Here is a 52,595-nt window from a genome sequence, read left to right as displayed (position 1 = left end):
ATCAATGAACAACTCGAACTCCAACCGGCCTGACGTCCAGATCGAACGGCACCTCTGGGACGCCCCTGTCCATGCCTACTTTTTGCAACAGAGCCGTTTTTGCCGTTTGGTATGGGCATCCCATTTGTGCGTTTACGGATCGTGATGCAACGTTTTAAAAAAAGATTGACATTGGTCCGACCAAAGCTTACCGTTCATCGTGCTTTCAAAGTAAAGGTTTACTGAAACGTATAAACAAGACGAAGTCGTCATCTCTGGTGGGAGGCGACTTCTTAGCAAAAATGTGATTAGACGGTAGCGATTTTCACTTTTAGGGGAGACTAATATGTGGCATAGGAAAAGTCTGGTCGGGGTTGTAATCGTAATCGGAATACTCAGCGGGTCGCTCCGCGCCCAATCAAACGCAGGTTCCATCACCGGCACCATCACGGATCCGACCGGCGCGAACGTAACTAGCGCATCCATCACGGCGGTGGACGTAGCCACCGGCCAGGTCGCAACAACAATCAGCAGTTCAGCCGGTGATTTCCGCTTCCCCTCGTTACAGGTTGGCGACTACAAGGTCACCGTGACCAGCAAGGGCTTCAAGTCCGCCGAGAGAACCAGCGTCGTGGTGCAGATTGGCACCACGACAACGCTTGAGATCTCTCTCGCCGCCGGATCGCAGACTGAGACCGTGACGATCACCGCCGATGCGCCCCAACTGCAGACCGAGAGCTCTGACGTCGGCACCGTTGTCACGCCGCGGCAGGTGCTGGATCTGCCGCTTTCCACAAACGGCAACGCCATTCGCAACTCTCAGAGCTTTGTTTTCCTTACGCCAGCGACCTACGGCACAGGAACCGGCGGAGGAACGTTCGAAGGCGGCGTCTCTGGGGGGCAGGCTTTCGGCAGTGAGATCCTCTTCGATGGCGCCAGCCTGCAGGTAGAGAGCTTTGGAGACGGTTTCGCGGACGAAATCCTTCCCTCGGTCGAGGCCACGGGTGAGTTCAAGGTCTTGATCGGCGGCATCCCCGCGCAGTACGGCAGAACCAGCGGCGGTATCCAGAGCTACGCCTCGAAGTCAGGCACGAATCTCTACCACGGCACCGGCTTCCTAATCTATCGTGACACAGCATTCGATGCAAACACCTGGTTCAACAATCGCGATCGTGCGGTTAACGGTGCGAACGCCGGCAACGTGACTCCTCCGGATAACAAGAAGAACTACGGTCTGGCGTTTGGCGGTCCTGTTCGCATTCCGCATCTGTATGACGGTCGAGACAAGACGTTCTTCTTCTTCGCTTGGGAGCAGTTCAAGAACACGCAAGGCTACGCTGGACTGATTACATTGCCAACGCCCGCCAACCTCACTGGCGACTACTCCGCAAACCTCACCACAACCGTCATCGGAACAAATCCGTGCGACGGATCGAATATCTATCAAGGACAGATCTTTGACCCCAGCACAGCCAAAACTGTAGGTGGGGTTCAGTGCCGGACAGCTTACCCCGGCAACATCATTCCGGCTGCCCAGATTAGCCCTGTTGCGTCCGCCATTTCGGCCTACATTCCGAAGGCGTCTACCGCGCTCACCAACAACTACAACTTCGCTGGATCCTATCCCATCATCAGCACGGCCGAGTCGATGCGCTTTGACCATTCGCTGAACCAGAACAACAAATTCTTTGTCTCTTACAACGTGCGTGACAACGTGCGCAACAATAATCTCGGCGGAACGCTACAACTGCCCATCACTCCGTTCATTACCTCCCAAGACCTGCCAACGCACCTCATACGCGGCGGTTATGACCGCATCTTTTCGCCGACCCTGCTCAATCACCTAACGGTTGGCTTCACCCGCGTCCTTAACAAAGAGGGTTTCATTACACCCTCGTTAGGGAAAGATTTCTCACAACTGGTTGGTTTGCCCGGCGGCGATGGCCTTTATTTTCCCGGTATCGCCATCCAGGACAGCACAAGTGCATTCGGTAATCCCGTCGATCCCCACAACGACGGTTATAACTCCAAAATCTCCGACAACTCCTTCTATCTGGGAGATAACGTATCTTTCACCAAGGGCCGGCATAATCTATCGATCGGCGGAGAATACCGCTATGCAATCTCGATCTCCAGTTTCCTGAGCTTGCATAACGGCACGTTCGACTTCTCTCGCGAGCAGACTGCGGCATCCGTCAACTCTGCCAACGGCAGCGGAAACGGCTTTGCCAGTTTCCTTCTCGGACAGGTTGGTTCTGCAACCGTAAAGCAGAACTTCATCACCTCGCGCAACATCGGCCAGTACGAGGCGCTCTACTTACAAGACGAGTTCAAGGTTCTCAAAGACCTTAATCTCTCGCTCGGTATCCGCTACGATGTGGACCTGCCCTTCAAGGAATCTCACGACTTCGGATCACAGTTCAGCCCCGCGGTCATCAATAGCGGGGCCGCGGGTACAGGCACCTTGGGAGCGTTGGTCTTTGCAGGCAGCGGTTCAGGCAAGGATGGCTTGAGCTCTCGCTGGTCGAACGTTTACTACAAAAACATCGAACCCCGGCTAGGCTTCTCCTACGCTCCCGGTTTCTTGAATCATAAGACCGTACTTTCCGCCAGCTATAGCGCTTTGAACTCCCCTATTCTGCAATGGCAGCAGATTTACGGCGGCTTACCTGCCGGATATTCGAATATCAGTCAGATTAACAACACTGGAAATGGCTTCTCGCCTGCGGAGTTGCTCGATCCAGGCTCACGCGCTACACCCCTCAACCTTCACCCCGGCAGCTTCGGCGTTCCCTCCATTCCAACGACGGCCAGCTTTGACCGCTCGCAGCGAAATGGCCAGGATATCAACTACACCAAACGTGACTTCGGTAAACCAGGCTTCGACCAGACTTATACTGCTTCCGTCCAGCAGGAGTTCGCACCTGACCTGATCTTTACGCTCGGCTATCTGGGAGAGCGCGGAGTTCATCTCGGATCGAACCTTCTGTACCTCAATGACATCAACCCTTCGAACTTCACCTTAGGCACGAAGCTCAGCGACCCATTCGATGGTTCGGGCGCGGCGGTCGATGGCGTTGCTTCTCCATTCGCTGGATTTACCGGAAACGTAGCCCAAGCGCTTCGCCCGTACCCGCAATACAACAGAGTTAATACTGGCGCCTACGGTGAAAATCACGGCCAGCTCTCCTACAATGCTCTCACCGCGAAGCTTGAACGGCGCTATCGCAACGGGCTCAATCTGCTGGCATCTTACACCTGGTCGAAGATCCTCACCGATACGGGTAACATCATTGGAGGCAGCCTTGGGGGTGCCTATACCTCGAGCATTCAAAACCCCTTCAACCCTAAGGGCGAAAAGTCGGTCTCGCCACAGGACGTTCCGCAAATCTTTGTGGTGAGCTACCTCTACGATCTGCCTGTCGGTAAAGGTCGTGCGTTCCTGAACAACAACAAGTTCGTTGACTATGCGATAGGGGGATGGTCCGTCAGCGGTATCCAGCGTTATCAGTCGGGTCAGCCTAACGGATTTGGTTGTGCAACCGGGGTTCCGGGCTTCGATAACTGCATCCGTTACACTCTCGTTCCGGGAGTGCAGCTCCAGTCGGATGCCCGCCGGAGCGGTAAGTTCAATCCCACAACCGATGTCTGGTACAACCCGAAGGCAGTCGTCGATCAGAATCAGGGCCCGGCATTTCAGGCAAACGGCGGAGCGTATACATTCGGCACAAAGCCCCAGTATCAATCCAATGATCGCGGTTTCGCCTTCCTTGAAGAGGACTTTGCTCTCATCAAGCGCACCCATATTACAGAACAGCTAGCGCTACAATTCCGCGTCGAAACCTTCAATGCGTTCAACCGCCACGTCTTCGGCGGACCTGACGGCAACCCGAACGATCCCGGTTTCGGGACCGTGGGCGGCCTGAATAATAGCCCCCGCGCACTACAATTGACACTCCGAGCGGAGTTCTAGGCCTTGGGAGTTGAGGAAGGCTTCGCATTTGCGCGAGCGATCTGCGCGGCCTTCCTCATTCAGTTGGCGCGACATCGCATACGCGCACCCAGTGCTGCACGGTCTCTTGAAGTCGCGATCATGGAAATAGCTCTTCGTTTGGTACTCCCTCGTTAGATTTCGCGCCGGATAGATTTGCTGCCTCTGCAAACTCGCCTTTGGCTTCCTCGACGCGTCCGGCCCGGCGATAAACGCGGCCCAAAAAGAAATGGAGTGCTTCGGTATCGGGCGAAAGCAGCAGCGCCTGATTCAATTCAGTAATTGCCTCATCGAACCGGCCGAGTTGTTCGTACGACAGAGCTATTTCTGCAAACGTCATTGGATTTCGGGGGCCCGCTTCTTTAGCAGCTAACAGATAAGGTAGTGCCTGCCCGACATGTCCCTGCTGTCGCAGCAGCATACCTAAATCGAGAAAAGGCTGCGGATCTTTGATCCCGATAGTTTCTTGCCACTTGATCGCTTTTTCATAGGCCTCTTGTGCCTGGTCAAGGCGCTGGGTCTTCTCGAAGATGAGCCCGAGGTTGTACTCCGCTTTGACGTTGTGGGCATCGATACGCAGACACGTCAGAAAAGATATCTCGGCACCTTCAACCCGGTTCTCGTTAAATTGGGTCCGACCAAGCAAATACCAGGCTTTCGCCATCTGTGGGGCAAGCTCGGTAGCCTGGGTCAGCCAGCGCTCCGCGTCGTCATAGTCCTTCATCAGAATGTAATCGGAGGCAACTCCAACTAACTCGTCTGCACCCGGAGTGCGAAACCGGGCACCAAGCGTATACTCGGCCAACGAATCGCTTGGTCTACGCTCATAAAACAAGACCAGACCGAGCAGAAAATGCACGTCCGGAGAGGTGGGCAAGCGCTCCAGCTCTGAGCGTAAGAGTGTCTCAGCCGTCGAGAACTCCCTTTGATTGATCGACTGACGAACGGCAATGAGGGAAGCTTCCGGCGCCTGCGCCTGAATATAGGGGGAAGTTGCGCACCATGCGACGACAACTAGGATGTTTAACGCAAAATTAACCCTGAAATTCATATGTCCCAGCGTTTCCAATGTCGGAATCGAAAGCGTCTTTCGATTCGCTAGTGAGCCTTATTCGGGAATAATTTATTTAGCTGCGTTCTACCCATATGAAAATCCCGGTAAGGCTCGGGGTGACAAACTTGCGTGTGTGTAAGAGGCCAGACCTCGGCTTTCCATCCAGTCCCAGACAAGCTTTGTGATTTGATAGGAAAGATTGAGGGCTAGCCGTTTACTGTGAAGAACACGACTGAGGAGTCTTGACTCCAAAGTAGATACTTTGTTCATGGGGTGGAACCTTCGCTCCAGAATATCCCGCTCAGGACCAAAAATCTATAAGCTGCGGGCACCTCAACCTCAGTCTCATTTCCGAAGCACGCTTCCTCGCTATCAGTCAGGCAGCAATACCGGCCATTCCGGTAGATCTTCCTTCTTTTCGGACCAAACCTGAGCTGCAGGTGAGGATGACACGCTACGCAAACGGCGCAAGTGCCGTCACGGTATTCAATTTAGCAGATGGTCCAGCTACGCTACCCCGTTCTCTCGAGCAACTCGACACTCTTCGCGATACAGACCGCAATCTCCAGATACCACTGGAATCACATGGCTTGCGGTTGCTTCGTTTCGCCATCTCAACATCATCAATCCCTTCGGCACTGCCGCATTGAAGTTCCCATTGTGCCCTTACCCGCAAAGGAAGAGACAATATCCGGTAACCGCCTTGAGGCGCTGCGCCTTTAGCAAGGAGTGCACAGCTACTGAAACGACCCATGCGGCGCCGAAAGCTGGAGTTCTCCGCCACTCTTCGGCGTAATCTCAATCTGCTGTCCGGGCCTAAGTTGTACCGGCATCGTTGTTGTGCCATATCGAACGCGCGCAGTGTTTCCGGCTATGCTGTGAAGCGTTGCGCCGATCAGTTTGCCACCACTCCAGGCAAGGTCTACTTCAAAGCCTCCACGTGCGCGCAGACCCTGTATCGAACCCTGCGGCCAACGGGAAGGCAATGCTGGCAGCAGGTCGATCACATAGTTGTCTTCCACGCCTCCAGGGGTATCGGTGTAACGCAGATTGCTTTGCAGCAGCATCTCGTCAATGCCAGAGGTGCCACCGAAGTTGCCGTCAATCTGAAACGGCGGATGCGCGTCAAACATGTTGCTGTAAGTACCTCCGCCTTCGCCGTGGTAGTCCATCGTTGTGCCCCCGGCGAGGCGTAGTTGTTGGTTGAGGATCTTAAGCGCGTGGTCCCCGTCACGCAGACGCGCATACAGGTTGATCTTCCAGGCGTTGCTCCATCCCGTTGCCTCATCGCCGCGCAGCTCAAGAGACTCCCGAACCGCACTTGCGAGAGCCGGCGTCGTCTGTGGGGTGATCTGCCATCCGGGATAGGCGGCAAAGAGATGAGAGATATGGCGATGGTTCATCTCGGGAGCATTCTGGTCCCAATCATGACCCCACTCTTCCAACTGTCCCGCCTTACCAATTTCAAGCGGGCGGATCTTCGCTCTCGCATCTTGCAGCTTCACGCGAAAATTGTCATCGGTCTGAAGAATCTCGCTCGCCGCAATCGCATTGGTAAACAGATCCCAAATGATCTCGCGTTCGACTGCTGAACCATCCACCACCGACCCAACCACACCACCATCCGTACGGAAGCGGTTCTCTGGAGAGAGTGAAGGCGACGTGATCAGTTTCCCATTGGCATCGGCAACGAGGATGCTGAGATAGAACTCCGCCGAGCCCTTTAGCACGGAGTAATAGGTGCGCAGGAAGTCGCGGTCCCGGGTAAAGGCATAATGCTCCCATATGTCCTGCGCGATCCAGCCGCCCCCGCCAAAGAACGGCCCCCAGGGCATCCCGTCGCCGGGTGAGGTCCATCCCCAGGCGTTAGCGGTGTAGGCAACGACCCAACCTGGCGCGTTGTAATAAGCCTGTGCGGTCTTCGTGCCGGGCTTCACCAGACTTGCATCGAAGCGGATTGCCGGCAGGTGCAGTTCGCTCAGGTTGGCGGTCTCCGAGGGCCAGTAGTTCATCTGGTAATTGATGTTGGATTTGTAGTCGCTCTTCCACGGGAGATCGAGTCCATCTCCCCAAATACCCTGAGAGTTCGAGGGCAGCGGGTTGTCGGGCCGGCTCGAGGAAATGAGCAGATAGCGGCCCATCTGGTAATACAGTGCCGCAAGCGAAGGATCTCGGCTACCGTCCGCATAATTCTTAATGCGTGTGCCGGTCTCTTCGTTCGAGGCTTCCGTCGCGGGAAGATCGAAGCGGACGCGGTGAAAGAAGCTCTGATACTCGGCGATGTGGCTTGCCTTGAGCGAGTCGTATGCTTTGCCTGCAGCCGCCCGCATCTGGGCCACTGCCGTCGCATGCGGATCTTCGCCTTTGTAACCCTTGGTGTAGTCGAGAACAAAGGACGTACCGGTTGTCAGCAGGATGGTAGCCTCGTTCGCGCCTTCAACGATTAGCTTGTCCCCAACCGTCCGGACGGAGCCGCCGACGATACGCACGGTCAGACGCGCTTCATAGTCCAGATTGCCCGGCCTTGCTGGCTGCGCTGGCCGGGCGGGACGGCCAGGAAATCCCTTACCTGGTCCCGAAGTCGCCGGAGGAATGGCGGGATGCGCGGACTGCGCCGGGAAGGTCGTGTCCCCTCGCATCACCAGCGTGTCATTGCCCTCGGATGTAGTGGTAGCACTGGCCAGGCGGCTCAGCCTGACGTTAAAGCTGATCTTCCCTGGGCGATCGGCCATGAAATGGCCGACGATCGCGTGATCGACTGCGCTGGAAAACGCTTCGCGGTGGTATCGCACGCTATCGGCAGTGAAGTCCACGCCCGTGATGCCGCGATCGAGGTCGAGCCAGCGCAGGTAGTTGGTAATCCGACCGGGGCCAAGCTGATGGTCGAAGGTGAGATCGCCAAGTGTCTCGTAGGAGGGCCAGTATTCGCTATCGCCGGTGCCAGCCGTGGTGAGATTGCTTTGCACGAGCGCCTGGGCCTTGGCGTAGTCGCCTTCGCCGAGCGCACTCCGGATGGCGGGCAGCGCCTTATATCCACCCTCCCGGTCAGCGTGGGGCATCGGTCCACCGGACCACACAGTGATGTCGTTCAACTGGAAGCGGTCTTTTTCCGGGTCGCCGAAGATCATTGCGCCCAGACGTCCATTGCCGATGGCGAGCGCATCGGTCCAAAGCTTGGCGGGACTGCGATACCAGAGCGTAAGTGGCGACGCGTGAATGGCCTGTTCCCGCTGAATGATACGTGCGGGCGTAGCGGACTGCGCGAACGCAACCGCGCTGGCGACCACTACGAAGCTAAGTATCGATAGGCGGCGGCAAAGAGGCATCGTGTACTCCTGGAAGAAATCGTTCCGACACATCGAAGCGGACGAAGAGGCTTATCGAGTGGGGGTGTTACCTTGACAAGCCTCAAGTCGTTCCATTAATGCTTATGCATAATAAACGTTACAGTAAACGTACAAAATTACAATTCGCCGACGCATTTCCAAGGAGAATTCTGTGAACTCTGCCGCCCGCTTCCTCGTCGCGATCACCGCTGCGATCTCAATCGCTGCTCCGCTCTTCAGCAAGTTCCCTTCCCTTTCGAACGAGGTCCTAGCTGCTGAGACTCTTGCGCCAACTCCCCCCATGGGCTGGAATTCTTGGGATTCATACGGACCCGCGATACGCGAAGATGAGGTCAAGGCCAACGCCGATGCCATGGCAGCAAGGTTGAAACAGTTCGGCTGGGAGTACCTGATCGTGGACATTGAGTGGTATCAGCCCGATGCGCATGCGCACGGCTACATCGCACGCGGCAAGGTCACCATGGACGAGTTTGGCCGCTTCGTACCCTCGCCCAATCGCTTTCCGTCAGCCGGGACGGGTGCGGGCTTTAAGTCGCTGGCCGGCTACGTCCACAGCAAGGGGCTGAAGTTTGGCATCCACATCATGCGCGGAATTCCACGTGAAGCTGTCGACAAGAACCTGCCCATCAAGGGAACTCCATTTCACGCAAGAGACGTAGCAGACAAGGTAAACGTCTGCAAATGGCCGGAGATGCAGGACACTTACGGTGTGGACATGTCCAAGCCAGGTGCCCAGGCTTACTACGACTCCATCGCGGAACTTTATGCCAGCTGGGGTGTGGACTACGTGAAAGCCGACGACATGAGCCGCCCCTTCCGTGCATCGGAGATCCGGGCGTTACGCGCAGCATTGAGCAAGACCGGGCGGCCCATTGTGCTCAGTCTTTCGCCCGGGCCAGCGCCAGTGGACCGGTATGCCGATCTCCAGGCCAATGCTCAGCTCTGGCGCATCTCCAACGATTTCTGGGACCGGTGGGTCGATGTAAGAACCCAGTTTGACCTCATGAAGACATGGGAGGGAAAGGTCCATGCCGGCGGCTGGCCGGACGCAGACATGCTGCCGCTCGGTCACATCGGGATCCGCGCGGAGCGAGGGAAAGACCGTTCCAGCCTGCTGACCCACGATGAGCAGTACACGCTGATGTCCCTTTGGTCGATCTTTCGCTCGCCCCTGATGATGGGCGGCGACCTTCCCACAAGCGACGCCTTCACCTATGAACTGCTCACCAACTCCGAGGTGCTGGCCGTCAACCAGCATAGCGACAACGGCAGGGAGAGCTATCGCGAAGGAGCAGCGATTGCCTGGACGGCGGACGTCCCCGGCTCGGAATCGAAGTATGTCGCCCTCTTCAACCGCGGCGACACAGAGAAGTCAATCGATCTACCCTGGAGCAAGGTGGGTGTCGACGGGAAGCGGCTTGCAGTCCGTGATCTCTGGCAGCACAAAGACCTGAAGAATCTTGAGACTCTCCGCGTCACCCTTCGTCCACACGCCAGCGTCCTCTACAGAGTCTCGCGGTAATTTACTTCGCTTTGGCCGTCTTGGCGGTGGCTTTTGCAGAGCCCCGCCTCGACGAAGCTCGCACCACGAGGGACGGACTGAGAACAACAGTTTCTCCGTTGTTCTTTTCCTTGTTGGCGATCATCTTCAGGACGATATCTCCGGCAACGCGGCCAATCTCCGAAGACTTCTGATCGATGCTCGACAGCGGAACCAGCAATGAATTGTCGTAGTGGAGATTGCCGCATCCGACCAGCGCGATGTCCTCTGGAATGCGCACGCCCGCTTCCAGAAGCACATGCATTGCACCAATGGCGAGCGGATCGTTGTAGCAGAAGATCCCATCAGGCTGGACTTTACGGCTCAACAAGAGGCGAGCCGCCGCGGCGCCCTCGCCGAAACTGTTCGTGTCCACGCGCGTACGGTGGATCACGTTTTTCGGAGAAAACGGAAGATTCGCTGCGAGCAGCGCCTGACGATACCCCTCCAGCCGGTCCAGCCCTGTGCTGTTCTCACGTCCGCCGATGTGGGCGATATTCCTGCAGCCGACCTGAATGAGATGTTCGGTGGCCAGGCGGCCCGCGGCGACATCATCCACGCCAACGAAGGCACCACCTTCAATAGGGAACTTGCGATCGATGAGCAGTACGCGCTCATTGTTGCGATGCATCCGCTGGAACGCTTCGCCAGAGGTCGCCGTTGAGGCGACCACGATCGCATCGATGCGACGCGAAAGCAACTGGCGCATCTCCTGCAACTCAAGCCCCGGATCCTCTTCTGACGACGAGATGATCAGGGAATAGCCACTCCCCCGAACAGCAAGTGAGAGTGCTTTGGCTACCTCGGCAAAGAAGGGGTGAAGCAGGTCAGGGACAACGAGGCCGATGAGGAAGCTGTTCCCCGTAACCAGGCTGCGACCCAGCATGCTGGGTTGATAATCACGAGCCTCCACATGCTTGAGAACGCGTTCGCGGGTCTTGGCGCTGATGTCCGGGTGGTTATGCAGCACCTTGGAAATGGTCACGACCGAGAGACCCAGCTCCTCCGCGATGTCCTTCATTCGCATCGCCATACAGGCACTATACCCCACGTTGACGACTTACCGTTTGAGCGGGCCGCCCGTTGATCTGAATCACGGAAGGGCGCCAAAACCTCAGCTCACAGCGATTATGATTTTTGTGAACCTTTCCGGAGCCTCGGACCACTCAGCGAGCATCCCTCCCGCATCCTCCATGGCTATTACAGCGCTCACGGCTTCCTCGACGGGGAACATTCCGGATTCGAGCATCCTGATCACTTCGCGGAAGTCTTCCGGAAGCGCGTTGCGGCTACCCAAAATATCTAGCTCCTTCTGCACGAACAAGCGTGTCTCGTAAGAAACAGGTTCCTTGGCATAGCCGACATACACGACACGTCCTGTAAAGGCCACCTGCTCGACTGCGGCACGAAACATCGAGGGTAACCCGATGGCTTCGATTATCACATCCGGCCCCTTGCCGGAAGTGATCTCCTGAAGGCGCGCATGCAAATCCTCGCGCCCAGTGTGGATCAGGTGTTTCGCTCCTGCTTTCGCTCCAATCGCAAGCTTTGCGTCGTCCATATCGATCGCAATGGTGGTTGCGCCACGGAAGGCCGATCCTGCGATGGCGCCCAGGCCAACCCCGCCGCAACCGAACACGGCCACGGTATCTTGAGCAGTTACACGTCCACGCGAGACCGCGTGGAAGCCCACGGTTAGAGGCTCAACCAGACATAGCTCCGTAAGGCCGAGATTGCCGGTATAGATATTCTCGCGCGGCACGCTGATGTACTCGGTCATCGCGCCGTCGCGTTGCACGCCCATCGTCTGGTTGCGCTGACAGGCGTTTGGACGATGGTTTGCGCAGGCGGGGCAAGCGCCGCAGCTTGTATACGGAGATATCGTGACTGAAGACCCGACCGGCAGGTCCGCCCCACCGCAAACCACTTCGGCCGCTACCTCATGACCAAGCACACGGGGGAAGATGACCATCGGATTCCGTCCTCGCCATGTATTGAGGTCGGTCCCGCAGAAGCCGACGAGCTTCACTCGCAAAAGTGTCTCGCCAGCACCAGGTCGCACGTCGGGAATGTCCGCAAGGACGGGAGCGCCGGGAGCCTCTAAACGAAATGCCTTCATATTTACTCCTCGTGTCCATTGCTCTTTTCGCTAGACCCAATTGATCGAGCGTAATTAAAAACACATAGGTTAGGACGAGGACTGGAATGCGCATGTAGCGATGAAGGCACCCAAATCATGGCGAATAATGCGGCCTCGAGTCTGTACGTCCAATGAGACATATCTCTCCTCTATTTCTTCGCTCAAAACAACTTTACACGTTAACTGTTTCGTATAAATATGATAGTGACAGGTACATGCCGGCCGCCAAGATGCGTTTCGCACGGCCATAAGCATGGTGGATGAGGTAAGGATGAAGTATCGGAAGCTCGGAAGCACCGGATGCGAAGTCTCCATCCTTGGGTTTGGCACCTCGCCGTTCGGTGATGTTTACGGACGAACCTCTACGGCACAGATTCAACGAGCCGTTGACGCCGCCATCGATCTCGGCGTCAACTTCTTCGATACGTCGCCATACTACGGCCTCACGCTTGCCGAGGAACGGCTTGGCAACGCGCTCCAGGGAAACCGGAACAAAATCCTGCTCGCGACCAAGTGCGGTCGCTATGGCATGTCCGAGTTTGACTTCTCCCGCGCCAGCATTCGTGCCAGCGTGGAAGCTTCGCTGCGTCGGCTTCGAACCGACCATGTAGACCTGCTACAAGCGCACGATATCGAGTTTGGGCATGAGTCCCAGATCGTCGAAGAGACCCTACCCGCTATGCGCGAATTGCAAGCCGAAGGCAAGACGCGCTTCATCGGAATTACAGCTTACCCTGTAAAGTTGCTTCGGCGTGTCGCCGAAGCTGCGCCAGTCGATACGATCCTCTCGTACTGCCGCTACTCCCTGCGGAACACCGACATGGAAGATGTACTGGCCCCCTTAGCGAAGCACACAGCAACAGGTCTCATCAACGCCTCGCCTCTGATGATGGGTCTACTGACACGGAGCGGAGTTCCAGCATGGCACCCAGCTTCACCAGAATTGAAAGAGGCAGGGCGGCGCGCGGACGCTGCTGCGGAGTCTGAGGGAGGGGATCTCGCAACACTAGCACTACAGTTCGCAGTCACGCCAACCTTTGCTGCAAGCACGCTGATCGGTATGGCGACCGCGGAAGAGGTAGAACGAAATGTACGCGCAATCTCTGGTGCGGCCAACTCAGATGTCCTGCGAACGGTGAGAGCGGTCATCGGTAATGGCTTCGCTACGACCTGGGTTTCTGGTCTGGCGGAAAATGCGGACTAAGCGATTCAGTGTGCAATACGGGATTGGGAGACGAAGAGTGCTTGGTCGGTAGGCCAGTCAGTATGCCAGTTTTGTCCAGCCGCGAGACTTCGATCAGATTCGGATTGAAACGGGAGGAATGCAAAGCGACATAGTAAGTCAGGGTTTAGCGTTGCCCGGGGAGTGTGGGGATGGGGAGGCTTTCAAAGCCAGGGCGCGCGAAGAGGTAGCCCTGCATTAGCTTGATGCCGCAGTCGCGGAGGGCGAGGTACTCGTCGAAGGTTTCGACGCCCTCGGCGACTAGGTTGAAGTGAAGCGATTCGGAGAGCCGAGCGATGGATTCGACGATGGCAAGAGCGCGGGGACGGTTGTGGATGCCTCGAATTAAGTCGATATCGATCTTGACGGCGTCTGCCGGGACATCGGCGAGGAGGCCGAGGCCCGCCCAGCCCGCGCCGAAGTCATCGAGCGCGACGCGGAACCCGCATTTGCGGTACTCGGTGAATATGTCCATAAGGTGTCGGGGGCTGGCGACTTTTTCGACCTCGACGATCTCGAAGATGAGGCGGTCGAGTGGAAAGTTGACGGCGCGGGCGGTCTTGAGGGTGAGCTGGATGCATGCAGCAGGGCTGTAAATGGCTCCCGGCAGGAAATTGATCGAAAGCATAGCGCCGGTTTCGACGAGACCAAGTTGAGATGCGAGCGTAATGGCTTTGACGCGGCAGGACTGATCGAAAGCGTAGAGATTTTCATCGTTGACCTGACCGAGAACGAATGCGGCGGACTGTTGTTCCGGACCACGCACCAGGGCTTCGTAGGCGTAAACGCAGCTGGCCTCGACATTCACGATGGGCTGAAAGGCCATCGTAAAAGGGAAAGGTTCGCTGTGGCCATCCTTGCAGGCGTTACAGGCGGATTCACGTTGCTGAAGGACTTCCATACGGGTCTCCTGTAGCGACGGACCAGACTCTGTGGGATGAGATCGGGTATAAGGGAAGTTCCAAGGCCGAACATGGAGTCTAACGGCTCAGCGTTCCGCGCATGCTACAAAAGCAGATTATCAAGCGATGGGCGCGCAGCGAAGACCCATTCGATGTAAACCGATACCTCGTTTGAGTTACACGCGCATGATGACGCTTCCGAGCCATTGCGTGCCAAGCGTGCAGATCCTAGTCTGACTGAGACTGACGAGTGGCGTTGCTAACTGAGTAAAAGAACCTGCGAGATCGGTCGCAAATTCTCCAAGGCATAGGATCACCACCCGTAGACCCGTCGGAATGAAAGGCTCCATGATCACTGAACTCTTCGTACCGGGCGCTCCTGACTTGGAAGATGCGTATCGTGATGATCTCACCAAAATCGCGAACCGCCGCTTCTTCGAGCGCCGCCTGAACGAGTGTCTGGCAGCACCTTCAGAGACGGACGCCACGACCATCCTGCTTATGCTGGATCTTGATCGGTTCAAAGCAGTGAACGACAGTCTAGGACATGCGGTTGGAGACTCTCTGCTGTGCCGTGTGACCCAGCGGGTTGCGAGCCAGCTAAGCGATACCGATACATTCGCGCGTCTCGGCGGCGACGAGTTCGGCATTATTTTGCATGACCGATGCGACGTGAGTGATCTCGCAACGCGTATTATCGAGCTGGTCCAGAGAACCTACCTGATCGATGGTTTACCAGTAAACGTAGGCGTCAGTGTCGGAGTCGCGGTGTTCCCGACCGACGCTAAGGACCCCAGTCACCTAATGCGCTGTGCAGACCTTGCACTTTACCAAGCAAAGTCAGCGGGCAGAAACTGCTTTGTCTACTTTGAGCAAGCGATGGAAGTGAAGGCGCGCGACAAGCGGGAAATGGAGATCGAGTTGCGCAAGGCTGTCGCCATGCGACAACTTGAAGTCCACTACCGACCCCAGATCGATATCAAGAGCCAGAAGCTTTTCGGTCTTGAGACTGTTCTGCTTTGGAAGCATCCGCAACGGGGCGTCCTAGATGCAGCTTCCTTCATTCCGCTCGCGGAGGAAACCGGCGTGATTATCGCCGTCGGGGAGTGGGCATTGAAGGCAGTTTGTCGGGAGGCTTCACGATGGCCCGAGGAAGTCGTTGTCGCGCTCAGAGTTTCTCCTCTTCAGTTCGAGTCGAACCGATTCTTCGACGCGGTAAAACAGTCGCTTGCGACGTACGGTATCAAAGGCCATCGGCTTGAACTTGAGGTCACGGAAGGAATTCTGCTTCGCGATGGGAAGATTGTGCAGACGATGCTCGAACGCCTTCGCTCGATAGGTATTCGTGTGGCGATTGACAGCTTTGGAACGGGGATCGCATCGCTCAGCCAGATGGTCGACTTTCCGCTCGACAAGATAAAGATCGCCAAGTCACTTGTCGAAGAGGGAACTACGGGGATCAAGGAGCGCGCAATTGTCCGCGCCATCGCTGCGCTTGGCGCAAGCCTTGGCATCTCAACTGTGGTCGATGGTGTCACCACTCCGGAACATCTTTCACGCATCCAGATGGACGGCTGCTCCTCGATCCAGGGCTGCTTATTTAGCGAGGCCGTATCCGCGGATATGCTGAAAACTAGGGTTAGTCAACTTACTATGCCAATGCAATCAACCACGACATCGGAGACCCATTCATGACAGAAGACATCTACAGAATCCTTTATTGCAGCCGGAACTCGCTGAGTGGATCGATTGAACAGCAGAAAACTGAGATCGCGAAAATCCTCGCAAAGTCGCGCGCCAACAATCCAGCGCGCGGGATTACGGGCGCGCTTATGTTCAACAGTGGATTCTTCGCGCAGGTTCTGGAGGGACCGCTTGAGCAGGTAGAGCGCACCTTTGAGACGATTCAACGCGACATGCGGCACGACGACATATCCGTACTGCAATGCGGAAACGTACCGCAGCGCGACTTTCCGGAGTGGTCGATGGCGTACGCGAAAGCCGACTCCGGCGAGACAGAAAGCCTTGCAGACCTTAATCTGGCAGAGCTTCTGGAGAACCAGTCGACCGCAGCGGCTGAGATCAGCAACCTGTTGCGGTCGCTGGTGGTCCAAGACGACGAATATACTTGCGTCTAATGTCGGTCCGGCCGCCACGTTCGATGCCCCGGTATCCCCAACCACCTGACTAATGGGCAAGTTCTAAGTCGCGCAGCGCATGGTTGGGCATTCACGATGCGAAGACTAATGGGGGCATCGTCAACTTAACGTTGCGATGTGCATCCTCGAGCGGGCAAGAGGATGTTGCGAGGCGATGTTCTACGGAAGTGCCACACCAAGAGCCGTAGCGCGCCAGAGTTGAAGTGCATGCGTGAGCCGATGTCGATAGCAGGCTGCTGAGAGCAGATGACGACGGAAGCGGAAAGCGGTGTTGATGGATTCGAAGGTGGAGAGAAAACGTTGTGCCTGTTCGGGGCTCTGGAAACGCTTCATCTGCCTTTCGCGTGTGCGTGTAGATTGATGTGAGTACTCGCATCGATTGTTCAGATAGCGACTCTGCCGGTGTTCTACCTGGGGCAGGATCCGCCTCTTGGCTGCAGCGTAGCTTGTCCGTAATGATCACGCGCGGAGCACCTCCCGCGGTGCACAAAAGCCTACGAAAGAAGCGTAGCGCCGCCCAGCGATCCCGCTTCGGCTGTACCAAAATGTCGATGGTGACACCGTTCTCGTCCACAGCCCGCCAGAGGGAGTGCTGAACGCCGTTCATCTTGAGAAAGACCTCATCCAGATGCCATTTCGAACCGATGCGAGGCCGACTCTTTCGAAGCTGCGAAGCATAGAGGGCGCCGAACTTCTGACACCATTCCCGAACGGTCTCATACGTCACGCGCACACCGCGAACAGCCATCATCTCTTCGATCTTGCGATAGCTCAGAGAGAAACGAAAATACAGCCAGACGCAGTGCTCCACTACTTCGATCGGAAAACGATGACAGCGATACCGCTCAGAGCTGCTCACCTCCTCAGCTTCTCACACACGTTAAGTTGACGATGCACCATCGCAGCAATCAGACTTTCCCGAAGATAGAGCACGCAGCAACTGCAGAAGTCGAGGCCTATCTTCGCATGCCGATTGGTGGCACATCTCTAGTACCCAACTTATAGTCGTTCCAAATAAGATCGAAAACAGGATGAGTCGAGGTGCGGGGCTGTTGCCTAGAGGCGCATCTCGCGGACTGAAGTGCCTCTTATACGGATACGCGCTTCAAATGCTAACCGGCGAAAGCATTACCATGGTACCGTCCAGCCTCATCCAAGTTGGCGTCCCGTTAACTCGCAAAGCCAGTATAATTCAACGCTCACGTTCAACGTTATCGCGGGAATGTCGGGCATGGAGGTGCCGGACTTAAGTGTGAATCTGCCGTGTCCATCCCCGACATGAACTGCGCAAGATCTATGCCCAGAGTTGCGTCGGGATGCCCGTTGGTTTGGCGGGACTGGCGGAACAGTTGCATATCGCGTGCATATTCGTCAGCACGGCCGAGATGCTTGAAGGCCAGGGCAAGGCGGTAGTGTGGTCCGGGATCGGGATCGAGACGGATCGTGGCTTGGTATTCGGGAACTGCATCCTCAAACTTTCCGTTTTGAGCGTAGCTTTCCGCCAATTGCAGATGGGCTTTGGCAAGACCCGGGTTTAGCTCGATCGCACGTCTCAGAAAGGTCTGGGTGCGCGTTGTGTCGCTGGCAGAATGATCGCGGGCGAGCGCGACAGCATAGAAGTAGTTCGCGTCGGCACTATTGGGCTCGCGATCCAGGTAGCGTTTGAAGGCGGTAAGGGCGCGGTCCTGCTGATTGCTTGAAATTGCGTTGGACGCGCTAAGGAACGAGTAGGGGCGATGGTCTGCGGGGTCCGTCTCCGCGGCCGCGAGGAAGTCTGAAAGCGCTGCGGCGCTGTCGCCTCGGAGGAAGTGGGCCGTGCCGGCTCCGATCTGCATGAGGATAGATTTGGGGTAGAGAAGCAAGCCTTCCGCAAATGCTTCGCTGGCATCGACGAGTGCACCGGAGAGCAGCAGCTCATACCCAACTCCGAATGCGTTCTCTTCGGTTGCCGACAGGGCGGCGGCCCGGCGGTAGTCTTCGGCAGCCTTCTGGAAGAGGCCGGAACCCTCGTCCGCGCGGGCCTCGAGTTCATACAGCTCAGGGCTTTCATGAGCTGCCAAAGCCCGGTTGAGCCCTTTGCGCGCCTCATCGAAGTTGCCGGCTTCCAGCCATGCGGAGGCGAGAGCGCGCGATGCGAGGTTGCTCGTTGTGTCGAGTTCCAATGCGTGCTGCAGGGGTGCGATCGCCAGCGCTGGCTGATCGTGGGCGACGTAAAACTGACCAAGCCGGAGAGAGGATACTGGCTGGTCACGATGCGCAGCCGCGGCCTGGCGCAGTTGCGGCTCCAGGTCACATGGCCAGTCTTTCACCGAAGGCGCAAATGAGTGATCCGTGCGTTTCAACGCTGCAATCCCGCGCAGCACCCCGGAGGAGGCGCTTGCGGTGGAGGCCGAGTAGCCGCCTGGATCGATGAGGCCGTGGATGCCAGACGACTGGAATTCGAGCGTATTTGCGGATACCCGGCTGAGGACGACCTCCGCGTTGACCGGGGTGGATTGCAGATGGATGGACTGAGCGCCGGATGCTGCGTAACCGGCGAGGACGGCCGAGAGTGAGTACTCTGCGGGGGCGAGGAGTGCGAAGTGGAAGTGGCCGGAGGAGTCGCTGCTCACCTGCTGGGGCGAGCGGCCGGAGAGAGAAAGCGTGGCGTCCGGGAGCGCATGGCCATCGGTATCGCGCACGGTGCCGGAGAGGGACACTAATTGCGCGGTCGCACGGACGATGGAACACGCGTAGAGAAGACAAAGGAGCCAGATTCGGAGATGCGAAGGGATCATGGCGCTCCCATTTTATCGAGTGCGGATCGGACAGGGACGTTCTCCGGATGTCGTGCAAGGAAGCTGGTGAGTATCTCGCGGGAGCGGTCGCGCTGACCGGCGCGGTTGTAGAGAGCGGCAGCATTGATGGTGGCACGATCGAAGTCCGGAGCAATGCGGCGGCAGCGTTCGAACTGCTCGAGAGCTTCGGTGGTCAAGCCAAGGCGAAGAAGGATTGCACCGAGATTGTTGATCGCATCGGGGTTGCCAGGGTCGAGCCGGACTGCCGTTTCAAGCTCGTCACGGGCGGCCTTCCAATCGTTCTGCGCGACGAGGGTGAGGGACAGATCGAGGTGAAGCTGGGCGATGTCTGGCGATCGAGCAATCAGATCTTCAAGCGTCTTGCGAGCCTCGGCTGCGCGGTTTTGAAACTGGTAGATGCGCATCATGTTTCCGATCGCGTTGGCATGATGCGGATTGGCGAGAGCCGCGCGGCGGAACTCGTCGAGTGCATCGTCGTACTTCTGTTCATAGCCAGAGGTGGTGCCGAGATTGTTCCAGGCGTCGGAGTCCCGCGGGTTGAGCCTCACGGCTTCAGCGAGGTATTTGCGAGCATCGGTATACATCTTGCGGTTGAGGTAGATGGTGCCGAGATTGAACCAGGCGAACTGGTTTACGGGATCGGCAATGATAGCGCGGAGAAATGCCGATTCCGCCGCTTCATCGTGCCCATACTCGGAGAACGCGATACCAAAGGCGACATAATCGTGCTGCAAGGGGGCACCGTAATACGGGCCACGAAACGGCATAGCCCGCGCGAGGAAATCGGTGGAGGTATGAGGCGCGGAGTCCGCGTCGATGATGACCTCTCGGGCTGCAACCAAGCCGGTGTAAACGCCAACGATGGCACCCTGCTCGTCGAGGAGAAAAGACGAAGGCAACGGCATGTCGCGGCGGCTATCGAAAAGGTAGCGATACTGGATGTTCCAGGCAGCGATGTCGCGCGGAGTGGCGCTGTGAATAGGGACTGCTGCGTTCGGAGACTGGTCGTTCTTCAAAGAGACAGAGACGACGAAGAGCTCGATGTTGGAGGCAGCAAAGGATTCGGAATTCTGTGCAAGTTCTTCGAGCTGCTTGTGGCTTTCTGGAGTGTCAGGGCAGTTCTCGCTGAGGAACGTGAGCAGGGCCCGTTTGCCTTTGAAGTCACTGAGTTGTTGAATGTGTCCATTTGTATCGGAGAGCCTGAGACCGGGGCCAAAGAGCGGAGCGATCAACCATGTGGCTGATCGCGCCGTGGTCGCTGCGGGGGGCGTCATGGCGAAGGCGGCGATATGATGCGAAGGAAGTGGGCGGTAAGGTTCCGACTTAAAGGTTGGTCTGCCTTCATCCAGTGAGATGCGGTGGTTTATCGAAAGCCCTTCGTAGTGGTCGATCGTACCGGATGGCCAGCGGACCGAGATGGAGAGGGGGCCCTTCGCATCTCCGAGGCCGAAGAAAAGCTCTTTCGTGTGCTGCGAGGCGAAGCCCGAGCCGGCGGAGATGAACTTCGTCTGACGCTGCGCACCAGACTCGATGACGACGATCGCGCCGATAGCGTCGCGATTGCTCTTGTGGCCAGTGAGGCGGATGGCGATGGAGCCGCCGATGTCGTCAAGGTCATTGCGCAGAAGACGCAGTTGCGGACCAGTGCGATTTTTCAGAACGATCTCCAGCCGTCCGTCATGGTCGAAGTCGCTGAGCGAGAAGGCACGCGCATCGTCGATAAGATCGAGGCCAAGCGCGCCGGAGACCTCCGAGAAGCTGCCGTCCCGATTGTTGGCGAAGAAGACATTACGCTGGTAGCCGCTCCAGGAGTAGCCGGAACGCAGAAGTTCGTTGATGGCGTTCCAGGAGAGTTCGTAGTCGGGCGATGCACCGGCGGTCGTAACGGATCGCTGCGCGACCTGCCGCCAGAAGAAGCTCTGCAGATCGTAGTGGTTCAAGCTCGAGACGAAGCCGTTTGCGACATAGAGATCCGCCCAGCCATCATTGTCAAAGTCCCATGTTGCGCTTGACCAGGCCCAACCTGCCTTCTCCGATGCTGCCGCCGCGGTCCGGTCGATGAAGGTGCCGTCGCCCTTGTTGCGATAGAGCGAGTTGCCTGCGTTATGTTTGCGATAGAGAGCACGGATAGCGGGATCCACGCCTGGAAGGAACTGGTCATCGGCGGTGATGCGATTGCCTTCGGCGAGCCACATATTGGCAACGTACAGATCCTGCAGACCATCATTGTCATGGTCGATCCAGCAGACGCTCATGCCCGGGCCGTAGTCTTCGACACCGGCCTTGGCGACGATGTCCGTGAAGGTTCCATCGCCGTTATTGCGGTAAAAGTTCTTCCGGCCAAAGTCGTTTGCCACGTAGAGATCTGGCCAGCCGTCGTTATCGTAGTCGCACCATGCAGCGGCGAAGCTGAAGCGATTGTTGTTCTGGTCCATGCCGCTGGCAACGGTGACGTCTTCAAATGTGCCGTCGCCTCGGTTGCGGAAAAGGAAGTTGGGCGGCCCATTCTGCGCGTCGTAGTAGGGCGCGGGAAACTGGTGATGGTTCAGGCCCTTGAAGTAGCTGTAAGTACAGAGGTAGACATCGAGGAGACCGTCGCGGTTGTAGTCCACGATGGCGGCGCTGGTAAACGTCCCCTGCGGCGGGCGAGCGAAGTGAAAGGCATCCGGACGCGGCTCGAAGCGGCCATGACCCATGTTTTCGAAGAGCAGGACGCCGCCGGTGCGGACGACGAGGAGATCCTGGCGGCCGCGATTCTGGAAGTCCGCGAACAGCGCTGAGGCCGTGCCGTCGACGATGCCGGTGCCGGAGTCTTCGGTGATGTCGTCAAAGGTGCCATCACCGCGGTTGCGGTAGAGACGATTGGGCAAGCCGGCTGGCTGGCAGACGTAGAAGCTGTCGTATCCAGTGGAGTCGATCTCGCCGACCGCGATGCCATGGTTGCCATAGACATCGATGCCGGTCGCGCCATCGAGTACGCTGCGCCAGTGATCGATGCCGAGCGACAACTGTGCGTTTGGCGCGAGGCATTGGCCGGTGATCTCGGTGAAACCGGAGCCGGCGAGGCTGCTGCGAAGTTCGTCATCAGCGGCCCAACGCGTGACTTTCCAGTTCGCTGCATCCTCTCTTGACCACGTCACATGCCATGCGCCTACGCGTTGTTCGCGGACTCCAGCACGCGTTTGGCCCACGAAGTTGTAGCGGATGTCAGTCTCCACACTCAGATGTGAACCTTCTGCGGCACGAATACCATATACATCGAAGTCCGCACTACAGATTGAGGAGAAAGCCGCGAAATATTTGCTCAGGTCGTCTGTGAACTTGACCGGGGTGCTGCTCTCCGGGGGAGAAAAGCTATGTCGCTCAATACGAAGAGGACCGCGGTCGCGAAGTGAGACGGACTTCGACTGGTGCATTGAGCAAGCAGTGAGAGATTCCGCGAGATGAGAGTGGATGGCACCGGTTGCCGACGTCGCGGAGCAGAGTGAGGCTGTCCAGGAATCCATCACTTCGATAAGGCCAGCAGCGTATTGCTCGCAGACGAAGTTGTCGGACGCAGGGTCGAGCCTAGAGATAAAGCGGTCAAGCAAAGCAGGGTAGAGTGTTCGTGAGGCTGTCAGGCATGGAGGAGCAAGAGGTTGGGATGCAGACACCGGAAATTGAGCTGCGCGCAGATTCGAGGCTCGAAGCGCGAGAGCCATTGCGCCGGTCCTAAGAAAGCTTCGCCGGGAGAGCCACGCCGCCGCACCGCGGCTGGCGAAACTCTCGGATGTTGTTGGGTCTTCGATCATTGCGATGGTGTTGCGCCCGTCATCTCGCGGACCTCGATCGCCGCGTTGATGCGGCGTAGCGCGATGAGGGCCTTGGCTTGCTCTTCGTACTTTTGAGCCCGGGCCACATTGCCCGCTTTGCGGTAGAGGCGCGAGAGTTGGAAGTGAATGCTGCCGTCCCGATCGCCTGGAAGCGCGAGTTCGTATTCACGGATCGCATCGTCGTTCTTGCCGTCTTCGGCATCCGCGCGCGCCAGCAGAAGATGAACGCGAGGCTGAAGATCAGGAGGCCCAGCGAGGCATTTCGCAAGGTAGGGTCTTGCTTCGGCGTAGTGATTCCTCGCGGTAAGGATTTCGGCCTGAAGGAGGTTCAGTTGTGGGTCCTGCGGGTGGTCGGCAAGCGCAAGCTGGTCAACGGCAGCGGCTTCGTCGAGCTTGCTTGCCGCGATGTCCGCGACAACGGTGCCGAGAAGAGCGCCGGGGTCATGGGGGTCGATGTCGAGGGCCTTCTTATACTCGCCGAGAGCATTCTCCATCTGGCGTTGATCGCGATAGAGATCGCCGACCATGTCAAAGCTGGCGGCGGACTGTGGGGCGAGTTCCTCGAAGCGACCAAGCGCGGCGACGGCTATGCGCTCGTTCGATTTGATCGACCAGTAGAGCGCCTCGGGATCCTGCGGAGAATGTTTCAGCACATCGGCAGCGTATGCGGCGCTGCGTTCGTAGTCGCCAGCCCAGAAGGCGCAGTCGGCGGAGGCAAGCGGCATCTGCGACGTGGCACAGGATGGTGGCTGCGAGTTGCTCGTTGTAGAGGTCAGTTGCTCATCGAACTTACGGAGAGCCTCCTGCGAGTTAGCGGGGAGCGGAAAGAGATCGGGATGCGCTTCGAGCCAGCTTACGTTGCGAACGAGCGTCGCTTTCTGTTCAGACGAAGCCTTGGCCAACGCGACATTGTACGTGTCGATCGCTTCAAGCGGACGCCCCTGAGCCAGAAGCTCATCCGCAAAGAGCGCCCGCGCCCAGATGGATTGTGCCTGTAATCCTGCAAGATCCTGCCCGTCGGAGGCGATCATCGCGAGCGACGCGGTACCAAGTCCAAGCCACGCGGCAGGATTCGCCGGCACCACGCGAGCAGCGTCCGCATATGCAGACTCTGCCTCATGCGGCTTGTTCAGAGCGGCGTAGTTTTTGCCGAGCGCGAGGAGTAGTTCAGGGTCACTCGGCTGGAGAGTGGCTGCGTGGGTGAGATAAGGAAGAGCCTGGGCAGGCTTGCCGCTCTGCAGGTATGCCTTGCCGAGAAAGAGCATTGGGACATACAGTCCCGGTTTCAGCCGAAGAGCATGTTTGAGACTGACGATGGAGGGGTCTATCTCGCCTGCGAGATACTCCATGACACCGCGATTTGACCAGAGCTCAGGGGTCGCCGGAGCCAGTGCCGTGCTTCGCGCATAGATCACGGCTGCTTCAGCGTACTTCCCCGAAGACTGCGCGGCGCGTGCCTTCTCGAGCAGCCCGTCGAGGCCCTGTGCCTGTCCGCGTAACGGACAGGCACACAGAGCACCGGCGAAGAGCAAGGACAGGAAGGCGGCGCGCCGGACCACATGAGGAGACAGCATCAGACGACCAATCTACCAGATCACTTTGAGGGCGAACTGGATCGATCTGCCATCGAAGGCCTGGGTGATCCTGCCGTAGTTGCCATCGTTTATTCCGGTATCAGGAGTAAAGAAGTTGGTATGGTTCGGCAGGTTGTAGAACTCCGACCGGAACTGAAGGTTGAGATTGTCGTGAAGTTCCCAACCCTTCTGCAGCGATGCGTCCCAATTTGTATATCCGGGAGACCGGATGTAGGAGAGATAGCGCGAAGTGTTGCCAAGGGAGTAGTCCGCGGGTGTTTTGAAGGCAGCGGTGTTGAACCACGGATTGTGTCCGGGGCCGCCGATGCTGTGGTTGGCAATGTGCGGGTCGGCGACCTGGTCAGGGCGTGAACCCAGGCCATACTCGTTACTGTTTGTGCCGCCGGAGAAGCTGAGAGGCAGGCCAGACTTGGCTGTCGTGATGCCAGAGACCGTCCATCCACCGATAGCCGCATTGGTGATGCGCCCGGAATGGCCGGCGAACTTCTTACCGGTGCCGACAGGAAGCGCATAGATGTAATTCACAACCAGGCTATGCGTCTGATCGGTGCCGTCAACGGAACGATCGAAGCCGAGATTGTAGGGATTGCGATAGCCATTGGAGTTGCCACGGTAGGCCCAGTCGGCGGTGCCTCCCGTATCGTCGATGAACTTCGAAAAGGTATAAGACACGAGCAGGTTCAAACCGCCATGGAACCGGTGGTTATAGTCCACCAGCAGAGCGTTGTAGTACGAGTCTCCCTGCGGTGCCTGGTTCTCCGTCACGCTGCAATACTGTGGAAACGGCTGTAGCAGGTGGGCGCGTGTGATCGTGGGATTGTTGAGTCCGCAAGAGCTCGACGTGATGACGCCATAGAACGGGTTCGGCACCTGGTCGCCCAGATTGTTGTTGGGCACGATCAGCGCTGGATCGACCTGGCTGCGAGGAACATAGTTGGTCAGCATATGCACGCCGCGGTTGCCGACATAGCTGGTGGTCAGCACATCGTTGGTCGTGAAGGCGTACTGAAGGCCGAGTGAGTATTGGTAGAGCAGCGGCGACTTGCGGTTGTAGGCGACGCCGGTGCTGGCATTGTTCCCAATATCGGTTAGAGGCCCAAGCCCGTTGCCGGTGGGTGCCAGCAACCCATTCGGAAATGGATTGCTCAGAGTCGTCTTCAGCGTCACCCCGTTATCGTCGCTGGGGTCGAAGTTCGTGCTCTGGCTGTATCCCGGGCTGGACTGGATGCCGACGAACGACGATGGCGGAAAGAAGATACCGAACCCGCCGCGAGCGACGATTCTCGGGGCTACCTGATCGGTGAAGCCGAAGCGCGGTGCGAGGTTTGTCAGATTCAGGTTATTCAGGCCGCGATTGCCCGAGGAGCTATAAACCTCCTGGCCAGGAAGCGTAAGCCCGACGGACTTGCTGATCGGGTTAATGCCGGTGTAATCGAAGTACGCCTGGCGGTTGCGCCGCTCGGTAAAGGATGGCTGGAATTCGTACCGAAGACCGAGATTGAACGTAAGCGTCTTCGAGAACTTGAAGTTGTCCTGGCCGTAAAAGCCGATGTAATGCCTTTGCGGCGCTGTATGAAAGTTATTGGAGGTGCTTCCGCTATCGGCTGTGCCGATCAAGAGCGACGCAAAACCGTATCCGGACTGATTTGCCGTACCCGTGCCGTTGAACTGTGAGGTGTACGTCTGACCGAAACCGAAGCTCGTAGTCGCAACGCCATTTCCATTGTTCTGGAGAATGGCATCCATGAAGCCAAATGACAGGTCCTGGCTCTTGAGCGTTTTGGTCAGGTCGGCACTCACACTTCCCACATTGGCGATGCCGGCCCCGAAGCCTCCCTGCACTGGACCAAGTGACGACCCTCCGTTACCTACGTTGATGATCGGGAACTGGTTCGAGCCTGCATTGAGGCCAGCAGGCAGGCCGAGCGTCGTCTGGTCGAAGGGATAGCCTTGATACAAACCGCCCTGGTTCCAGCGATGGAATCCGGCGTTGGCGCTTAACGCTGTCGTCGCATTGAAGATGTGGCTGAAGCCGGTGGCAAGGCTGTAGCGATTGTTGGGGCGGATGTTCCCTGGCCCGCCCGGATCATTGGCACCGTAGTACGCTGGCGAGTTTGTCTTCTGCTCGTGCTTGTCGGCAAACCTGAAATAGATACGAGTGGCGTCGCTGAGATTGTGATCGACCCGGATGATGTATTCGTTGGAGGTAGTGGGTGCGGATGCCGACGCGAAGAAGTTGCTCGATAGCGCGGCGTTCGTCGGGTTGGGGTAGTAGCTGATCAGCTTCGCGCCGACCGGGTCGATCGAAGCGGCGACGTTGTTGTTCTGGAAGGGATCGCGGTAGTAGCAGGTAGCCGCACCACCTGGGCAATGTGCCACTTGACCAGTCTTCGCGTCGACTGTGTTGTTAGTAAGAACGCGCCCGGTATGTGGATTGAACAGTTGGTTCACCTGGATGGTGTTTCCGAAAGGATCAAGGACGTTCGTCGTGACGCCATTGTTCGTCTGCGTAACTAAAGCGCCGGTCAGAAGGGCGGAAAAGTCTCCTGTCCGCATGGCCGCTGTGGGGACGGTGAACGTGTTGTTCACGGGCGAACCCTGGCGAAGGCCCTCATAAGCACCGAAGAGGAAGGTCTTGTCGCGCCGCTTGTACAGGCCAGGGATGTAGAGCGGGCCGCCGGCGGAGAAGCCAAACTGGTTGCGCTGGAAGTTCTGTCTCGGGCTGCCGTTGTAATTGTTGAAATAGTTGTTTGCATCCAGGTCGGAGTTGCGGATGAACTCAAACACGTCACCATGGAAGTTGCTGGTACCGGACTTGGTCTGAATGTTGATGACGTTACCGGTGCTGAAGCCGTTCTGCGCGGTGAACGAGTTGGTCTGAATTTTGAACTCGCCGACTGCCTCGACGGACGGGACGTAGATGACGGCACCCCAGGTGCTGTCCGTGTCCCAGATGCCATCGATGAGGTAGCCGGAGGTACCGAAGAAGCCGCCGCCAAAGTTGAGGAAGGAGACGTCCTGGTCGGCCTTGCCGGATGTTCCGCCTTCGCCAAGCTGCTGGCTTTCAGATGTGTTCGAGACGGAGGAGTTGAGGGTTGCGAGAGCGACGACATTGCGCAGGTTGAGCGGCAGGCCTTCGACCTGCTCGGAGGTGATCTCGGCTGAGAGGTTGGCGTCACCGGTATTCAGCAGGGGCGCCTGGCTGGTGACTTCAACCTGCTCGTTCTCGGCACCTACCGGAAGCTCGATATCCTGACGGACCGAGTGCTCCGCGACTAAGGTAATCCCTTTCTGCTCGTAGGACTTGAATCCCTTCGCTTGGATCTTGAGGCTGTATTGACCGGGTGGCAGCAGAGGAACCGAGAAACCACCATTTGCCTCCGTCTTGACGGTGCGCTTGACGCCGTTGTCGGCGCCAGCGACGATGACCGTCGCCTTAGAGATGACAGCACCGGAGCTGTCGCTGACTGTGCCGGAGAGACTTGCTGAAGTGGTAAGGTCCTGGGCCAAGAGAGATGACGGCGCGAGAAGGACGGCGAATGCCAGGATCGCGAACGTCCGGAACACCTTGAACCAGGCCGTGCCTGGAGTCCGAGAAACTTTCATGTACGAGCTTCCTCCTAAGAATTCCCGCTCGCTCGTCCAGAGGTCTTAACGTTCCGTGACGCGAGAGATGCAAGCCGGATGGTGGCACCCATTAGTTTTATCGGGGATGAGTGTGGCAAGGTGCGTTACGGTAGGCGAGGCAGTAGTCACCTCTATTCCTATGCAAATGAGGTAGATACGAGCGTGGTAAGGTACCCTGCGCTACGCGGTGACGCAATCCTTTTGTGGCGGGCTTAGACAGCCTCAGGCCGCAAAAACGCACGTCGAGTTGTGCGCGCGTTATCGAATTACCGGGGTGCGCCCGCTCGCACGATCCTGATCTCGTGATCGGTGAAGGAGGCGTGGGTCTGAGGGACCTGCACCTTCGGCATGTGACAGGAGACGCAGTTGCTGGTGGCCACCTTGCAGGAAGGTGCGGATGCACTCGAAGTGGAAGAGGATGCGGGTTGCCGATTCGATCCAGACTTTCCTGGGCTGTGACAGGCAAGACAATTGCGGTCGTAGGCAGCACTCTCTCGGACCAGGGGCTTGTGCGGGTCATGGCAGGCGATACATGTGATCCGGTCGTCACCGGTCTTTCCCCAACAACGGCTCCTCTCTAACCGGAAGGGCTGAAACCGGACCGCTGTTGCACCGAGGTTCGCAGGCATGAAGACAGCGACATCGGCGAAGCTGCGATGACACGAGCCGCAGAAGTCGACAGAATCGGCCGGCGACATCGAAGCGGGATTGGTGATCCCGGCGATGGTTTCGGTTCGCTTTGCAGCTTTGGCGGAAGCAACGTGCGCCGCTCCCGGCCCATGGCAGGCCTCACAAGTGACGCCCGCAACAGCTTTTTCGGGAACAAAGACATTCGAAAGGGTGGAACCAGTCGTGTGGCAGGCGAAACAGCGCTGCGCGGTTTCGAAGGTGAGTTCATGTCCAAAGGCAGCTTTAGGACTGGAAGGCACCTGCCCGGAATGGCCAACGGTGACGTCCAAACCACCTAGGGAGGTGTAGTAACTAAGACGTGACTCGGTATAGCCTTCGCTTCCCTTGAGCAGGTAGGTCTGGCCGGTCTCGGCATTCCCGAAGGCCCAGGCAATTGCCGTTGAGCTCGAATTGACGCTGTAAATGGATCCACTTGAGCCTTGCTCTACCGAGTATGAGAATGTGCTCTCCTGGAACTTCAAGGGCGCTTTGAGAGCGAGCCGCGTAGCTGGGGTAGCGGCATGGTACATAGGAGTCCGGTGCTGGAGAGACGCGATGCCTGCATGACATTTCTCGCAGACAGCCTCACCGGCGAACTCGTCCGCACCGGCATCGCCTTTGGTGGGCCAAAAGGCTGAGGCGTAAATGCGCTCCTGCGTCGTCAGGCTGGTCGCAGGAGTGGTAGCGCGATTTTGGTCCGAACGGGCGTAACAGAAGGTAACAGTTCCCACCGCTGCAAAGCAAAAAAGAAGGCAAAGCACCGGCCAAATACGCGTCGCCAGCCAAAATCGAGTTCGCGGCATCCCTCTACCAATAGGATGTGGCAACCACATCGACGGCAACCGGAGCGAAGCCCACTACCTTGATGCGGAGGACGGCCTGCATGTTCTTAGCCTCCCATCCAGAGGGCGCGGACTTGAGAAGGTCGTTCATACGATCCGGACTTGTGACGAACTCCGCGGCAGCCTGAGTGCCGTAAGATCCTATGCCGCCGATAGTCAGCACCGGGCCCCCGGTATTCGAATGTTGCAGACGTGAGATCAAGGCAAAGTCTTCGGTCACGGGCAAATCGTTTCTGCCGCCGTTCGTCCAACTGCGGGCGGGGTCTGCCCTGCTCCTGATACTGATGCCATCCTGGAATGAGAATGGCAGATCGTTCGTTGCGTCGAGCGCCCACGTATCGTTGAAGCCGCCGACAAGCACCGCCGGGATGTTGCGAATGTCTCCGATCGTGATGTCGGCCGCGGACCTGAGATTGTATGGCCTGTCCCAACCCTTCATGAGGCTCACAACTTGCGTAACGGCCGCGAGATCCGCCACGCTTACGAAACAGTCCTTTACCGGCTTGAGATCGTCCGCTTGAAGAGTGCCCCCTTTAGGAAGATCAACGAAAAACTCAGGGCCGTTGTGCTTGATTCCATGTTCCTGTCGATAGCGGGCGAGGTACTCGGGAGTGAAGCGGTAGACAGCATTTGAACCGACATAAAGAAGCACAGGCTGGCCGGAGCGGGTAAGAGGAGCCCAGAATCTCTGCTGCAAGGTGCCGGGGCGGACCATCCAGGCCTTCCAGCCACCGAAAGCCAAAAGACACAGGACTACTGCTATGGCGATGGCAGCGTAGATTTTAGGCCGGCGAGGCGCCGACGGGCGGTCAAGTCTTGAAGGAAAAGAAGCGTCCTGATCGAGGAACTGAGGCGCCTTCAGGGCTGCCATGGCCGCATGAACTGGCGAGTCTTGTGAGGCCGACTCACCGGCCGGCGGGGAGACCAGAATCGGTTTGGAAGCGGAGTCATCCTTTACCGGGTGTTCGTAGTGGAAGGTGACACGGTACGAGCCGGGCTTGAGTTCGATACGGACGATTTCGGTTTCAAGATTGGGGTGTCCTTTTAGGGAAGGCTCTATGGCCTGATAGAACTGGGCGAGCCGTTTGCGGACGTCGGCGGCGCGCATCCGTACGACCGGATCTTCGCTGGTGTCGTAGTCTGAAGCACGGCCGAAGACCTCGATGCCGAGGATGCGCTCTCGCAACGAGGCGTCGTCGCCGTGCAAGGAGTGCTTGACAATGTACCTCAGGAGATCCTGGCACTGCCTGCTTGTGCGGAAGGGTTGACTTTGCAGGATGAGATGCAGGGTGGCGCGAACTTCGGCGTCACTTGGCCGCAAGCGGACTGGAGTGGGGGAAAGATTCTCTGAAATGTGCGGCAAGGCTGGCATATTCTCAATCATTTGAGATAACGGGTACTTAACAGGCGGTAGTATACCTCCGCTGATTATGGACTCGCACGGAGTATGCAAAAACACTAGTGAAGTTTGACCGCGTCACTCAGCCCGCGTCGCTTAGCCTTGGGGAAGGTGGCGTCGATTGACTTCGAAGCGGTCGGCTTCGTTGCCACAGCTCGCGAGTTTGAGAGCAGTTCAGGGAATCTTCGCTTTAAACTCCGAAAGGATGAGTAGAGGTACATCTCGCGCTACGGCACCAGCGGGATCGAGGCCGACGTCACGTTCCATCCGCGCACTTCGACTTCCATCGCAGCGCTTGCCTGGGCGACGGATAGACAACGTCAATTGCCTTCGTTTCGCCAGGAAGCAGCGAAACGTAGTTGTCACTGTAGTAGGCGGGCAGAATGCGCAATCCGGTTGACACGTTCTTAAGCGTGAGCTTAGTTGCGACGGCGGCACCAGTTCCAGAGTTCTTGAGAAGAATCGTCGCATGAGTCTCGCCTCCGTGAACTCCGGAGACCTTCGCCGTCGTGGTGAGCGTCGCAGATGGCATCTCGTTCATGCGCCGGTAATCGGACTTGCTCGCCACAAGCCAATAGAAGTTATCGGAGAGGAGTTTGCCGGCGCTGTCGTTCAGTTCAAGCTTCACAAGGATCGTACCCACGGACTCGAAAGCGGCCTGAAGGTCCAGTGAGAGCGCGGGCGTCTCGGCGTTTGCGGCGGCGGTTACGGTGATCGTCTTCTCGATAAGTGGCTTGCTCATTGTGTCGAAGAGACGAGTGAGAGCGCCGGAGCAAAAATAGACCACAGAGCGCCGCGTGAGCGGCGCCTGCGTGTTGTTGATGATCGCGATGTCATGCGCTGGAAGATTCATCTGAACGTGGATCGGCTCCGAAGCCTTCTTCACTCCATAGAAGGAGCCGTGAGTATCGTAGTCGTGACTGAAGATCTGCCACTGGGTACTTGGCCATGCGGGTTGCGTCATCCACAACATCCGACCGATGTTCGGTTTCCAGAGGTGCGCGTTGAAGCCCTCGTACACAGCGCGGTGTCCCTCGTAGTTCAGCATCTGCGCCTTGCGATCGAAGTCGGCCAGGCTGGTGGGCGGCCCGAACTCCTGGGTCATGGTCTGAATAAACGGCTCGGTCGCGCCATTTCCACCCTGGTGCCAGTCATGGTAAGCCCAGTCGTCGGAGATGGGCCATTGGTCTTCCCCCTGGGCAGGAAAGCCTGCACGGCTTCGAGAGTGGGCGGCGAGGGGAGGCCGACTTCCACCGCAAATCCGAGGGAGAGCGTGGTGAAATAATCCTCCGGCTCCTGATACTTGTAGGGGCCGCTATCGTGGAGGTTGATCTTGTTCGAGTCGGCGGAGTAGTACCGGGTACCATCGAGTTCGTTGATCAACCTATCGAGTCCGGCATTGAGCCAAGCCGCGAATCATGGTGTCCACGTCGAGTAGAAGCTCCGTGGTATCGATTGCCGGTCGATGCCAGGGCCTTCCCATAGTAGAAGAGGCTGCTCAGAGACAGGGCCGGGAGGCGTCTGCGCATTCTCGAGGCCGCGCTTGCGCTCGATGCGAATGTGGTGATCCCCCGCACTCAGTACGGCGCTGATTCGCATCGGCTGAACAGAGTCGCCTTCCGCGCCGCATACCTGCGGACGCGCCCTGGATGAGTGCAGGGTCTGGCCATCGAGGCTCATCCTCGACTCCAGGCTGGTCAGCAGAGTGAAGGTGTAACCGCCGTCGGCGGGCACATGCAGGATGCGGTCGAAGACTTCTGCTCCAGATGGTGAGGTGGGAGGCGTAGCAGCGGCCGGCGAGGGGCGAGCCTGGGCGATTACGACCTGCTGGCTACTCCATCCCTGCTGCATGTGCGATCCTGCATTGTCGACCACATGCAAGAGGACGCGAAAGCGGCCCGATCCATCAAGCAGCGTTCCTTCGGCATCCGGAAAGATGTGACGAATGGTGCGGCCCTCAACCCGAGTGCCATCGCCGAAGAGCCACTCGAATCGGCGCCCTTCCTGCGCCGGATCATCTGCCGTAAAGGCGACCGGTCGCTTTGGCTTCAGCAGGCCCGCGGTGTAGGAGAAGTGAGCCTTGATCGTCGCCGCCTCAACCACCGGCCTGGCAGTTCCTTCCGCAACGGCGGTCGCCGCGCCTTCATAGCCTTGTTCGGTCGAACCGGTCAGTGTTATCCCGGATACATCGCCCTTCAAGATGGGAGCGACCATCGCCGGACTGTCCATCGCCCAGATGTCTTTGAAAGCAATATCGCGGACGCTGGGATTGGGCTGGTCGATGTTAAACAGCGCATACCAGTCTTCCAGACGCACGTCGCTGAAGCGATAGTCGGTGTGCGAGCCCTTGCCCTCGGGATCGGCCCATAGCTCGAAGAACGCGAACGGCACCTTGCAACCGCCGAAGCCGGTGTGGATAACGTCCATGTTGCTCATGTGAACGTGGGCGCTGTTGAAGGTCTTCTGCGGCCACGCCACTCGGATGGTGTTCGAGATGCTCGTGGAAGCAATCGTATCTTCGATGGTGATGTTGGTGACATCGTGTCCGGGAATGCGCATGAGCGCAAGGTCATAGCCGTCCCAGTTGCCTTGCAGGGCAAAGACGTCATCCGAAGCGCGAAAGAAGCTGTTGCTGATGTTTGTGTCGCCGCCGCCGAGCCAGTCGATGCCATCTTGGTTGGCATCGTTCGGATTGCCGCCGATGGCTTTGACGTTATAGATGCCGATGTGCCGTGAGTCTTTCATCTGGATCTGCCAGCTTCGGCTGCGCGTGATGCAGGTAATCCCATCGAGCTCGATGTTGCGCGCTTCATCCATCACGATGCAATGCCAATTTTTTTTGTGGATCCAGCCCGTATCTGAGTATGGATTCTGCGGGCCGTCGTAGATGATGGTGCCGGTGCCTAGAACATGCACGTTTTCGACCTGCCAGATATTGAGCGATCCAAAAATAACCGCGCCCCCTGCGAGATAGATCGTGTCGCCGGAGCTGGCGTCGATGTTCTCATGATGGACCCCGGACGCATAGTAGCGGACGTGCGGCGTTGCCGGGGTGATGCCAGACTGGTCGATGGGATTGGCGAAGAGGAAGAGAATCTCAGCGTCGGCAAAGTGGTCGCCAGGACGGGCGATCGTCAGCTTCGATGGGCCGGCCATCGTGAAACTGATCGTGGCTCCGTGGCGAACCGGACGGATGCCAAGACGCATCGGCTGGATCTCGACACCTCTGTCCCAGAAATGCTGATCCTCCGCAGTGACCGAGACATGAACGGGTCCGGCAGTGTCGAAGTTCAGAAGATAATATCCCGTCGCTGCATGAAGCACATCCGTGCTTCGTCCGTTCAGGCTGACGAGAAAGTGCGAAGAGCTGACCTCACTCGCAACTGGGTACATTTTCAGTTGAGCGGGGACGCGACTCGCGTGGAGGGATTGACTGAACGCAGAAGTTGAAATCCATATCGCTAACATGAGACGGAAGATCGAAGAGGAAAGATGGGACATTTGCTCGGATGGCTCCAGGGATGAGACTCTCAAAGTAAACGCCGACTGCTGGCGCACGTCAGCCTTACGCAAGGCGCTTCCTCGGCAAGAAAGTGCGATTTGCGCCCATCCCGGATAGATCTTAGGATGCTATACGCAGGACGGCTGCTAGGGATAGATGGCGCTTTAGCGATGCTGGAAGTCAAGGTAATGTACGGTATCGCCTTGATTGGCGCGAGAATCAACGTAATGCTAGGTGCCTTGGTAAACGTAGCTTACTGTGGAGGATACGCCTCGAAGCAAGAGTTTTCGGAGCCGGCGGCAAGGTCTCGCCGGCCCTGGTCCAGTTGTGTTCGTATGATCTCGATCGGACGGTTGCGCGGGGCGTTTACCAGTCCAATGCTCTGCGTCCAGTTCGGCTGCCGTCTATGGCCCGGTTTTGTCGCCTAGGCTAAAGCCTTGGCCTACCTCAAGGAAGGCCTTTGCGCGTTGCCAGGGCCAGAGGCTTGTCCTACTCAGGGGCAGGCATCTGCGAGTAAAGATAACGCTTTGCAAGAAGAGTTGGACTTGATCAGAAAATCCTTGGCGCTGGCGGCTGTATTCCTCTTCGGTCACATGCTCCATCCAATCAACCATCCCGCCGTCCGTTCGCTCCTGGATGGCGATGTGGGTCATGGCTGTGGTGGGAGCGGCGCCATGCCAATGCTTCTCATTGGGTGGAAACCACACAACATCTGTAGCGGCTGGCGAAAATGTGTTCGTTCCCATGGAGGACAGAGTACCGGACAACCGAAGCGTCCTTCAGTGCGCACAGGATGATAATTCCCACTGTCGGATTTTCATCCGGACCTCGCTTGAGATCGTCCATCATGCGAACATACGTAGTCGTTGCCCATGTGTGGGCGGACCCAGATGGCTTCGCCCATTTCCATCCCCGATTCTTTACGACTTATTCTATGAATCGTTCACTCTGCATTGGCCAGCGCGGGTAGATTGCAAAACCATATCCGACACGATCCGCTGAAGTCATTCACTCCCAGGTATGCTCTGCGGTTAGTCTTATGGTGAGGTGAAATGAACACACACGAGATATTAAAAGCCATCGATAAACAGATCACGCAACTGCAACAGGCTCGAGCCCTGCTCTCTGATGCCCCTGTAGCTGATCCAGCCATCACCGCGACAACAAAGCCAAGCGGGAAGCGACGTGGCCGGCCTAAAGGATCAGGCGCGAAGAAGCTTGACAGCATTGCTGCAAACCCGGCAAAGAAAGTAAGAGCCACCATGAGCGCTGAAGGCAAAGCGAGGATTGCCGCAGCACAAAAGGCCCGTTGGGCAGCGCTCAAGAAGAGCACCAACGTCGCAAAGCCCGCTGCAAAGAAGACCGCGGTGAAGCAGAGCAAGAACACCGTTACGCCGGCTAAGAAGACCGTCGTCGCCAAGCGTGCGCCTGCCGTGAGTCTGTCGCACCAACGAAAGAAGCGTAGAAACTCGTCTCCCGTGAAGTAGGTTCTGTCGCGATAAGGAAGCTTGAACGCTCAAAGGTCACTATGGTCGGTCTCCTCATGCTGCCAAGGAGTAGAACTGCTGTGCAGGGGTTTGTCCCCTTCCAGCATCTTTCATTTGGCCCTTCCTGATCATGTGCGTGAGTTCGATGCCGGAGAGAAGGATGCGGGCGCAGCGAAAATTCTGAAGCCCAGCATTGGTTTCGTTCGACGTTTGATAGCACGGTGGTCTTGCTCAACGATGTTGTTCAGGTACTTGACCTGACGCACGACGATCGGCTTCCTTCGCCCGACGTTCAAGGCTTCCAAAGCCGCAACATTCGAGCCGCTCTTATCGATGGTCACTTTCTCCGGGGATCCGTTTCGCTCAACCGCCTGTTCGAAGAATCGGCGTGCTGCGGCCTTGTCGCGATGCGCTCGCAGCAGGAAATCGACGGTGTCGCCTGCCTTATCGACAGCACGGTACAGATACTTCCACTCGCCCCGGACCCTGATGTATGTCTCGTCCATTCGCCAACTCCTGCCAACTTTGCGCTTGGAGCGCCGGAACGCCTTCTCCAAGACTGGCAACAATTTGATCGCCCAGCGGTGTACGGTCGAGTGGTCGACAAAGATCCCGCGCTCGGCCATCATCTCCTCCAAGTGCCAAAGGCTCAACGGATAAGCGCTATACCAGCGAACACAAAGCAGAATCACATCCACAGGATAGTGCAAGCGCTTCAGGACCTTCGCCACCTCTGGATTCAACCTCTGCCTCATCGCTCTCAAGCCTCCCCGTAAGCACTCAGAATCGCAACTCGCCTTAATGCGACAGAACCAGCAGGACCTTCGTCGTCTGTGAAGAGAACCGGGTCCTCGGTTACTACGCTCTTTCGTCGGATTCGGTCAGTATCGCTGGGCTGCCGGGCAAGTTCCGGCGCAACATGCCGGACCCGATTCCGGTCGTCATGCTGGGCCGGCTCGCTGTCGATCTCAGCCTCGCCCGCAAAGGTGTTGGTCGGGGCCTCTTCAAGGATGCCATCCAACGCGTCTCGCATGCCGCTGACACCATCGGCATCCGCGGAATCGTCGTTCATCCCATCTCGGACGATGCACGCGCCTTCTATTTCAAGCTCGGTTTCTCGGAGTGTGTTGGAGATCCGCGGCTCATGGTCGTGACCCTCAAAGACGCTCGCGAGGTCTTGAACGACATAAGTGTTTAGTTGATTAGCTCTGACCGAATCAATTCGCTCAATACGAGCAATTTCAGCAGGTATGCTGATAGCGAGGGAACATGAATACGAACGAGATACTCGAAGCTATCGACCAAGAGATTTTGAAGTTACAGCAGGCCCACGCTCTGCTCGCGGACGCCCCTGTCATCCAGGCAGTAAAGCCGGTGGCGGCGAAGCCCGCAACAGGGAAGCGTCGCGGGCGGCCGAAAGGCTCCGTCAACAAGAAAGCGGAAACTGTCGCGCCCGTTGTGGTCAAACCGGCTAAGCGCACCATGAGCGCCGAAGGCAAAGCACGGATCGCCGCCGCGCAGAAGGCACGTTGGGCAGCTCAGAAGAAAACCAGCAAACCGGCTAAGGCAGCCGCAAAGAGATCACTGCAAAGGTCCGCAAGAAAGTAGCTGTTCCTGCAAAGAAGTCCGTCGCAGAGCTGCAAGCATAAGGGGCAGCGCGGCGACAAACAGAGGATCGTCGCGGTTCGGCTAAACTCTGATCTGAGGTAATTTATGCCACGACCGTACACTCTACGCATACCGGTTGAAGAAGACTATCTTGAGGCTGCAGGCGAAGCTTTCTACAACTTCGCTTACGCGGAAGGCGTCATCGCGTATTTAGTGAACAGCTTGATCCCGGGATATATCACGCTGACGCGAGGCCGGACCGCCGATGAGATTGCAAGAGATCTGAAGCTCGCTTCTTCAGTGAAGCCGAACGCAGATATTGATTCCGTTGCGGAAGCATTTTCGTCGCTCGTGGCGAAGCGCGATTCGCTTCTGCTGGCGCGCCCCATCACGTCGAAGGATGACGGCCAGATTCTCAGCTCCCTCGGAGACTCGGTCGCTCATAGTTGGGTAATAGATGATCTATGGAAGTTCGCGGAAGAAGCCCAGGATGTGGCTCTGGACGCCCAGAAACTCATCGTTCCAGCTAAAAGCTAGGCCTGTTGCGCTGCCTGCGCACGACGAGGCTCTATGACCGGACGCTGGCGGAAGTCGAGCGTATAGCGATTCAGTTGTTCTGATGCAGCGTGAACTAGATAGGGCAGGCGTCTAGAGCGATCTGCGTGCTCGGATCGCTGTCCAGCACTAAGCGAGCTATCTTTAGATCCTCGTTCTTGAAGACGAACGAATCTCTCAGTGCAGTTCCAACGTTGTCGAATCCGCAGCAGGTAGCTCGAAAGCCATCAAGCCCTTCGAGGGTGTAAGTGGGTGCTTCTGAATCTAGAAAGGGTGGAAGTTCTGCGCCCCGTCTGATTCTCACCATGCCGTTCGTAAGATTCACCATTGAGACCTCCAAGCAGATCTTCACGAGACAGATTTTATCTGGAGTGTCGGTCCGAAATGCAGGCAATTTTTCCACAAAGCATGATGGCGTCGATTCGTTTGCGGAAGAAGAGAGGTTGCAGCAGTACCTGGAGTGAGATCGATCCGCTTGCGGAGGGGCCTATCTCATTTCACCAGAAGTCTGTTAGGCTGCGTCGAGCGGCGTCACAACAAACCCGTTGATCGTGGCCAGCACCTTACCGTGGGTGTCGCAGGCGTAACCGGCTGCAATACTTGAGCCGACAACACCGATGCCGACTTCAAATTTCGCTGGCTGACGGCACTCTTGAGCTAGGACCGTTGCGATAGTTCTCGGATCAACTGTTTCCGCTGAAGGGAGGCCGGTTTTCTTGCTCATGGTGCAAACTTTCTTAGGCATGAGAGGATTTTAGTCGCTTGTCCACCATGGACCTTCACCAACCCGGCATTCCGTCACGCAGCGCACACTCCACGATCAAGAATTGGCGTATCTCCTGAATTCCTTGAGAACAAATCAGCCCAACTCGACACCCCTACTGATCTACAGTCGCGATTTGACCCTTCTTGGAACGCGCCGTTTGGTTCTAAACGTTCGTTGCGCAACCGAAAACTGCCTTCCATTCGCTCCAGCACCCAAACCTTCGAGAATGGGCCTTACGAGGATGAACGACCACTTTACTTAGCAAGATATTTCGGAGACACCGGGGGAACTCCCTCAGAGATGGGAGAGCCAGAAAGGATCACGCTTCTGCGATTGATTTCACGCCGAAAGCTTTCATCGAGGTAGAGGTCAGGCGTCTGAGGCGATTCCGTTAAGCTTGACGCCGGTCCGAGATAAAGCAAAGCCTTGGCGCCATCAAGGTGCACGTTTCCTACCAGCAATACAGGATCGCTTCCTAGAGGAATGCTCCTTTCAAGAGCCCCTGAATCAGATACCTGTCCGTGATCGTGGTAAGGCTCGATGACAAAAGACGACTGCGGGTAAGCTTTCTCAACCAAGGACCGCATCTGGTCTATTGCTCGGAAGTGGATGCCTCCGTAGATCACTAAAGCCTTTTTGTGTTTGGCGAGTATCTCCGATCTAATCAGCTCTGCGGGATGTCGGTCGCGTTGGGTGAACTGGGGCAGATCTTCTGAGTTTCTGATTTTCGACCAGTCAACAGAAGGTTCCCCGAGCCATACGTGAATTTGCTCGGCAGGCGGCAGACTTTTGTTCACTGCTCGAATCTCTGCGAAGACATTCAAATATCCAACATTTGTAACGGTAGGGAGCCAGCCGAGTGTGTCTGTCCACACCGCGCGCAGCTGTTCGTAGGGGACATCCTCTCCGGCCGCATACCGGTTGACAGTAGTCTGTTATGCCGCGCCGCCGAACTCCACGACCACATTGCCGACCTCTTTGGAAAAACGAGGGTTCTTCAAAAGTTGAACGTAGAAGTCCTCTTCCTGAGCGAGCCCATGCCAATCCTCGATGCCGACAAGAGGGAATTGTTGAAAGGCATTCAAAACTCCCTCGCCGGCTGGGATCAGATCGGTTGATTTCAAATCAGCATTACGTGTTCCTTGCGCAACGAGAATGGTTTCCAACATGAGGCTGAAAACAACAGCAGACATCCCTCGGAACATACGGTTTTGCACTCTCACCTGATCTCACCTCGCTCGATGGCAGGGATTTGAACGTCCTCCGGATGGACGCCTACAAATAACATTGGTAACGAAAAACGCATTCCTCACCAGCGACGGTGGATCATTTCATCCCCCTGGCTCTGGGCGGCCGGGACACGATCTCGAACTTGGTGCTGGCCTGTCCCTGGTGCAACAAGAAGAAGGGCGACACCCCTCCGACTCTCAGGGAGATACTGAAATGGAATGAGCTGAGCAAGCCTCCAGGCTGATCATTCTCGGCGTGGCCCTCCATGTACTACCTGGCAGCGTCCAGGTGAGCGCGCCTGCCCCCGTTGCGATCCCGCGAATCAGCGCGGCGGGTTCGCATGGCGTTTGTCCTGGTCAACGACCGCTGGCGCTGCACCTTCACGGATGAGACTCAGGGCGTGCCACTGCCTCGGTCATTCAGCTTCTCCCTGGAGGAGAAGGTCACCGAACTCGCGCGGCGCGGCGGCGGCCTGAAGTGCCTCGCTGATGTCCAGGCGCTCGAGCATGGGCTCCGTTCCGGCCGGGGCAACGTTACCCTGTTCCTGACAAATGAGCAGTTCGAGAGGCTGGCAAAGTAGGAGTGCGCTGTGGGTCTCGGGCCGGTCACCCTGAACCCGCGAAAGAATAATCGGTGGAGTAGGCGCATGACCCCTTCAACCGGGTGGTCCAGAAGGTGCCGGTAAAGGTACAAGAGAGATGACAGGAGCGGAACTTATGGATGATGAGCAATACCTACGCAATGAAAAGGGCGAGATATCGATGATGCCGCTGATACGCTGGCACATCGAAAAGTTTGACGTGGGGATCTTCGCACAATTGGGTTTCGCCGAAACGCCGGAAGGCTTGGCAAAGGGAGAGTTGGGTGTTGTCCAGTTGGCAATATCGCCTGAGCAAGCTCTAAAACTTGCGGATCGACTGGAGACACTGGCTAACCGAGTTCTCCGCAGCCAGGGCAAGCTACCCACAATGTAGCGTATCCACGTGCTCTGGGGTGGAGCAAGCGGCTGGCTGACCGTCAGGCGATTGAGCATGGGATCAGGTCTGGACGCCGAAATGTGAGTCTTCTTGTCACCTCCGATCAGTACAAACAACTCGCAAGATCGCGGCCCGTCTGGGTGTTACTCTTGTTCGCAAAAGGACGAAAAATGACTGAGGCCGAGAAGCTCGTGTTGGTTCGATTGATTGCTGAAGAGGTCGATGACGTGGTGAAGGGAAAGCCAACATCTGGGTTTCCCACTCTGAAGGCGCGTCTTGATCTCTACACACAGCAGTATGAAGATCAAATGCGTAAGCCCTAGCCATGTGCGGCCGCTACTATCGTCGATCCGACAAGCAGCGCATCGCCGAGGCCTTCCGGGCCGGCGTAGCAGACGAGCTCGTGCTCGCACCCAACTACAACATCGCCCCAAGCACCTTCCAGCCAATCGTGCGCCAGGCACGGGACACCGACGATCGCGAAATGGTCCTCGCGCGCTGGGGACTGGTTCCCTTCTTCGCCAAGAGCCTAGCTGACTTCAAGGGCTTCTCGACCTTCAATGCGCGGGCGGAGTCAATCACCACGTCGGCTACCTGGCGCGGCCCCTTCAAGACGCGCCGGTGCATCGTTCCCGTCGACGGCTTCTACGAATGGAAGAAGCTCGACGACTCCTCAAAGCCCGCCAAACAGCCTTTCGCCATCTCCTTCAAGAGCGGAGAACCTATGGCCTTCGCCGGTCTCTGGGACGCTTGGAAGGAGTCGCCGGACGCTGTCGATCAGAGAGTTTGGCAGGAGATCAGGAGCGCCGTAGCAGAGCGGAAGTTAGGGCATCTCGTTGGTGACATAGCGCCTGACGACGATCCTGTCGCGGCCATCAAAGAGTTGAATCCGGAGATTGCTGCCAGCATCCTTGCCAGAGTCGATCCGAACCCGCGATGGCTGCAAAGCTTCTCGATAGTGACCTGCGAGGCAAACGAGATCATGGCGCCGATCCACACACGGATGCCGGTCATTCTGGCTGAGCGCGACTGGAGACGCTGGCTTGATCGAGACACGGAAGCACCGCCGATCGATCTGCTGCGACCATTCGACTCGGACGCCATGCAGACCGACTGCTGTAATCCGCTGGTCGGAAACGTCCGCAACAACGGCCCGGAGATGCTCAACAGCGCTTAGCCTCGGGCAAGCTGGATCAGGGCAGTCGGTTCGGTAACGATACGCCACGTCTGATCGCCAAGTGCGCTACGAGATGGAATGCTGGTCGGTGAAGTCCATGGTGGACAAGCGACTAGAATCGGCTCATGCCGCAGCGAATTTGCACCATGAGCAAGAAGACCGGACTTCCCTCAGCGAAAATAATCGATCCCCAAAACCGCGCAATGGTCCTTGCAGCTGAAGAGTGCCGTCAGCCCGCGGTATTTGTAGTCGGCATAGGTGTGGTCGGCTCAAGTATTGGAGCCGGTTACGCCTGCGACAGCCACGGCAAGGTACTGGCTCTCGTGGACGGGTTTGTTGTGACAAAGCTCGACGCAGCGTAGCCGCCTGTTGGTGAACTACGTAGGCATGCGTGCGTCCGTCCGCAGCGGATCAATCTGTTACTCAGGTACTGCTGCATGACATCTTTGCCCACTTGCCGCTTCTCTGTGCGGACAATCGTGAGCAGACTGCTGAACTCTTCAGGAGTCAATTTCTCACCCAGCAGAAGCGTCTTTAGGGCCATGTTGAGAAGACTTCTGATCGCTACGACCTCGGTGAATATCGGGTCATCCTGTGGCGTTTCATATGAAGCGTTCGCCAGAGAAGACGCAATGTTCTTGGCAGCAGCGCTGGCCTCACTGTGGGTTGCGGTAAAGATATGGCCAAAGCAAATTCGGTAGACCGCCTCGGCGTTCGTGAATGAAAAACGGCGTTTGCGGAAACTTCGACTCCGCCGAGCCGATCGACCGATCATCTTGCCCCAAAGGAGTCGTTGCCATACCCCGCGATCAAGTTCCGGATCGTACCCATCCGACTCCATCTGTCACAAGCTTGCTTCCAGATTATTTCTTCGCTATAGTTGAATAAATGAATCGAAGCCATCTCGGTGAAATGGAATTGATGGTCCTTCTGGTTGTGGTCCGGCTGGGCGACAACGCCTACGGTGTCCCAATCTCAAAGGAACTGCTGATTCTTGCCGAAAGAGAAGTCAGTCTAGGCAGCATATACGCAGCTCTAGGGCGGCTCGAAAGCAAAGGTTTTGTGTCATCCTCGCTGGGAGAACCGACGCCTGAACGGGGCGGGCGAGCGAAACAATATTTCCGGGTGACGAACAGCGGAGTCCAAGCACTGAAACTGACCCGTGTCACCCTTACGAGATTGTGGAACGATGTGCCGCTGCTGCAGTGAGGAGACGCATGACTGACAAGAGATCAAATCCACCGAGTTTCGCCCTGTGGCTATTACGTCACACGGCTTCTGATGATTGGAACGAAGCCTTGACGGGCGATCTCATCGAGACATTTCGTGATCGCCAAAGCCGTTGGTGGTTCTGGGGACAAGTTTTATTTGCCTCTACACTTGGAGCACTAGAGACAATCCGCCGTCGGTGGTATTTCTTTTGCTATGCGATTACTGGAGCCGTAACGCCGTACATTTTTGAGTATAGTAACGTTCTAGTACGGGTTTGGCCATTTTCTTCGCACTGGAGTGACCTTCCCTGGCCATTGAGCCAGTTCGTACTCGAAATGGGCCTTCCCGCTATCGCAGCTTCGATGAGCTTATTGGTATTGTCCGTAGGGCTTTTGATTGAGGGTTCATTTCGCTGGGCGTACTTGCTCCGGACATTCATCATCACCTTAATACTGATAAGCGCAGTTCACTTTTCGATCGACTTGTTCCCCTGGCTACTTCGTCCAATCCCGGGAGATCAGCACCGCAAGTCTCTGATAGTCCCTGGAATTTTTGTGGTGCTGTTGCTTGGCTCAACCTACCTCCTTGCCGCATGGCTAGGCTGTCCGTCGATAGAGCACCCCCATAAGCGAGAACGACAAATTGCAGAACCGCAATAAGCCACAATCGTAGCTCGCCCTCTGTCGGTTGATGATAGGAATGGCCCACGACAACCGGAGTTGTCGTGGGCAAAATGTTGAGGCGGGAACACCGTAGCCGCTCCCAAGGCTATGAATTTGCCGCTCTTCGAGCGTGGAACGCGATAAAGCCGCGTTCCACAAACCAACAGCCTCGACGACTGGACTTATCCCACTGGTCGTCTTGAAACGGGGCTCGTCTTCCGACTTTAGCTAAAGCTTTAGAAAGATCTTTCGTTGGTAAAACGGCCAGAGCAACCCCATCACCACCCCAACGGCTACTAGGCCATAAAGCAGCGAAACATTGTAAGGATCAATCCATTGACACAACTTCGCATATGTAGCCCCGGGTAACCAATAGGCCGGCGCATGCGCACCTGGTAGTCGATACAGCCCATGAAATCCAAGCAGCAATGTGTAGATTACAAACCCCAAGATCGCGTTCGACCCGTAGACCAATGCTGGCGTCTGCCACCACATGACCTGAACCTTTTTCTTTCCATTGCCGGCGCCATCCAGCCAAAGATAGAACATTGCAAAGATTCCCAGGCTTACTCCGCCACTCAGAAGTGTAAAGCTGTCGGTCCAGAGCTTCCGGTTAATCACAAGATATGGATTCAGCAGGAGCGCCACTCCAATGAGGGCCGCAGCCAGCACTAGCAACCCAAGCATCGTCTTCGCAACTGACCCGCCCCGACGAACCCACACAGCCGCTAAGACACCGAGTAGGAGATTCGGGATTGAAGTAATGCAGGAAAGCAGGCCATCCGCATCCCACATCCGCTCTGGTCCACCCCAATCCGAGAGATGCCGATTGCCGAAAATTGCGCGATCTATCACCGCCCCAAGATTACCGTTGTGGTCAAATCGCCACGAGCCATATACAGGCACGTCTACAAACCTTACCGCCGCCCAGACCCCAGCCAGCACCAATACCATGAATCCGACAACAGCCCATATATTGACCTCAAATCGCACCCGTCTTCTACTCGTTCCCAGCACGAGTAAGCCACCTACCAGATAACAGAACGCTATCCGCTGCAGCACCCCAAAAATATGCAACATGTGCCAGTTGAAAGAAGGAAAAGCGTTCAAGATCAGTCCCAGACCTAGCAGGATCACGCTACGAAGCAGCACATGCCGAGCCAAACTGCCTCGCGTCTCACCTCGTTGACTGCGCGAAGCAAACGAGTACACCATTGAAAACCCTGAAAGAAGCAGGAACGCGGGAAACATCATGTCCGTTGCCGTAGGCCCATCCCACTCAGCGTGTCCCAGTTGGTGATAGCGCAAAACCCAGTCAGCCGGGAAATTCACCAGAACCATTCCAGCCACGCACAATCCCCGCAGCACATCTACGGAGAGCATGCGCTTGGAAGAAGCGATACCGCTAGTAGCGGTAGGCGTCTCTGGGCCAATATCTGTCGCTGTGGCGCAGCGATGTAAAACCTGTGCCATATGCACCTTTCTCACGCTTCAGAAAGTATCCACCATAAAGTCATCACAGCCTGAAAGTGCCTTGCTTGTACTCTCTAAAACCACCGATTCAGCCGAGTACGTCAGTGTTCCGTTAATTCGAAAACTTCGACGTTGCCGAGAAAGCTGGCTTTCAGGGGAGCCTATCGGCTGCGGCAACCGTTCACCAGGAACATCTCCCATCCGATCAACTCAAATTTGATCGTTGTATTCCACTCGCTCGCATTACACTTGGAGCGAAGCCAAAGCCACAAGGGGATCCCGGGATCATGCAGGTTCTTCGTGCCCTAGCCATCCAGCTCTTCGCCCTTAACCTCTCAGCCGTCGCCCCCATCCAGCAAGCCACGACCTCCTCCGCAATCCAGCCAACTGAACCACCTTCACTCGGTTCGAACTACGATCCCGGTATCTTCCAGGCTCCCCTGCTACCTGCCGATCTCACGTACCTTCAACAGTTCGCCGGAGCCCCAGCGAAAGATCTCCTTCGCGATAAGCAGTTCAAGAAGCTAATGAAGCTCTTTGTCCCCGGCTGTATCTTCCACTACGGCCGGGACATGAGCCTCCCCGACGCCCTCTCGATGGCCTTCGACGGCTCCCGTATTCCGGTCGAGCTACGCGACAACCGCTACCTCCTCGTCGTCGGCCAGCAGGGACCTTACCTCCAGGGACGCGGATTTCTCTGGATCGACCTGCAAACCGGCATCGCTCTAGGCGGCTTCTACTTCGCTCCCACCAACGGCGAACCAACCCCTGCCCTCAATCTCTTTTCAAAGCAAATAAAGGAAGACACCCTAGGCCTCAGCCAGTTACCCCCGGCCTTCGTCGATGACTTCATTCAGTGGTCGACCAGCGCCCGCGTCGGACCAGTCGTGACTGGCTACTTCATCACCGGCAACAATAAGAAAATCCTCGTCGAGCATGACGAAGACTTTTGCGTCTCCGCCGACGGCACCGTCGCCCCGCGCAACGGTGTCTGTGAGCAGCTCAACGCCCAGGCTGCCGACCTCGACGTCACCGCTGCCGACTACCTCGACCAAGTCCACCACGCGACCAACGCCACCGCCTGGATGCTGAGCCCCTCGCAGGTCGCCTGGCTGGCTGTCCGCGAACGCACCTGCGGCGGAGTACTCGACCCCCTCCCCTGCCGCATCAATATCACTCGCCAGCGCATCCATGTCCTTACTGGCCGCCCACCCATCCGTCCTCATCCCGTCCATCGCTAGCCCATCAAAACGCACGGTAACGGCGCTTCTGAAACCACGCACGGCGGTCTTTGGTTTATGAACCCAAGTGTTGTTGCTTTTGCCGCTAGGGGAATGTCTCGGCAGTTCGATGTAGAGGGACGGTCAACCCTGCAACTCTGAAGGCGCTTCGCGCGGATTGTCCAAAATCGGACATAGAATTCTGAGACTGGACACGGAATATGTCATGCAACGCGCATTTGCGCGCTTTGCAGTGGCGATTGACGTGCATACAAATCTCCTAATCGATGCCTGGAGTGCGATATGATGACGATCCTTGACGACCTGCGGTTCACTCTGAGGCAACTGCGTAGATCACCTGCTTTCCTGCTCACCACCGTGCTGACCTTGACGATGGCGATCGCGGCGAACGTCGTCGTGTACGGCGTCGCGAATGGTCTGATCTTTCATGCGCTGCCTATCAGGCAAGCAGGCGAAGTTGTGCAGGTACAAAACCCTGGGTTTCAAGGGATATCGTTCTCGTACCCCAATTACATTGATCTTCGGGCTCGCACGTCGCACACGTTTTCGTCGCTTGCGCTCGCCCGCTTCACTCGATTTTCACTTGGGATTGAGGGTGTGGCCCAGCCGGTCTGGGGATTTATGGTCAGCGGCAACTACTTCAGCATGCTTGGTGTTCAGCCGCAGCTGGGCCGTCTGCTCGGGGATGCTGATGATGATGCTGTAGATGGCAGTCCTGCCATGGTGTTGAGTGATCGATGCTGGCGAGTTCGCTTTCACGCTGATCCTGAGATTGTGGGTAAGGTCGTTGCAGTGGGCAAAGTTCCCTTCGTTGTTGTGGGTGTCGCTCCGAAAGGTTTCCACGGCACAGAGCAATTTTTCGATCCAGATGCATTCTTACCCTTTCACGACGGCCCGGAAGTTGATGGTTCCGGGGGGTTCGATAGGAGAGGAAGTACGAATGCATGGGTCTTCGGGCGACTTCAACGGGGAGTGAACCGAGAGCAGGCGGATGCAAATCTACGTTTGATTTCGAAACAGATGGCAAGCGAGTTTCCGAAGGAAGATGAAGGGACGGACTGGCATACTGCGCCGGTTGGCCTGTTAGGTGAAGCGCTGGGGAGACCGGTGCGCTTGTTTATCGGTGGCGTCGGAATCTTGGGTTTACTGGTGCTGCTCGCTGCCTGCGCCAATATCGGATTGCTATTTTCTTCACGAACAGCGGATCGCGTGCGTGAGCTAGGGATACGACTTGCTATCGGATCGAGCAGAGGGCGTATTCTCCGTCAACTCTCTCTTGAATCTGTAATTGTCGCGGCTCTCAGTGGAGCGATCGCTTCTGCACTCTCGATGTTCCTGTTACGCGGGATTAGCCAATGGAGACTAGCGGCGGATCTACCGTTGGAGCTCTTGGTCGACGCGGACTGGAAGGTCTACGTGGCTTCCGCGCTGCTCGCGCTTGCAACGGGACTGTTGTTTGCAATGTTACCGGCACGGCAGATCTGGCGGACTGATCCGAATAGCACGATGCGCGCTTCTGGTTCAACAATGACTTCGGACCGCTCTATATTTCGATCGAGTTTACTGTTTGTTCAGATCACCTTGTGCTGCCTGCTGGTAACTGCATCAATTGTCTCGTTGCGAGGATTGCAGCGGACCTTCCACATCCCGCTTGGCTTTGATCCACATGGGGTGACGCTGGCAACAGTAGATGTCCGGCTTGCCGGCTACCAGTTTTCGGAACAACAGGCATTGCAGCAGCGTCTGCTGAGCGCAGTTCAAGCCATCCCCGGCGTGACCATGACCGCATACGCTGGGAATCAGCCACTCTCGATGAACACGAACGATGACGATGTCTACGGCCCCGGTACTACCACTTTTGACCATGCCCACGTGCGGGCCTCTGCGATGGTTTACAGTGTGTCAGCAAACTATTTTGCTGCGACGGGTACAAAATTGATTGCCGGTCGTGCCTTCACGCTTCACGACGACGTCTCCGCGCCGAATGTCGCTATCGTCAACGAAACCCTAGCGAGGCTACTGTTCGGCACAACTGAAGCGGTCGGTAGACGGTTTCCACAAGGAGGCGGGAAGGAGACGGAGGTGGTCGGCGTGGTGAGCGATGGCAAGTACATCAGCCTTTCTGAAGAGCCTACCGCCGCCCTCTTTCGGTCGATTCTGCAAGCTCCGGATAGTACGTCGGTTCTCATCGCGCGCTCAGATCGTGATGCTGCGGAGATGACAATCGCCATGCGGAAAGCGGTGCAGTCGGTCGACAGCTCAATCCCGATCTTCAACGTGGAGTCGTGGCCTGACGCTTTGGGGATCGTGGCGTTCCCCGCACGAGCAGCCACCCTGGCGTTAGGGGTGCTTGGGGCGCTCGCGGCCATGTTGGCGTTGACTGGGATCTTCGGCATGGCAAGCTATGCCGTGACGCGCCGTATGCGGGAGCTCGGTATCCGGGTCGCGCTTGGTTCAGGAAAGAAGGCGCTGGTTCGTGCAGCACTCGGCCGAACGCTGGCGCTGATAGCATGGGGCTCCTGCATCGGACTGGCTTTGGGGTTTGCTTCTGCAAAGCTTATGGCAGGTATCGTCTACCACGCGAGCGCCAATGATCCGATTGTGTTCGTTTCGGCGGTGGTGACGATGATAGCTATCGGCCTTTCGGCGTCCGCCGTCCCCATGCGTCGCGCCCTCCGTGTGCAACCAGCAGACCTGTTACGCGAACAGTGACCGATCCCACCTTCTCTTTCTGGCGCTCACCCTCCCGAAAGTGACCTGGCAGTACATAGAGAGGACGGAGTCTTTTCACGCATGATAATGCGCAATATCATGCGTGATAATCCAGGTAGAGTGACGCCTATGGAGATCCTTGCTCCGGCTTCCAGCGCTTCCCTTCCCTCTCTCTTTACCGCTCAGCCCGAGGTCCGCAAGGCCTTATAAGTCCTAATCGCGTCGGAGAGCCACCATAGGATCCACCCGCGCAGCCGAACCCGCCGGAATCAGAGTAGCCGTCAGCGCGACCGTTATCAGCACCAGCGTGACCGCGACAAAGCTCAAAGGATCGTGTGACCCAACCTCATAGAGCAGGCTTCCCAGGACCCGCGAAACCGCCAAAGCAGCGACCAGCCCCACACCAGCTCCCCACAGAATCAGCCGCAAACTTTGCCCACAAACTAGCCACAGTATCCGGCTTCGCGTCGCCCCTAAAGCCATACGCACACCAATCTCCTGAGTGCGCTGCGCCACCAGAAACGAGATCACCCCGTATAACCCAATCACCGCCAGCACGAGCCCAGTCGCCGCAAAGAAGCCAACGAGAAGTGTTTGAAAGCGCGGCCCGTCCGCAAGCTTGCTCACCCTCTGCCGCATCGTCGCAATGTCCGCTGACAGGGCTGGATCTATCGCCGCAGTCTGCATCCGAATCCACGGTGACACCGCTTCGGCAGGCAACGAACTGCGAAGAATGATCACCGCCGTCTGTCCCCAGTGGCCACAACACTCCCAATCCTCCGCTTGATCGCGCCGCAAGCGGTAATACTCGGGCAACTGCTCACCGCTAAGTCCTCCATTTTTTACATCCGCAGCCACGCCCACCACGGTGTACGACGCAGGGTTCGCGTCACCATTGGCCATCTGCATCCGCTGTCCAAGCGGCTCCTGCCCCGGAAATAAACGCTCAGCTAGCTTGTTGCTCAGAATGGCAAATTGTTCCTTGGAACTCCGCTCCGCATCCGTGAAACCCTTACCTCGCAAGATCGGAATATTCAAAGTCCGAAAGTACGCCGGCGAAACCCGCCGGAACTTCACTATCTCTCCACTGTCTTCATGCAGACGTGGCCTTCCCTCCACCACAATGTCCTCAATGCGCTGTTCGCCAGGATGAAAGTCCTCCGGTGGCACGGAATCGCTCAACGCAAGGTCACTCACGCCCGGCCCAAACCGCAGCCTTTGCTCCAGCTCTTGGAAAAAGATCATCCTCTTTTGTGGAGTGCCGTAGTTGTATGATCCCAGCGTCACGCTGACGGTCAAAGTATGATCGGCCCGAATGCCCAGCTGCTCATGCTCGAGTTTCCAAAAACTCCGTACCAGCAGCATCGCCCCCGTCAGCAACACCATGCTCGCAGCGATCTGGGCCACCACCAACCATTGCCGTAACGTAGCTCGTGGGGCATTTCGACCGGATCGTCCCGCCAGCATCTCCGCACTAGGCTTCTCAAATGCGGGGACTAATCCAAACAGCAGCCCGCAAAGCAGCGAAAGCAGAACCGCAAAACCGACAATCCGGAGGTCCAGATGTACCTGACTTAAATAAGGAACATTCGCCGGTGCGATCGCCACAAAGAGCCGCAGCAAGCCCGCCGCCAGCAGACAGCCCGCCGCCGCACCGCTCAATGCCAGTAACATCGCTTCCGTCAACGCCTGCACCACCAGCCGCCCGCGGCTCGCTCCCAGCACCGAGCGCACCGCCAACTCCCGTCTCCTTGCTGCGGCGCGTGCCATCAGCAAACTCGCTACATTGGCGCAGGCAATCAGCATCACAGCCAGCACCGTTCCAAACAGCACCCATGCCGTCACTCGCACGTCCTGCATCTGCTTATCCCGCAAAGACCTCACCATCAGGTGCATCTCCGCACGGCTATCTGCGGGAATCTGCTTCAGTGAAGTTTCAAACAACGGCTCCATCTCCTGCTGTGCCTGCTCCACCGTCACGCCTGGTTTCAGTCGGGCAAAGATGCGTCTGGGACTGCCATAACCTCCGTTCTCCGTGCGATCAGCAACTTCGTCCACCTGGAACGGGTAGAGCACGTCCGCAACCTCCAGTCGCGGCATCTCGAAATTCTTCGGAAGCACCCCAACAACCTGCACCGGCTTGCCATCGATGCTGATCGTTTTATTCAGAATTCCTTGATCCAAAACGAACCGGTTCAGCCACAATCCATAAGAGATAATTGCCACATTCGGCCCGCCCGCCCGGCTCTCTTCTGGCATAAAATTCCGACCCAACACCGGCGAAACTCCCAGAGTCGGCAGCAGATTCCCCTCTACCGACTCGCAACTCAGTTGTGCCGGACGTTGGTCCGTCAGATCGCACTCCGACGGGCCGGTGGACTCTGAAGTCACAGTGTCAAACGGCTTTTGATTTGTGCGCCAGTCGTAATAGAAATTGCCCATCACGAACTCTTGCGTCTCCAGCGAATGCACAATCCCCAGTGAAACCAGCCGGCCAGCATCTGCATACGGCAGCGAGCGAAACAAGATGCGGTCCACCACGCTAAAGACAGCGGATGTAGCTCCAATTCCCAGCATCAGCGTCAAGATCACCGTCACTGTAAACACGGGGCTACGACGGAACCCACGCAGCGCATAATGCACATCCTGCGCCAGCATCTCCAGCCGATACCCTGGTCGCGTGGCGTAAGCCTGCTCCCGCGCCAGTTCCACACCGCCGAACGCGATCCGAGCCTGCCGTCGCGCTTCCCCAGCATTCATGCCGGCAGCCAGATTCGCTCGCGCCTGCTCCTCCAGATGAAATGCTAGCTCTGCATCCAGATGGCTCTGTTGCAAAAAGTAGGCATGGACAGGGGCGTCCCAGAGGTGCCGTTCGATCTGGACGTCAGGCCGGTTGGAGTTCGAGTTGTTCATTGAT

Annotated in this window: 38 protein-coding genes and 3 pseudogenes; 19 read left to right on the top strand and 22 right to left on the bottom strand. The window is 57.1% G+C overall.

The window, feature by feature from the left end:
* Nucleotides 1-325 precede the first annotated feature (325 nt).
* Nucleotides 326-3,952, top strand: a complete 3,627-nt coding sequence (locus tag HDF16_RS25995; protein ID WP_184223145.1) for a carboxypeptidase-like regulatory domain-containing protein — start codon at nt 326-328, stop codon at nt 3,950-3,952.
* Between the two features lie 118 nt (nt 3,953-4,070).
* Here the strand turns inward: HDF16_RS25995 and HDF16_RS25990 are convergent, their stop codons facing one another.
* Both HDF16_RS25990 and HDF16_RS25985 read right to left on the bottom strand, forming a co-directional pair.
* The gene (locus HDF16_RS25990) at nt 4,071-5,021 is read right to left on the bottom strand and encodes a tetratricopeptide repeat protein (protein ID WP_221313204.1); all 951 of its coding nucleotides are present in this window, start codon (nt 5,019-5,021) and stop codon (nt 4,071-4,073) included.
* Between the two features lie 740 nt (nt 5,022-5,761).
* Nucleotides 5,762-8,350, bottom strand: a complete 2,589-nt coding sequence (locus tag HDF16_RS25985) for a glycoside hydrolase family 95 protein (protein WP_184223141.1) — start codon at nt 8,348-8,350, stop codon at nt 5,762-5,764.
* 172 nt (nt 8,351-8,522) lie between these two features.
* On the opposite strand from HDF16_RS25985, the gene HDF16_RS25980 reads away from it, so the two are divergent.
* Nucleotides 8,523-9,893 carry a glycoside hydrolase family 27 protein gene (locus tag HDF16_RS25980; protein ID WP_348641441.1) on the top strand — a complete coding sequence of 457 codons (1,371 nt, stop codon included), beginning with the start codon at nt 8,523-8,525 and terminating at the stop codon, nt 9,891-9,893.
* Nucleotide 9,894: 1 nt separating this feature from the next.
* On the opposite strand, the gene HDF16_RS25975 is transcribed toward HDF16_RS25980, so the two are convergent.
* Nucleotides 9,895-10,932, bottom strand: coding sequence for a LacI family DNA-binding transcriptional regulator (locus HDF16_RS25975; protein ID WP_221313202.1), 1,038 nt, complete (start codon nt 10,930-10,932; stop codon nt 9,895-9,897).
* Nucleotides 10,933-11,025: 93 nt separating this feature from the next.
* On the bottom strand, nt 11,026-12,030 hold the full coding sequence (locus HDF16_RS25970; RefSeq protein WP_184223137.1) for a zinc-binding alcohol dehydrogenase family protein: 1,005 nt from the start codon (nt 12,028-12,030) through the stop codon (nt 11,026-11,028).
* A gap of 292 nt (nt 12,031-12,322) precedes the next feature.
* Here HDF16_RS25970 and HDF16_RS25965 point away from each other — a divergent pair, with 292 nt between their 5' ends.
* The gene (locus HDF16_RS25965) at nt 12,323-13,255 is read left to right on the top strand and encodes an aldo/keto reductase (RefSeq protein WP_184223134.1); all 933 of its coding nucleotides are present in this window, start codon (nt 12,323-12,325) and stop codon (nt 13,253-13,255) included.
* A 145-nt stretch (nt 13,256-13,400) separates the two neighbouring features.
* Here HDF16_RS25965 and HDF16_RS25960 read toward each other — a convergent pair whose 3' ends face one another.
* On the bottom strand, nt 13,401-14,174 hold the full coding sequence (locus HDF16_RS25960) for an EAL domain-containing protein (protein ID WP_184223132.1): 774 nt from the start codon (nt 14,172-14,174) through the stop codon (nt 13,401-13,403).
* Nucleotides 14,175-14,523: 349 nt separating this feature from the next.
* Between HDF16_RS25960 and HDF16_RS25955 the strand changes: the two genes are divergently transcribed.
* Nucleotides 14,524-15,870: a putative bifunctional diguanylate cyclase/phosphodiesterase gene (locus HDF16_RS25955; protein ID WP_184223130.1), complete on the top strand. Its 1,347-nt coding sequence runs from the start codon at nt 14,524-14,526 to the stop codon at nt 15,868-15,870.
* Nucleotides 15,867-16,313, top strand: coding sequence for a BLUF domain-containing protein (locus tag HDF16_RS25950; RefSeq protein ID WP_184223129.1), 447 nt, complete (start codon nt 15,867-15,869; stop codon nt 16,311-16,313). The genes HDF16_RS25955 and HDF16_RS25950 overlap by 4 nt, the downstream gene beginning before the upstream one ends.
* Before the next feature lie 180 nt (nt 16,314-16,493).
* Here the strand turns inward: HDF16_RS25950 and HDF16_RS25945 are convergent.
* The 11 genes and pseudogenes from HDF16_RS25945 to HDF16_RS25895 form a co-directional block, all read right to left on the bottom strand.
* Nucleotides 16,494-17,193: pseudogene (locus HDF16_RS25945) on the bottom strand (IS6 family transposase).
* A 352-nt stretch (nt 17,194-17,545) separates the two neighbouring features.
* Nucleotides 17,546-19,111, bottom strand: a complete 1,566-nt coding sequence (locus HDF16_RS25940; RefSeq protein ID WP_184223127.1) for a tetratricopeptide repeat protein — start codon at nt 19,109-19,111, stop codon at nt 17,546-17,548.
* Nucleotides 19,108-22,350 (bottom strand): FG-GAP-like repeat-containing protein, encoded by a 3,243-nt coding sequence (locus tag HDF16_RS25935; RefSeq protein ID WP_184223125.1) that lies wholly within the window; start codon nt 22,348-22,350, stop codon nt 19,108-19,110. The genes HDF16_RS25940 and HDF16_RS25935 overlap by 4 nt, the downstream gene beginning before the upstream one ends.
* A 569-nt stretch (nt 22,351-22,919) precedes the next feature.
* Nucleotides 22,920-24,518, bottom strand: coding sequence for a tetratricopeptide repeat protein (locus tag HDF16_RS25930; RefSeq protein ID WP_184223123.1), 1,599 nt, complete (start codon nt 24,516-24,518; stop codon nt 22,920-22,922).
* 12 nt (nt 24,519-24,530) lie between these two features.
* Nucleotides 24,531-28,145, bottom strand: coding sequence for a TonB-dependent receptor (locus HDF16_RS25925; protein WP_184223120.1), 3,615 nt, complete (start codon nt 28,143-28,145; stop codon nt 24,531-24,533).
* Nucleotides 28,146-28,432: 287 nt separating this feature from the next.
* A complete protein-coding gene (locus tag HDF16_RS25920; RefSeq protein WP_184223118.1) occupies nt 28,433-29,566 on the bottom strand; it encodes a multiheme c-type cytochrome in 1,134 nt (377 codons plus the stop codon).
* Between the two features lie 76 nt (nt 29,567-29,642).
* Nucleotides 29,643-31,040, bottom strand: a complete 1,398-nt coding sequence (locus tag HDF16_RS25915) for a hypothetical protein (protein WP_221313201.1) — start codon at nt 31,038-31,040, stop codon at nt 29,643-29,645.
* A gap of 292 nt (nt 31,041-31,332) precedes the next feature.
* Nucleotides 31,333-32,181 (bottom strand): hypothetical protein, encoded by an 849-nt coding sequence (locus HDF16_RS25910; RefSeq protein ID WP_184223114.1) that lies wholly within the window; start codon nt 32,179-32,181, stop codon nt 31,333-31,335.
* Entirely contained in the window at nt 32,178-32,459 is a 282-nt protein-coding gene (locus tag HDF16_RS25905) for a hypothetical protein (protein ID WP_184223112.1), read from the bottom strand. Before HDF16_RS25905 ends, HDF16_RS25910 begins: the two co-directional genes overlap by 4 nt.
* A gap of 33 nt (nt 32,460-32,492) precedes the next feature.
* The gene (locus tag HDF16_RS25900; RefSeq protein ID WP_221313199.1) at nt 32,493-34,577 is read right to left on the bottom strand and encodes a hypothetical protein; all 2,085 of its coding nucleotides are present in this window, start codon (nt 34,575-34,577) and stop codon (nt 32,493-32,495) included.
* 688 nt (nt 34,578-35,265) lie between these two features.
* On the bottom strand, nt 35,266-35,424 hold the full coding sequence (locus HDF16_RS25895) for a PDDEXK nuclease domain-containing protein (protein ID WP_246410154.1): 159 nt from the start codon (nt 35,422-35,424) through the stop codon (nt 35,266-35,268).
* A 206-nt stretch (nt 35,425-35,630) separates the two neighbouring features.
* Between HDF16_RS25895 and HDF16_RS25890 the strand changes: the two genes are divergently transcribed.
* The gene (locus HDF16_RS25890; protein ID WP_184223108.1) at nt 35,631-36,065 is read left to right on the top strand and encodes a hypothetical protein; all 435 of its coding nucleotides are present in this window, start codon (nt 35,631-35,633) and stop codon (nt 36,063-36,065) included.
* Nucleotides 36,066-36,119: 54 nt separating this feature from the next.
* On the opposite strand, the gene HDF16_RS25885 is transcribed toward HDF16_RS25890, so the two are convergent.
* Nucleotides 36,120-36,820, bottom strand: a protein-coding gene (locus tag HDF16_RS25885) for an IS6 family transposase (RefSeq protein WP_184223106.1) whose coding sequence is annotated in 2 segments (ribosomal slippage) — nt 36,120-36,244 and nt 36,244-36,820 — 702 coding nt in all. Because the reading frame shifts where the segments join, the coding sequence is not laid out codon by codon here.
* Nucleotides 36,821-36,888: 68 nt separating this feature from the next.
* On the opposite strand from HDF16_RS25885, the pseudogene HDF16_RS25880 reads away from it, so the two are divergent.
* From HDF16_RS25880 to HDF16_RS25870, 3 genes and pseudogenes are all read left to right on the top strand, one after another.
* Nucleotides 36,889-37,263 (top strand): annotated as a pseudogene (locus HDF16_RS25880) (GNAT family N-acetyltransferase); the annotation flags it as partial.
* 71 nt (nt 37,264-37,334) lie between these two features.
* A complete protein-coding gene (locus HDF16_RS25875; protein WP_184223104.1) occupies nt 37,335-37,673 on the top strand; it encodes a hypothetical protein in 339 nt (112 codons plus the stop codon).
* Nucleotides 37,674-37,778: 105 nt separating this feature from the next.
* Nucleotides 37,779-38,210 (top strand): hypothetical protein, encoded by a 432-nt coding sequence (locus HDF16_RS25870; RefSeq protein WP_184223102.1) that lies wholly within the window; start codon nt 37,779-37,781, stop codon nt 38,208-38,210.
* A 529-nt stretch (nt 38,211-38,739) separates the two neighbouring features.
* Here the strand turns inward: HDF16_RS25870 and HDF16_RS25865 are convergent.
* From HDF16_RS25865 to HDF16_RS25855, 3 genes are all read right to left on the bottom strand, one after another.
* Complete coding sequence (locus HDF16_RS25865) at nt 38,740-38,952, bottom strand: hypothetical protein (RefSeq protein ID WP_221313197.1); 213 nt, start codon at nt 38,950-38,952, stop codon at nt 38,740-38,742.
* A 296-nt stretch (nt 38,953-39,248) separates the two neighbouring features.
* The gene (locus HDF16_RS25860; protein ID WP_221313195.1) at nt 39,249-39,791 is read right to left on the bottom strand and encodes a hypothetical protein; all 543 of its coding nucleotides are present in this window, start codon (nt 39,789-39,791) and stop codon (nt 39,249-39,251) included.
* Between the two features lie 138 nt (nt 39,792-39,929).
* Complete coding sequence (locus HDF16_RS25855) at nt 39,930-40,187, bottom strand: hypothetical protein (protein WP_184223096.1); 258 nt, start codon at nt 40,185-40,187, stop codon at nt 39,930-39,932.
* Nucleotides 40,188-40,312: 125 nt separating this feature from the next.
* On the opposite strand from HDF16_RS25855, the pseudogene HDF16_RS31695 reads away from it, so the two are divergent.
* From HDF16_RS31695 to HDF16_RS25815, 8 genes and pseudogenes are all read left to right on the top strand, one after another.
* Nucleotides 40,313-40,468 (top strand): annotated as a pseudogene (locus tag HDF16_RS31695) (HNH endonuclease); the annotation flags it as partial.
* 96 nt (nt 40,469-40,564) lie between these two features.
* On the top strand, nt 40,565-40,804 hold the full coding sequence (locus HDF16_RS25845; protein ID WP_246410147.1) for a hypothetical protein: 240 nt from the start codon (nt 40,565-40,567) through the stop codon (nt 40,802-40,804).
* A 136-nt stretch (nt 40,805-40,940) separates the two neighbouring features.
* A complete protein-coding gene (locus tag HDF16_RS25840) occupies nt 40,941-41,198 on the top strand; it encodes a hypothetical protein (RefSeq protein ID WP_184223092.1) in 258 nt (85 codons plus the stop codon).
* Nucleotides 41,199-41,371: 173 nt separating this feature from the next.
* Nucleotides 41,372-41,524, top strand: a complete 153-nt coding sequence (locus HDF16_RS25835) for a hypothetical protein (protein WP_184223090.1) — start codon at nt 41,372-41,374, stop codon at nt 41,522-41,524.
* A 2-nt stretch (nt 41,525-41,526) separates the two neighbouring features.
* Nucleotides 41,527-42,378: an SOS response-associated peptidase gene (locus HDF16_RS25830; protein WP_184223088.1), complete on the top strand. Its 852-nt coding sequence runs from the start codon at nt 41,527-41,529 to the stop codon at nt 42,376-42,378.
* 146 nt (nt 42,379-42,524) lie between these two features.
* Entirely contained in the window at nt 42,525-42,740 is a 216-nt protein-coding gene (locus HDF16_RS25825; protein ID WP_221313193.1) for a hypothetical protein, read from the top strand.
* Nucleotides 42,741-43,266: 526 nt separating this feature from the next.
* Nucleotides 43,267-43,587: a PadR family transcriptional regulator gene (locus HDF16_RS25820; RefSeq protein WP_184223084.1), complete on the top strand. Its 321-nt coding sequence runs from the start codon at nt 43,267-43,269 to the stop codon at nt 43,585-43,587.
* Between the two features lie 8 nt (nt 43,588-43,595).
* Nucleotides 43,596-44,249 (top strand): hypothetical protein, encoded by a 654-nt coding sequence (locus HDF16_RS25815; protein ID WP_184223082.1) that lies wholly within the window; start codon nt 43,596-43,598, stop codon nt 44,247-44,249.
* A gap of 231 nt (nt 44,250-44,480) precedes the next feature.
* On the opposite strand, the gene HDF16_RS25810 is transcribed toward HDF16_RS25815, so the two are convergent.
* Complete coding sequence (locus tag HDF16_RS25810; protein WP_184223080.1) at nt 44,481-45,725, bottom strand: acyltransferase family protein; 1,245 nt, start codon at nt 45,723-45,725, stop codon at nt 44,481-44,483.
* A 287-nt stretch (nt 45,726-46,012) separates the two neighbouring features.
* Here HDF16_RS25810 and HDF16_RS25805 point away from each other — a divergent pair, with 287 nt between their 5' ends.
* Both HDF16_RS25805 and HDF16_RS25800 read left to right on the top strand, forming a co-directional pair.
* Complete coding sequence (locus HDF16_RS25805) at nt 46,013-46,966, top strand: hypothetical protein (RefSeq protein ID WP_221313192.1); 954 nt, start codon at nt 46,013-46,015, stop codon at nt 46,964-46,966.
* Nucleotides 46,967-47,248: 282 nt separating this feature from the next.
* Complete coding sequence (locus HDF16_RS25800) at nt 47,249-49,678, top strand: ADOP family duplicated permease (RefSeq protein WP_184223078.1); 2,430 nt, start codon at nt 47,249-47,251, stop codon at nt 49,676-49,678.
* Between the two features lie 213 nt (nt 49,679-49,891).
* On the opposite strand, the gene HDF16_RS25795 is transcribed toward HDF16_RS25800, so the two are convergent.
* Nucleotides 49,892-52,595 (bottom strand): ABC transporter permease (locus HDF16_RS25795; RefSeq protein WP_348641440.1); only part of this gene is annotated, 2,704 nt, incomplete at its 5' end.

The sequence above is a fragment of the Granulicella aggregans genome, assembly GCF_014203275.1.
Lineage (GTDB): Bacteria > Acidobacteriota > Terriglobia > Terriglobales > Acidobacteriaceae > Edaphobacter.
Note: the sequence above shows the minus strand (reverse complement) of the source record. Positions and strands in the feature narration are given on the sequence as shown.

Coding starts and splice junctions, on each gene's coding strand:
- HDF16_RS25995 (WP_184223145.1), top strand. CDS start 326: ATGTGGCATAGGAAAAGTCTGGTCGGGGTTGTAATCGTAATCGGAATA.
- HDF16_RS25990 (WP_221313204.1), bottom strand. CDS start 5,021: ATGAATTTCAGGGTTAATTTTGCGTTAAACATCCTAGTTGTCGTCGCA.
- HDF16_RS25985 (WP_184223141.1), bottom strand. CDS start 8,350: ATGCCTCTTTGCCGCCGCCTATCGATACTTAGCTTCGTAGTGGTCGCC.
- HDF16_RS25975 (WP_221313202.1), bottom strand. CDS start 10,932: ATGAAGGACATCGCGGAGGAGCTGGGTCTCTCGGTCGTGACCATTTCC.
- HDF16_RS25970 (WP_184223137.1), bottom strand. CDS start 12,030: ATGAAGGCATTTCGTTTAGAGGCTCCCGGCGCTCCCGTCCTTGCGGAC.
- HDF16_RS25965 (WP_184223134.1), top strand. CDS start 12,323: ATGAAGTATCGGAAGCTCGGAAGCACCGGATGCGAAGTCTCCATCCTT.
- HDF16_RS25960 (WP_184223132.1), bottom strand. CDS start 14,174: ATGGAAGTCCTTCAGCAACGTGAATCCGCCTGTAACGCCTGCAAGGAT.
- HDF16_RS25955 (WP_184223130.1), top strand. CDS start 14,524: ATGATCACTGAACTCTTCGTACCGGGCGCTCCTGACTTGGAAGATGCG.
- HDF16_RS25950 (WP_184223129.1), top strand. CDS start 15,867: ATGACAGAAGACATCTACAGAATCCTTTATTGCAGCCGGAACTCGCTG.
- HDF16_RS25940 (WP_184223127.1), bottom strand. CDS start 19,111: ATGATCCCTTCGCATCTCCGAATCTGGCTCCTTTGTCTTCTCTACGCG.
- HDF16_RS25930 (WP_184223123.1), bottom strand. CDS start 24,518: ATGCTGTCTCCTCATGTGGTCCGGCGCGCCGCCTTCCTGTCCTTGCTC.
- HDF16_RS25925 (WP_184223120.1), bottom strand. CDS start 28,145: ATGAAAGTTTCTCGGACTCCAGGCACGGCCTGGTTCAAGGTGTTCCGG.
- HDF16_RS25910 (WP_184223114.1), bottom strand. CDS start 32,181: ATGACCCAGGAGTTCGGGCCGCCCACCAGCCTGGCCGACTTCGATCGC.
- HDF16_RS25900 (WP_221313199.1), bottom strand. CDS start 34,577: ATGTCCCATCTTTCCTCTTCGATCTTCCGTCTCATGTTAGCGATATGG.
- HDF16_RS25895 (WP_246410154.1), bottom strand. CDS start 35,424: ATGGACGATCTCAAGCGAGGTCCGGATGAAAATCCGACAGTGGGAATT.
- HDF16_RS25890 (WP_184223108.1), top strand. CDS start 35,631: ATGAACACACACGAGATATTAAAAGCCATCGATAAACAGATCACGCAA.
- HDF16_RS25875 (WP_184223104.1), top strand. CDS start 37,335: ATGAATACGAACGAGATACTCGAAGCTATCGACCAAGAGATTTTGAAG.
- HDF16_RS25870 (WP_184223102.1), top strand. CDS start 37,779: ATGCCACGACCGTACACTCTACGCATACCGGTTGAAGAAGACTATCTT.
- HDF16_RS25865 (WP_221313197.1), bottom strand. CDS start 38,952: ATGAGCAAGAAAACCGGCCTCCCTTCAGCGGAAACAGTTGATCCGAGA.
- HDF16_RS25855 (WP_184223096.1), bottom strand. CDS start 40,187: ATGTCTGCTGTTGTTTTCAGCCTCATGTTGGAAACCATTCTCGTTGCG.
- HDF16_RS25845 (WP_246410147.1), top strand. CDS start 40,565: ATGGCGTTTGTCCTGGTCAACGACCGCTGGCGCTGCACCTTCACGGAT.
- HDF16_RS25840 (WP_184223092.1), top strand. CDS start 40,941: ATGGATGATGAGCAATACCTACGCAATGAAAAGGGCGAGATATCGATG.
- HDF16_RS25835 (WP_184223090.1), top strand. CDS start 41,372: ATGACTGAGGCCGAGAAGCTCGTGTTGGTTCGATTGATTGCTGAAGAG.
- HDF16_RS25830 (WP_184223088.1), top strand. CDS start 41,527: ATGTGCGGCCGCTACTATCGTCGATCCGACAAGCAGCGCATCGCCGAG.
- HDF16_RS25825 (WP_221313193.1), top strand. CDS start 42,525: ATGAGCAAGAAGACCGGACTTCCCTCAGCGAAAATAATCGATCCCCAA.
- HDF16_RS25820 (WP_184223084.1), top strand. CDS start 43,267: ATGAATCGAAGCCATCTCGGTGAAATGGAATTGATGGTCCTTCTGGTT.
- HDF16_RS25815 (WP_184223082.1), top strand. CDS start 43,596: ATGACTGACAAGAGATCAAATCCACCGAGTTTCGCCCTGTGGCTATTA.
- HDF16_RS25810 (WP_184223080.1), bottom strand. CDS start 45,725: ATGGCACAGGTTTTACATCGCTGCGCCACAGCGACAGATATTGGCCCA.
- HDF16_RS25805 (WP_221313192.1), top strand. CDS start 46,013: ATGCAGGTTCTTCGTGCCCTAGCCATCCAGCTCTTCGCCCTTAACCTC.
- HDF16_RS25800 (WP_184223078.1), top strand. CDS start 47,249: ATGATGACGATCCTTGACGACCTGCGGTTCACTCTGAGGCAACTGCGT.